We start from the raw sequence: 57,268 nt of genomic DNA on the forward strand, positions 1-57,268 counted from the left end.
TCACGGCGCCCGCCGAGATGCTTCCGCTGGATATGGTTGGGCCCGAGGATATCGACAAGATCCTTGGTTATGCGCGCTCCAACTTTGACTATGTGGTTGTGGATATGCCCACGACCGTGGTGGCCTGGACCGAAACCGTCCTGCATTCCGCGCAGGTCTACTTCACCCTGCTCGAACTCGACATGCGGTCGGCCCAGAATTGCCTGCGGTTCCTGCGTCTTCTCAAGGGCGAGGACATGCCGGTCGAGAAGCTGCGCTTTGGCATGAACCGGTCGCCAGGGTTTACCGATTTGCAGGGCAAGGCCCGCGTCAAGCGCATGGCCGAAAGCCTCGACATCGATATCGAAGTGCTGCTGCCCGATGGGCAAAAACAAGTGCTGCAAGCCAATGACCATGGACTGCCCCTGGCCATCAACGCCGCCAAGAATCCGTTGCGCAAGGAAATTTCCAAACTTGCGATCTCGCTCCACGAGCTTGTCTCGGCGGATGCGGTGGCAGCGGGCGGTCAGTGACGGACGCCTAGGGTGCGAGGCGACGGAGAAGGGGTCTGAAAGATGTTCTCACGTTATAAGAAACCGGGCGAGCCAGGGGCGAGACCGGCCAAGGCCGGTCCAGCTGAACCACAGCCCGTTGCCGAGTCCGCGCCGAAACCCTCGGCTGGGGCGACGCAACGCAAATCCATGGGCCCGCAAAAGCCCAAGGTCGCGGCCCAGGCCGTCCTGGGCGACAAGGAAAAGAAGCGCAAGGAACGGCTGTCCGAGATCAAGCTCGAACTGCACAAACAGCTGTTGGACAACCTGAACCTCGCCGCGCTGGAAACCGCGACCGAGCAGGAACTGCGCGCTGAAATTCAGGCCATCGCCGCCGAGAGCCTTGAGGAAATGTCGATCGTTCTGAACAAGGACGAACGCCAAACCATCCATCAAGAGCTGTATGACGAAGTCACGGGTCTTGGCCCTCTCGAGCTCCTGCTGAAGGACGACACGGTCAACGATATTCTGGTGAACGGGCCGCAACAGATCTTTGTGGAACGCGCCGGTAAGCGGACGCTCACGGATGTGACGTTCAAGGACGAACGCCACCTTCTGCGGATCATCGACAAAATCGTGTCGGCCGTGGGTCGCCGTGTCGATGAATCCAACCCCTATGTGGACACCCGCTTGGGCGATGGCTCGCGTTTCAACGCGATGGTCCCCCCGATCGCGGTGGATGGCAGCCTGGTCTCCATTCGTAAGTTCAAAAAGGACAAGCTCGCCATTGACGACTTGGTCAAGTTTGGCGCCTTCACCGAGGAAATGGCGGCCTATTTGCAGGCCGCCGTGGCCACACGCCTCAATGTGATCGTCTCAGGCGGTACCGGTTCAGGCAAGACAACAACGCTGAACGCGCTGTCTTCCTTCATCGACAACAACGAGCGTATCTTGACGATTGAGGATACGGCGGAACTTCAGCTGCAACAAACACATGTGGGCCGCATGGAAAGCCGCCCGCCCAATGTCGAAGGCAAGGGTGAAGTCTCGCCACGCGATTGTCTGAAAAACGCTCTGCGGATGCGCCCCGACCGTATCATCGTCGGCGAGACACGCGGCGAAGAGGTTATCGACATGTTGCAGGCCATGAACACGGGCCATGATGGGTCCATGACCACCATCCACGCCAACTCAGCCCGAGATGGCGTGTCGCGTCTTGAAAACATGATCGCCATGGCCGGCATTGAAATGCCTCTTAAAGCGGTCCGCAGCCAGATATCCAGCGCTGTCAATCTGATCGTGCAGGCGTCGCGTCTTCAGGACGGAACGCGCCGCATGACATCCATCACCGAAATTACCGGGATGGAAGGAGAGGTCATCTCCATGCAGGAGATCTTCCGCTATCAGCGCGTAGGCCTGACACCAGACAACAAGATCATCGGTCACTTTACAGCCACCGGCGTGCGTTCGTCTTTTGCCGAACGCTTCCGCATGTGGGGCTATGATTTGCCACCATCCATCTACGAGCCCATCGCGGCCGAATAAGGACCAGGACCATGAGTGCAGAACCAATTATTTACGGCTTGATCTTCATCGGCGTCTTGGTGCTGGTCGAAGGCCTGTATCTTGTCACTTTTGGCAAGTCCATCAGCCTCAACAGTCGCGTCAACCGCCGGTTGGAAATGCTCGACAAGGGCAATGGCCGCGAAGAGGTGCTGGAAAAACTGCGCAAGGAAATGCAGCAGCATATGAAGTCGCGGTCCATTCCGCTTTATTCGCTTCTGGCCGAAAAGGCGCAAAAAGCCGCGATTGCCTTCACACCGCGCCAGCTGGTCATGATTATGGCGCTGCTGGCTTGTATTGCCTTTTTGGGCCTGACTGTCGGGACAGAAACCGAAGTGGGCGTGCGTGCCTTGCTGTCTGTTGGCATTGGCGTGGGTGCTGTTTTCTTTTGGGTGTCCTCAAAGGCAAACAAGCGCATGTCCATGATCGAAGAGCAACTGCCCGACGCGGTTGAACTGATGGTCCGTTCGCTGCGCGTCGGGCATCCGTTTGCCTCTGCGGTGCAAATCGTCGCCAAGGAAGTCCAAGACCCGCTCGGCTCGGAATTCGGCATGATAGCGGATGAATCCGCATATGGTCGTGACATTGGCGACGCCCTCAAGGAAATGGCCGAACGCCTGGACATGCAGGATTTGCGGTTTCTGGCGGTGGCCGTGACCATTCAACAAACATCCGGTGGTAATCTGGCGGAAATCCTCGCCGGTCTGGCAAAGGTGATCCGCGCCAGGTTCCGTTTGTTCCGCCGCGTCAAAGCGATCACTGCCGAGGCCAAATGGTCCGGCAAGTTCCTGTCCGGCTTTCCCATTGTCGCATTGATTGTGATCAACATCGGGGATCCAAATTACTATGACGAAGTGCGTGACCACGCCATGTTCATTCCGGCCTGTTTCACCGTCGGAATTCTGCTCGCATTGAACCTGCTGGTCATGCGCATATTGACCGACATTAAGGTGTAAGGACCCCTGCCATGGAAATTCTGAATTCAACAAACACCTTGATTATCAATGCTCTGGGACCCTTGGGACCCATGATCCTCTTGGGTACGGTCGGTTTGATAATGGTGGCCGTGACCGCCATCATGATGTTGAATCAACCAGAAGACCCGATGGCGAAACTGAAACGATCCGTGCAATCGCCGACCTCCGGCAAGGAGCCGCAACAGCGTTTGCGGCAAGGCGAGCGCAATGAGCAACTGCAGAAATTTGCGAGCTTTCTGGAACCCAAAGACGTCGCCGAACTGAGCAAGAAACAACTGCAACTGCGGCAAGCGGGATACCAGAGCCAGGATGCGGTGCGCATGTTCCACTTTGCCCAGTTCACCCTTGGCATTCTGGGTATGATTGGCGCCTTTGTGTATCTGATCCTGTTGGACGGGGGTCAGGGTTTCAGCAGCAACAAGATGATGGTCTATTTCATTGTACCGTGCTTTTGCGGGTACTACTTGCCAACCTATTGGATCACCCGGCGTATTGAAGAGCGCAAAGAGCAAATCACACAAGGTTTTCCAGACAGCCTCGACATGATGTTGGTCTGTGTCGAAGCGGGTCAGTCATTGGATCAGAGCATCGTTCGGGTGGCGCGCGAACTGCACGCCTCCTACCCGGCACTGGCGCAGGAGTTCGACATCGTCGCTTACGAAATGAAAGCAGGCAAAGACAAGGTCACTGTTCTGAAAGATATGGGTGAACGCTGTGGCGTCCAGGACGTGTCCTCTTTTGTAACCGTGCTGATTCAATCCGCGACATTCGGGACATCCATTGCAGATGCGTTGCGGGTTTATGCTGGCGAAATGCGAGATAAACGCGTCATGCGTGCGGAAGAGGCTGCAAACAAGTTGCCAACCAAGATGACGCTTGCAACAATGATGCTTACCGTTCCGCCGCTTTTGATCATCCTGATCGGGCCGTCGGCGCACGGTATCACGCAATTGGGAAACATGGGCGGGCCCTGATGGCAAAAGGAGTGTGGCGGGTAACAGAACCTGCTGCTGTACTGGCAATATGTTTTGGAATTGCCGCCTGCGCGCCGGGCGGCTTTTCCCGTTCTGATGACGCTGCCCTACCCGAAGGCCAACTTGATGCGCCTGGCGTGGACCTTTCAGGCGAAGCGGTGGACGGTGTTGCAGTGGGTCACCGGCTCATTGCAGCAGGCGAATACGAACTGGCAATCAAAGCTTTCAATCGTGCGGCATTGGACCGTGGCAAACTCGACGCCGAAATCCTGTCGGGTTTGGGGAGCGCCAACCTGGGATTAGGGCGTTTGGGTCAGGCCGAAGTTCTGCTAAGGCGGGCGACCGATACGGAAGACGCGCAACCTGAGGACTGGAATAACCTTGGGGTTGTATTGATGGAAGCTGGTAAAACCATAGAGGCAGAGCAGATATTCCGCCGTGCCTTTGCACTCGACAATGGCGAAAGTGTCGCAATCCGGGATAACTTGCGCTTAGCACTCGCAAAATCTGAGAATTCTGCTACGAATAGCTTCGAAACTGACACTTATAAGTTGGTTCGGCGTGGCGACAGTGACTTTCTAATACGTCAAACGCCATAAATGAGGTAAGAGCAGTAAAAGGACGCACAAATGCGCCATCCTATTCTTTTGTCCGCTTGTCTGGCGGGTGCAATCCTGGTCTCAGGTTGCGCCGAAAAAGACGATGAAACCGTGGAACGTGCCTTTCAAGACGTCAATGTCGTCGATGAATCCAATCTCAGCGATGTGATGCTGACGGTCGCTGACCCCAATGAGGCCGTCAATTACTTCAGCCGCACCGTCAAGGAACAGCCCGAGCGCATCGACCTTCAAAGGGGCTTGGCCTATTCTCTGGTGCGCGCAAAACGCTTCTCGGAAGCCGCCCCCGCGTGGGAAAAGGTGACCCAGATGGAGGGCGCAACGGCTGAAGACAGTGTCGCCCTTGCAGACTCTCTTATTCGGACCGGCAATTGGAAAAAGGCGGAAAAAACGCTGGATGCGCTGCCCCCAACCCATGAGACCTTTAACCGGTACCGCCTGGAAGCCATGCTGGCAGACAGCAATGAAGAGTGGACCAAGTCGGACAGCTTTTACGAGATCGCAACGGGCTTGACGACGAAACCCGCCGGTGTTTTGAACAACTGGGGCTATTCCAAATTGTCGCGTGGTGACTACGCCGAAGCCGAACGTCTTTTTGGCGAAGCCATCCGCCAGGACCCATCGCTGTTCACCGCGAAAAACAATCTGGTTTTGGCCCGTGGTGCGCAACGCGACTATTCACTTCCGGTCATTCCGATGGACCAATCCGAACGGGCACAGCTCTTGCACACCATGGCTCTGACCGCTGTCAAACAAGGCGATGTGACCACTGGTAAAGATCTGTTGCGCGAAGCCATCGAGACGCATCCCCAGCACTTTGACGCCGCTGTCCGCGCTCTGGATGCGCTCGAAACCAAGACCTAAGGCGCGCGTATCGTGGCGATCACAGCTTATTCTGCATGGTGGTTTCTGCCTTTTGTGCTGCCGCTTTGCGTCTATGTGGCGTACACGGATCTGTCGCGCATGAAGATCACCAACAAGGCGGTGCTGGCGCTCGCGGGCGTTTTTGTGGTGCTGGGCCCGATCGCCTTGCCGAGCTTTGATCTCTATCTTTGGCGTCTGGCGCAACTGGCGATCATGCTGGTTTTCGGGATTGTCTTGAACGCCATCGGTACCATGGGCGCAGGCGACGCAAAATTCATTGCGGCATCGGCACCCTACGTCGCGCTCGGCGATCTGAGGTTGGTCATTGCCTTGCTGGCAGCTTCCTTACTGGCCGCCTTTGTAACTCACAGGCTGGCGCGCCATACACCTTTACGCAAACTGGCACCAAACTGGGAAAGCTGGGATCAGGGCAAAAAATTTCCCATGGGGCTTGCTCTGGGTATTACCCTCGGTTTCTATCTGCTTCTCGGCGCGCTCAACGGAATGTAATTTACTCAATTTTCACCCCACAACGGTATTTTTCCGGGATGCTGCGTAGCAGTGAACGTTTTCACCCGGGGGGTGTCAGATGAACATGCAAACCGCCAACGTCATGGCACCGCCGCCGCCACGTACTCTCGCGGAGATGCGGCTGTCGACCGTAATGATGCGCGATATCGTCCTCAAAACGATGTTTCGTAAAAACGTCGACATGGTCAGCGAACTGAGCGCAGCCGTTTGCTTGCCAATCCCGGTGACGCAAGAACTGGTCGACATGGCCCGTGATCAGCGGTTGTTAGAAGCAACAGGCACTCTCAACGCCAACAATGGCAATGAGATGGGCTACCAGCTCACCGAACAAGGTAAGGCGCGCGCACTCGACGCCCTTGCACAATCCGAATATTTCGGCGCCATGCCGGTGCCGCTTGATGTCTATACAGAGCAGGTGAAACGCCAGTCTGTGCGCAATATGCAGATCACCCGCGCGCAACTTACTTGCGCCATGGGCCATCTGGTTCTGCCGGACATGCTGCTGGATCAACTCGGGCCTGCCGTCTCCGCTGGCCGTTCGATCCTCATGTATGGCCCGCCAGGCAATGGTAAATCGTCGATTTCAAACGGGATCAGGGACGCTTTGGGTGACAACGTTTACGTGCCGCGCGCAATCGAATACGCGGGTCAGGTCATAACCGTTTACGATCCGATCGTGCACGCCGCTGTCCCTATTGAAGAAGACGACCCCAACTCACTACGCCGCTCCACCAAATTTGACATGCGCTACGTGAAATGCGAACGGCCCACAGTGATCACCGGGGGCGAATTGTCTCTCAGTATGCTCGATCTGGTGTACAATCCGACGGCGCGCACATATCAAGCGCCGCTGCAGCTGAAATCCACCGGTGGCATTTTTATTGTGGATGACCTTGGTCGTCAGGCTGAACCACCTCAATCCCTTGTCAATCGGTGGATTGTCCCCTTGGAAGAGAGCAAAGACATTCTGGCGCTGCAATCGGGTGAGAAATTCGAAGTGCCGTTTGACACGCTGGTGATTTTCTCGACCAATTTCCACCCCAACGAAATCTTCGACCAAGCCGCTTTGCGTCGCATCTTTTTCAAGATCAAAATTGACGGTCCCAACCAGGAAAATTTCCTCAAAATTTTCGCTATGGTCGCCAAGAAGCGCCAAATGCCCTTGGACGAAGCATCGTTGGTGCACTTGCTGAAGGTAAAGTACCCGGAGATAGACAACGTCTATGCGAACTACCAACCCATCTTCTTGATTGATCAGATGATATCCATTTGTGATTTCGAAGGAATTGCCTACCAGATGTCACCTGAGCTGATCGATAGAGCCTGGGCAAATATGTTTGTCAAAGACGAACATATTGTGAAGTAATAGTCTCGAACCAGAGCTTGAAAATGTATCGAAGTGGTACTTATCGGCGATCCTTTGTTGGTCGCGGAGGAGGATCGATCTGCGCCATCCGGCGCACCTGAAGACTATAATTTTCGCGCTTGATTACGTGTGCGGGTCGCTGATGATGCCCTTCCCCTCTGAAAACTTGCTTGTTCTGATGTGTGGGTTGCGCGACCTCTTGAAGGCGCCATCCAATGCGACAGAGCCGTTTCACCGACAGGCAAATCATCGGGATGATTTTAGAGCAGGTAACCGGGACGGAAGTGTCCCACATAGTCAGATTGAAACCGCTGGAAAATGAGAATGCCAAGCTCAGGCATTTGCTGGATTACACTTTGCTGGACAATTGCGTGTTGAAAGATATGCCGGGACAGCACCCACGACCAAAAACATGCAATCCGGCCCCCGGTCGGGCACTATCGGTGAGGGCGGGCAAGTTACCAGCTTCTTTAACGTGACGACTGAAAGTCTCGCCGCTCTTTTTGAGTTAGGTCCAGTATTATTGCTTGTTATCGCTCGGCTCGGCTAGCCAGTTCAGGATTTTCGCCCTATCCAGTTTCCGTCAAGCGCATCCGATTTCTTCGATAACCGATCAATACTCTGCATTACTTGCGCAATGCCCGCAAACCAACTGGGCACGAAACACAAAATTTTGCTTATGCGCGGCCTGTTTTTTGCAGCGGTTTAACAAGAGTTCCAAGGAATTCACCAAGTTGCTATTTATAATGTTATGATATTACATATTCTCAATGCGATTCTGCAAGAAACTCACTTGCGACAACCAAAAGCGCGTTGCCAGTAATAAACCGACCTGGTTTTCACGAGTGTTTGTTGGACTGCATAGGAAACGATCAATTGAACGACGGGGGGCCTTGCTCAAAAAATCGCCGATACCGGAACTTTACCCGCCAAGCACTTGGGATTTGTCATGGAACCAGACAACAATTTGGGTCCGTCAAACAAGATCGTCGCACCGGCGTGTTGCGGCTTTGGCCGCAAATGAAGCGCAAAGGTACGTAACCCGTTACGCCGTACCTTTAGAACTGTCGGGTTTTCCACAGGCGAAGTAACTCTAGGTTAACCAAATATCAGAAAGGATTCTCGTTATGAAAACTCTGCCACTTCTCGCCCTTTCAACAATTATCGCAGGGCCATTGTTGGCCGAAACGACCCGCCAACTGGATGCACATGAACATGGTGTAAGCCAGTTGGATATCGCTTTTGATGGCCAAAAGATCGCCATGGAATTACATGCCCCTGGCGCGGACATCGTGGGTTTTGAATATGCGGCCGAAAGCGCCACAGATCGCGCAGCGGTCGATGAAGCAGTTGCCAAATTGGCACGTCCCCTTGATCTTTTTGAGCTGCCGGAAGCGGCAGGATGCAGCGTCGTGCAAGCCAGTGCCTCACTTGAGAGTGAAGAAGAGCATGATGACCACGACGCGCATGCCGAACACCATGATCATGAGGACGAAAAGCATGAGGAGCACGCTGAACACGCGGAGTATGAAGAACATGAAGACCGCGCCGAGCATGAGGAGGACTCGGGTCACACTGAATTCCATGCCGAATACCTCCTGACTTGCGCAGACACCGCTGCCGCAACTGAGATCACCTTCGCGTTTTTTGACAGTTTCCCGAATGCGCAGGAGGTTGAGGTGCAAGTTCTGACCGAAACCGGCGCGACGGCGTTTGATGTAGAGCGCGACGCGCCATCACTGAATATACGCGGTATGTTTTAATTGACCCAAGATTTGGCTGCTGCCACCCCGATCCTGCATTTACAAGATGTGCGCTACCGTTGGCCGGGACGGGCCAGCTTTGGGTTGTCAGTGCCAAATTTCGTTTTGAAAACCGGGGAGAAGCTTCTGCTGCTCGGGAAAAGCGGCTCGGGAAAGTCAACGCTATTGTCTTTGATCTGCGGGACAATTTCGGTTCAATCAGGCATGATTTCAGTCGCGGGAACGGATATTTCGGGATTGTCTGAAGGTGAGCGGGACAGGTTTCGCGCTGACCAGATCGGATTGATTTTCCAGCAGTTCAACCTGCTTCCATACGCAAGCGTAGGGGATAATATCCTTTTGCCTTTGCGGTTTGCACCTGAAAGACGGCTGCGCGTTGAAGCGCCATACGCGGAAGCGACGCAGTTGTGCAAGCAACTGGAATTGCCCAAGAATGTCATGTCAGCCCGCGCAGGAACGTTGAGCGTAGGCCAACAACAAAGAGTGGCCGCCGCGCGCGCCTTGATCGGATCTCCGCCTCTGATCATGGCGGATGAACCCACATCTGCTCTCGACGCAGACACGCAAGCGTCATTCGTTGAACTTCTGTTTGAACTGTCCCGCAGCGCGGGTTCATCGGTCTTGATGGTCAGCCATGATGCCCGTTTGGCAAACCAATTTGACCGTGTTGTTAACTTGTCCGACATAGCAGTGACTGAAGCCGAAGCGGCATGATTTTGCGCCTTGCCTTTGGCTCGCTTAGAGCCCGCGTTTTGACCGTCGCCATGACCGTCCTGGCCATTGCTCTCTCGGTCACCTTGTTTCTGGGCGTGGAAAAGGTACGCACCGGGGCCAAGGCCAGCTTTGCCGATACGATTTCCGGCACCGATTTGATCGTCGGCGCGCGTTCGGGGTCCGTGCAACTCTTGCTCTACTCTGTGTTTCGGATCGGCAATGCCACCAATAACATGACCTGGGAAAGCTACCAAGACATCGCCGCACGCCCCGAAATAGACTGGATCGTTCCCATTTCGCTGGGCGACAGTCATCGCCAGTTTCGCGTGATGGGCACCACCTCGGCGTTTTTTGAGCGCTACAAGTACCGGTCCGGCCAGTCACTCGCCACGCGCGATGGCGAGATCATGTCTGATCTCTTTGACGCGGTCATCGGCGCGGATGTCGCGACAACGCTTGGCTATGAAGTCGGCGATCCGATTGTTGTCGCCCATGGGCTCGCATCCTTCTCCAACCATGATGATCAGCCCTTCCGCGTTTCGGGCATTCTGGAAAAAACCGGGACACCGGTGGATCGCACCGTCATCGTCAGCCTCGAAGCCATAGAAGCGATCCACGTAGATTGGAAAAGCGGTGCGAGGATTCCGGGCCAATCAACGCCCACCGAGGTCATCCGGCAGATGGATTTGGAGCCAAACGCCATCACCGCAGCGCTGGTTGGGACAAAAAGTCGCCTTCAGGTCTTTGGCCTGCAACGCGCCATCAACAGCTATCCGCAAGAGCCGCTCCTCGCAATTTTACCCGGTGTCGCGTTGCAAGAGCTCTGGCAAATTGTCGGCATCGCCGAAACGGCCCTGGTTGCAGTATCTGGCATGGTCGTTGTCACAGCACTCATTGGTATGATGGCAACGATCTTTTCCAGCCTCAACGAGCGCCGTCGCGAAATGGCAATCTTTCGTGCCATGGGCGCGCGACCGCGGGTCATTCTGGGCATGCTGGTGCTGGAGGCCTCAGTGATGGCCGCAATCGGGGCCGCTCTGGGTCTGGCGCTCCTCTATATCAGCCTTTTTGTTGCGCAGCCCTGGGTAGACCGGGCGTTTGGCCTGTGGCTGCCGATCAATGCGCCATCGATGCGCGAATTGCTCGTTCTGGTCGGCGTTGTTCTCGCTGGCGCAATTGTGAGCCTCATCCCAGCACTAAGAGCCTACCGAATGTCGCTGGCGGATGGTATGATGGTCAAAATCTAACGAAAGGCCTTCCGGCATGAATTGGTCTCGCCGCTCTGTCATATGTGCAGCAACAGCAAGCGCCGCCTTGCCACGCACGGCCTTTGCCGCAAACCCACGCGAGATCACCTGGGACGATCTGATCCCGTCCGGCGTGCCCTATTCCCAGATCATCGGCGAAGGGGTGGTCGACGAAGCAAATGACACATGGCGTCCCCAGTTCGACGAGCATGCCACGAAAATGAACGAGGCCCTCAACGGTGCCTACATCAAGATGCCAGGGTATATCATACCCTGGGATGTCACCTCTGCCGGGGTTACAAGCTTCATTCTGGTGCCCTATGTGGGCGCCTGCATCCACGTGCCACCACCGCCGCCCAACCAACTGGTTTTTGTGACAACGGAGAACCCTTGGCCCAATGACATGCTTTGGGAGCCTGTCTGGGTCATCGGTCATATGAAAAGCGAATTTCAAACGACAGAGATCGCAGAAATCGGCTATAGCTTGACCGCGGATAAGATGGAGGTTTTCGAATGGGAGGAAAACGGCTGATACGCAGAGACGCAATTTTGGGCCTCAGCGCTTTGGCATTGGTGCCAAGGCCGGCTTTCTCCATAGATTACATCGATTTGGAGTGGTCGGATCTTGTTCCGGAAGGGGAATCGTTCATTCCCCCGATGCTGCAAGGCATAATCGATCATGACGGGTCTTCGCTTATCAGCGAGCAACCGGAATCAGGTGGTCTGCGTACGGATTGGAACGGCAAAACCGTCAGGTTGCCGGGGTACATTGTACCGATCGACTATTCCGGTACCGGCGTGACAGCATTTATTCTGGTGCCGTTTGTGGGCGCTTGCGTGCATGTGCCACCGCCGCCAGCCAATCAACTGGTTTTCGTGACGACCCAAGAACCATATGAAAACTCAGGTTTGTTCGAGGCGGTCAATGTCGTGGGCATGTTCGGGACCGCTTCGATGACAACCCAATTGGCCGAGATCGGATATGCTTTGTCTGCAGATCTGATTGAACCATTTTGAGATCAAAATCGATGTCGCGGCATGGTGATCAAGACTATCTGCTGCGACACCCTGAACGCTGATCTCTTTGCGGACATTCAACGTCGCTTTCACCCTGCCAGGGTCCGCTTGCAACAGCTCGGCCCGCAATTTCGGTGATGCGATCATTGTCAAACATCCCAAACAAGCTGAATTTTGGTTGCCCGTATCGCGTTAAGCCCTATCCTTGATTTGGAAAAACAAATTTCTTTTTGGGGGGAGACCATTATGAACCAGATTTTGTTGAGCTTGACGGCAGGGTTGTTGTTGGCCGGAGCAGCATTCGCCGATGGGCATCGCACTCCAGCACCAGATGACGCGCGGGCATACATCATATCACCTGATGACGGCGCGACAGTTTCAAACCCGGTTACAATCGTGTTTGGCTTGGAGGGTATGGGTGTTGCACCAGCTGGTACCGAAGCGGAAAACACCGGTCACCATCACTTGTTGATCAACACGGAGTCTGGCACGCTGGACCTCGACTCAGGGTTGCCAGCAACGGACCAGATTGTGCACTTTGGCGGTGGACAGACCCAAGTGACAAAAGAACTGCCGACAGGTACGCACACACTGCAATTGCTTCTTGGTGATTGGAGCCACGTTCCGCACGATCCTCCTGTGCTGAGCGATGTCATTACCATTACAGTAAACTAACACCTCTCGATCCACCAGGCGATTAGCCGGATAGGTCGCTCAATCAGAAGCGGCTGAGATCGAGATTGCGTTGATGTGAGCGAAGAGCGTCTTGGCCCTCTTCCGGCGTTTCATTGGGACGTCGGATTGCAGGGTCCTGGCGATAGAACGCGCGATCTGGCAGGCGTCTTCAAATTCATCAGGTGTGATCTTTCCGGCGCGGGCGTCGGGACCGCGCTTGGCCTTTGATCGACACGCCTTCATGAGTGTCGTCAAGGCGCGTCGCGATCCTGGTCTCGCGCGTTCGACCAATAGAGCATCCCCACGGCCAAGAAACAGGCGACGATGCCATGTTGCGCCTCTGCTGACAGATACGCCAGTGCAAAACCTGTAACCAATGGACCAAGGGCTGCGCCCAAATCCCGCCAAGCCTGCATACGGGCAAGTGGGCCGATCGCATCCTGTTGCACGTCCAGATCGGCCGCGATAACCGCAGGTCCCAGTGAGGCCAAAGCGCCTCGGAAGGGCAGCATTACCAGCGCATCAATCACCGTGATCCCCGACGCAACAAAGATGAATCCTATCATCGTCAGAACCGCAGCGATGACGAAAACCCTCTGAGCGCCGAATTTGTCCGCAATTGCGTCAAACAGCGGTGCCGCGATGGCCTCGCCAAAATGACGCATAGCAAGGAGTACGCTTCCGCCAATTACTGCAGTCAAAAGATCGGTGTTCCTTGCAAAAATCAGGGTAATGGTGATCGCGACGACACCGTCCACGCCATAACCCTGCAAAATGAAAAGCACATCAACCGGTTTCGGGCGCACCAATGCGGGAGATCAGCTGCGGCTTTTGGCAGGCGAAACAGCGCGCGGCAATCGCAACGCGATGAGGATGCCAAACGCCGATGGCATGGCCAGAACGGCAAAGGCCATCTGTGGTCCGGCTTGTCCCACCAGCCATGCCCCGCCGAACAGTGCAAGAATGGGTCCGGCCCTTTGAATGGCCTGCCCGACACCGACGCGTGTCCTGACCTTGTCGCGAAACGCCACCGCTTAGGACCAGGTTGCCAGCACCAGACTGGCGTAGGTGAGCCCCCACAATATCCGCGCGCCAAGCATGAGCGCAGGTCCTTCTGCAAAACTGTAGGCTGCGGTTGACACGGTGGCCGTGACAGCCGCCCAAATGCACAGTTTCCGCAATCCCAATCCGGCAGCAAGGCGCGCAATTGCACCGTAGGCAAAGACGCGGACAAACCTGTTTGCAGACAACATGACGCCGACCAAGGGTAAGGTCAGTCCGAAATCCGAGGCATAGGCGGGCAGAACAGCATAGAGTAATGCATCCCCCAGCAGCGCCAGGGACATAATCGACGAAGACCCGACGATGGCCCGCCAGCCGCGATCTTCATCCTTCTTCAAAACCCGTTCCCTTCCAGAACAGTTTCGTCTGGTCCCATGAGACGGGCAAATCCTGATCCCAGTTCTGCGGTCAAGGCCCGATAGGTGCTGCTCGGATGGTTTTGGGTGCAATGTCGCAGGCAAATCATTGGCCTTTTGCACCTGCACCGCATGAAAAACCGCAAAGGAAACCTGTACCCGTCAAAGCCAGGCCAGTTCTTGGTCCAGAAATCTGCTACTCGCCCAATTCGGCGCAGCATCACCGAAATTTGGGCATATGATCGCAAAGCGCCCAGGGAGGGCAACAAATGGAAGCATCCGTTTCTGCCACCGTGACGAACGGCAGACCCCGCCTCCCACTCGCCGAAATTTGCTTGCGCCTTCGCGGATAACCTAGGGCAACAAAGCCGCCGCTCCCGCGTCAGTTCGCGGGTGAATACCAGATGGGTGAGCCCCAGGCGCGTTCCTGAATGGTTGCGGCTACATCCTCAAGCAAAGGCAACCCGTTGCGCACCGCGTCATAAGTTGACCACCTTGGCGTGGGGATTTCGATCGCACGTGCATAGTAATACGCGCCCTCTTGCGGGTTGAAATCATCGTCTTGCCAGCTTCCGATCAGAGACGCCGCTCCGATGTCATTGGTGTAGAGTGCCGTGGTCACATCGACGGTATTCCCGACGGATGCGAGTTTCCCGGTCGCAGCATCCACAACGCGATCATCGGACCAAACGACATCAATGATCTTCTCGTTTGTATCGCCGTATTCATCGACCCAACCCTTGATGATCTGAATGCGATCCAGGTTCGCTCCGAGCGGGTCTTTCTCGGCGTAGACTGTAAACACAGGGGCTGTCACGATGGGCGGAAGCATGCCTCCCATGTGCGTGCCCATCAAATACCCTTCTTGGGCCATGGCCAGCGGGTCACTGGCTGGGCTCAGATCGACACCACCGAACATGCGGACTTTTATCCGCGGGCCCGATGTTGCAAAGGTCTCACGCCGTTTCATCGCATCAAATATCGCAGCACGCGTGTTCTCTATGGCCCACACGCCGGCAAGCGATCCAATAGAGAGATCCTTGCCATCGATCCAACCCAGAACATCACCGGTACGACGACGCTCAACCGACCCATCCTCCGGTCCGTGCGCGCCGATAAATGCGTCTTCGGCAACCGCAGACATCAAGCCGTTGTGATTGTCCGTGCCCCCGATAAACCCGTACCGAAACGGATTGACGCCAAGGTCCATCTCATAGGCGATGCCCCGCGTCAGCCCACCGCGCACGAAATCGCGCTGACTGAAGACACGCCCTGAGTTTTTCTGGATCGAGTCGGCGTTCTCAAATGCCGCAAATTCGTCCGCGGCCCAAAACTTTCGGTGCACCTCGGAATTGCCCTTGACCTGCATCATTTCGATCAAGGGCTCAAAATGCTGCCGCAAACGGGCATACTCCACATCCAACGGGTCGCCAAAACTGTCAATATCGGGAAACATGCGCCCCTTGGATGCGTTCGAATTATGCGGAATGGCCAACAAGTGGCGACCTTCAATCTCTTGCTCGCGCATCCACTCCCAGAGTTTTTCTTCCTGGTTGATATCAATGTAGCTGGGCACGCTGTCGGGCACGTTGTCATCGCGGAAAAGCACGTTGCGATGCAAGTTGGCGCCATTCGGCGCAGCAGACCATTCAAACCCGATAATGGCGCTAAACTCACCCGGTTCATTTGCGTCTTCGGCCGCCTCGATGATAAGCTGCCAGGCGCTTTTGGCGGTTTGTGGCCCGGCATAAAACGGCGGGTGCTGCGGTGTTGCCGAACGATTTGACGAGATCACATACTTGAAAAACCATTGCTGCCGGTCATCGATGTCGGTCATGGTCCGCAGCTCTTCCAGATCCGGATTGTCATGACCCGGCGCGTCGTCGAACATCGTCGAGTACATCTCGCCGATGTATTCCGCATGGTCAGACATGGCCGCAAAATCCAGCGGGCGCTTGTGCTGCATCACGGTGCCATCCGGCAAGGTCACCGCATTCCCTTTTGCAAAACCATAGGCGTCCGCTGGCATAAGACGCGCGCCGCCGATGTAGGCATCCAGAGAGAACGCGGTATGCATATGCGTCTCACCAAAATAGGCGTTGCGCAGGGGATTGGGCTCTGCCCATGCGCCAGTGGCCAGAAGAGTGCTCAGCAAGAAGGCGAGTTGGGGTTTGCGCATGGCTTTACTCCTCTGGGGTGTACCAAATTGGGGATGTGTAAGCTCTTTCCTGAGTGATCATCTTCACGTCGCTGTCCATCTCGATGTCAAAGCGCACGGCATCATAGGCCGTCCAGCGCGGTGTCGGGATTTCGAGGACACGCGCATAATAGAACGCATGCTGATCGGGATCGAAATCAGGATCGGTCCATACGGTGCCAAGCTCGGCGCGACCAATATCATTGGTCCAGCTCGGAATGCTCAAATCAACCGTGTTGCCAACCGGTGGTAACTTGCCATCCGCGCCGGGTTCCCGGTCTCCTGCCCACACAACATCAAACACCTTTTCCTGCGTCGCGCCGTTTGCGTCGACCCAACCTTTGATGATCTGAATACGGTCGAGGTTTGCGCCAATGGGATCACGCAGCGCATAGACAAGGAAACTTGGCGCTGCGCCATCCTCCGGTGCGATCAGATCGCCGCCCATTGGAATGCCTTGGGAATATCCGATACGCGCCAGGTCGCGGTGTTTGATGTCGTCATCGGCAAAAGTGCCGCCGAAAAACCGAACAGTGATACGCGGGCCTGTGGTCGAATACACTTCCCGTCGTTCCATGGCATCGAAGATACCTGCGCGGGTATTTTCCGTGGCCCAAACGGCCGTTGGACCCGGTGTCGCGTACTGCCAGCCTTTGTAGGAAATGCCCAGGTCGGTGTTGCCTTTGGCGACGGAGAGCGCACGAGTTTCAGAAGGCTCCATCCAAGTGAAAGCGCCAAAGAAGTTATTGTCATCCTGTGTGGTCAGCCCGGTATGGATGTCGGATCCGCCGACAAAGCCCAGTTTGAAGGGGTTGATGCCTTGTTCTGCTTGGAACCGGATGCCTTCTTTCAAAATGCCCCGCGCATATTCATAGGGGATCATGTCAGGTGTTTTGGCAGCGGACACATCCAGATTGGCCCAGTCCCATGTCTCGTAGTCGGCGAATTCATCTGTCGGCGAGATCAGCGGATGTGTTTCGCTGTCCCCTTTCGTTTGCTGAATTTCCAAGAGCTTTTCCCAATGGGCGCGCGCGCGCAGATATTCGGAATCAAATGCGGCCCCATCTCTGAACGTGTCATTGGGTGCGAACATACGGCCATTGGAAAGGTTGGGGTTGTGCGGAATCGCCAGCACGTCGCCACCCGTCGTATCTTCGTAATTCTGCATCCACTTCCACAATTCGCGCGGATCCGTACTTCCTGCAGGCGGCGACGTGAGGAAAGGCACGACCTGCAGCGCGCGCTCAGGACCATCGCGGAAAAGGACGTTGCGGTGCAGGTTGTCGCCGACCTCCAGAGACGTCCATTCATAGGCAATAATCGCGGTAAAGACGTGAGGTTCGTTGTATTCCTCCGCCGCCTGCACCAGATCGCGCCACGTGTTGTCATATCCGGGGCTGCCCGGCTGGTACAAAAGTGCCTGGCTCAATGTGCCCTGACTGAATTTGGCAATCAGCTCGATCGAGGCTTGTTTTGCGGCGTCACCACCCTGCGCAAAAGCTTCATGAAAACGCTTTCCATCGGCATCCGCCATGATGTTGGGCGCCCCACGTTTGATATCCGTGATAACGCCCATGCCGTCGGTATGCTCGGTCAACATGTAAAAATCGAAAGGGCGCGGCAGTTTGACCGGCTGGCCGGTATTGGAAACCACCTGTTCGCCTCGGGCAAAGCGATACATATCCCGTGGCATCAAGGTTGTACCGCCGCCACCGGCATCTGCGGATAACGCGGAGTGCACATGGGTGTCGCCGAAATAGACCATTTCCGGATAACCTCGATCCGCGTTGGGCGAATAGGGTCGGCCTTTCAACACATCGGCAGCTGCATCCGGCGGAAGATCCTGGCCAGACGCTTGCGACGCCAAAACGATCATTGCAGCAAAACACAATAGTCTCATTTTCTGATACCCTTCTGAAAATCCGATTTACTGTTCAAACCCGGCCTCCTCTGACCGCAAAGTTCTGGTCTTCTCGTTCTCGACACACTCAAAACGACACCCCCACAGTCAACCAGAATTTATCACTTTCGAACCGGCGCTTGGCCTCAAATTCCGTGACATATTTCGCTTTGATGGAAAGAGGCACGTGGTTGAGCTTGGTGCTCCATGACACGATCGGACCAATGCCAAAAACACGCGCGCGCAAACTGTTGGCACCGAGCAGAGCTTTTGACGCGTCCGCCCCCGAGCCACTGTCGTCATCAAGTTGCTGATACCAATAGCCTGTCAGGCCTGCGGCGAATTTCGAAGGGAAATGGCGCATGACTGTCCCTTCGAAATGTGCTTCGGGGGCTGTCTGATAATCTGTGGTGTCGTTTTTCTCGCTGAGAGTTACGCCCACAGCACCGGTAAATTCCCACCCATTCGAGGGATCAAACCATGTCATGGCAAGGGTCGGATCAAAGGCAAATCTGTTTTTCCCTGCGTTCAGGACGTCGACAGAGCGGCCAGGAACGTCAATTCTGGCGGACGAATAGTCGCCCGTAGGCAGAAAAAACTGCAAGGCAAGAGAGGTGTGCAGTTTGTCCTGCGACCAGTTGAAAATGGGCGTCAGGGTGATGTCTCCAAATGCTGTTTCGCTGTCCGAAAGGCTGCCTGACAAACCCGACGTCAGTTCAGCGTCAAAATCCATGTCAGCCGAGACATACGGGATATTGATGTTTAGACCGAACCTTGCCGACCCAAGTTTCGCGTCAAAAACATGTGTGAAATTGAATTTATAGGTGAAAACGTCGATTTCCGGATTTACAACGGCTGCGCCACCAGCAGAAATTCCCGGTGCGGACCCACTGAAGAATACGAAATCGTTGTTCCAGTAGGAGCCGGCCGGCGGGAGAATTCCTGCGAAACTGTCCCGGCTGCCCAGCAGGTAGGTTTCAATGCCGCCCTCAACGGCTTCCGCAGTCTCTGTCATTGCCAAAGAGAGAGACGCACAGAGCGCAAAACCCAATGTATTCTTCATAGTTCTGGCCCGTCCGGATGATCAAACACCTCCAACTATAGACATTCGTTAACGGGCCATTGTAATTTTCTGAACAATTGAGGAAAAAATTATGGCGATTGATATCTCGGCTTTTGGAACGCCACCAAATTGGATCCACAGTTTGCCTGCCGATTTGTCGACAAACTTGCTCAAGCGGGCCAGGCTTCACAGTTACTTGCAAAACGACTTGATCTACGACTTGGGTGACGCTCCGGGAGGCATATACGGCATAGTGTCAGGCGTCGTGGGCATCGGAACCGACGACAACGAGAGTTCCATGATCTACGGCCACCTGCTGGGTCGGGGCGCATGGATCGGTGAAAACGCTGTATTGACGGGATCAAACCGGCAAGTCGCAGCAGTCGTCCTTTCATCGCAGGCCGACATCGCCTCTGTATCATTCCCTGTTCTGAACGAATTTGCGGAAGTTGAACCAAGACTTTGGAAAGCCCTGGCCGCCTTATCAGCGCAGAACGCCCAGATTGCCATTCAGACGGCACGGGATCTGATGATACGGGATGCTGACGGCAGATGTCTGGCGGTTCTCAGACGCATCGCAAATTCGATTGGCGCCAATCAATCCATTCCCATATCTCAGGAAGAATTGGCGGAAATGTGTGGTGTTTCGCGCGGGGCTCTTTCCAAATCGCTTGGAAAACTGGAAGGCCGGGACCTGCTGAAACGCGGGTATCGTTCAATCGAACTGGCAGCGCAGTTTTCCTCAAGATCAGAACGTCTTACCCTGGCCGATCGTACCGCGCGGTAAGCCTGTTCCCGACCAGTATCTGCTTTGAGGTAAATCGCGCGGCGCTAAACAGCACCCTTCATCATGGTTTCGTCCCGCGCGAAGGCTTCCCAGGGGCGAAAAACCTGAATGTTGTTGAACACAACATCGATGTCCCAGTCGTAATTTACGGGTTCAAGACCGATCAATAGAACTTTCTTAAAAGCGACCAGACAATGCTTGTCGAAGAAAGGTGGGTGTAAACGCGCGCCGGACTACAAGCGCCGGGCCAGCCCGACAGAACTCGGTTGGCCGTTGCGACCTGTCCCATCGCGGCGGAGTTCAACTTGTCAAGGAATTGACCTCTATGCACTTCACCCTGCCCTCAAGTCCAAACCTCATGCGTCACGTACCGATCGACCTGATCCCGGGCGACACCTCAGATGCCGAACCGCTATCGCCGCTCAAGGCTGCGAGAACGATCCTGGATTTAGTGACTGATATCAAAGGCGCAATTGTGAGTTCCCAAGAAGAGAACGCTGATCGCGAGTTGCTTCAGGAACAAATCGCGACACAGACCGCCTCCATAATCGAATTGGCGTTGATTGCCGGATATTATATCCCGCCCGATCTCTTGCTCCTGGACGTGCAAACGCAGGGCAGCGCAAACAGTGCGCTTGAAGACATCGAAGATGTCATCCAAACGGCAATTGAACTGGTCCACAGCCTCGGCGGCTTCGAACAGCCCGAACCGATGCCTGCCCCGACGCCCCTCGAAGCGGCGCAAGCCATCCTGCCAAGGCTGCTCGACATCGAGGAACAAATGGTCTTTTCCCTTTCGGGATATGTTGATCTTGAAAAGATACACGCCAACATCGAGGCTGCGGTGCACCATATCTCCAAACTGGCCCCCTTTGCAGAATATGACGGTGTCGGGTTTCTGTCGTCGATGAACGTTCGGGATGCGGTCGGCACTGAGGCGGGTCTGGAGCAACTCGATACCGAAGTGATTTCGCTGCTCGGCCTCATAGACGATCTCAACCAGGTCGATGAAGACCAGACTGTCCGCGGCACAAAAGCAGATGACTTGATCACCACAGGTGACGGCGACGATATTGTTACAGCAGGCCGAGGGGACGATCTTGTCGATGCCGGGAATGGCGAAAACGTCCTATTCGGCGGCTGGGGTGAGGATCGGTTGCGGGGCGGCACCGGAAGTGACGCTATGGAAGGGGGTTATGGCAATGACGTGTTGCGTGGGAATGGCGGCCATGACCAGATCTTCGGCGGGGAAGGGCATGATCGGTTGAGAGGCGATGCGGGAGGTGATGTTCTCCATGGCGGGAACGGCGACGATTTTCTCACCGGGGGTGGCGGAAATGATACGTTGATCGGTGGGGGTGGCGCGGATGCGCTTTTGGGCGGCGCAGGTGCGGACGTTTTCGTATTCGAAGAAAATTCTGGCCATGACACTGTCCGGGATTTCAACGCCGATGCGGGTGATCATTTGGCGTTCATCCTCAACGGTGATTCCTTTGACGATTGGACCGCTCAGACTGTCCTTGACGCATCCAGTCAGAGTGGGCGCGATGTCGTCATTCGTATTCAGGGAAACGACAACATGGTGACACTTGTCGATACCGATCTGGCAGCGCTTACCATCAGCGACATCGACGTGTTTTCCTACACCTGAATACTATCAGACCGGTTTGGAGGTATTGTCGCGCGCCGTGCTACGATTTTCGTCGGTGCGGTGCGTGGCATCAACACCCTTCCAAATCGACATTCGTTCACTGCAGCGCTTGCAATTTCATTCTCTTGACTACTTGAAGATTAACTGATGCGCATGTTTCATTGCCGGTGGGTCGTTTCGCCCGCGAAGCCGACTTGGGACCCCCAGATCTAGAAGCCCGTTTGCCACGCACCTCAGCTCTTAACCCCACGTTTACAAACCCCGGCGACCGCCCTGTTAATCCGGCGCGCATCGTACAAGCGGTGCACGGGCTGTGCACGCAGGGTGCATCGCGTTTTGCCATATTTTACCGGCTTTAACCCCCGATTCGCCCCGCTGCCGGGACTCACCCCACCGTGCGTTGCGCAGCGCGTGGTCAGAATGTCACCTTGCGTGGGATGCGGCCTGCGCGATAACATCCGATAATCCGACCTCAGAACCTGAACGCCAATGCCGTACCAATGGACATCCGCCCCCGGGGAGATCCCTCAGACCCTCAAGCTTTGGCCGCATAACTCGCTGCCCGCCCGTGGCATGGCGGCATTCGTGCTGACGACTTTTACGCTGATTTGCATCCCGACCTTGCCGCTGCTCGGCTCGCCTATCCTGTGGGGCCTGCTCCCTTTCCTTCTGGCGGCGGTTTGGGGCATTTATTTCGCGCTGCAACGCAACCACCGCGCCCGCCAGATTACGGAGGTGCTGACGCTTGACGCCGACGACGCCCGCCTGACACGCGAAGAGCCCTCGGGACGGGTTCAGGAATGGGACTGCAACCGCTATTGGACCACAATCACCAAATATGAAACGGATGGCCCCATCCCGCATTACATCACCCTGAAGGGCAAGGGACGGGAGGTCGAAATTGGCGCATTTCTGAGCGAGGACGAGCGGGTATCCCTCTATGACGAGTTGCAAATCGCCTGGCGCAGATAGCGCGCAGATAGCAGCGAAACCCCTTGAGCCACATACGGCCGCCACAGGATTTTACCGTGGCAGACCAAGGAATTGCTCTGGATTTTGACCGCCAGGAATGCGCCGCTTCAATGGATCTGTCAAAGCGCCACGTTTACCCCAGGCGCGCTTTGACCTTGGGGCCAACGGAGCCAAAATCCATCTGTCCGGTGTATTTGGACTTCAGGATGGCCATGACCTTTCCCATGTCGCGAATGCTCTGCGCGCCAACTTCGCTCACAGCCTCCGCAACCGCTTTTTCCGCTTCTTCTTCAGAGAGTTGGCGCGGTAAAAATTCTTCGATGACTTCAATCTCGGCCTTCTCGCGCTCGGCCAGATCGAGACGCCCGCCCTCTTCATAAGCACGCGCGCTCTCAAGCCGTTGCTTGGACATCTTCCCCAAAATAGCCAGCACTTCCGAATTGGCCACGCCCTCATCATTGCCTTCCGCACGTGCGGCGATATCCTTGTCCTTGATCGCAGCATTGATCAAACGAAGGGTGGAAAGACGGTCAGCGGCTTTGTCTCTCATCGCCTGCTTTAGTGAAGCGGCAACTGTCTCGCGCAGTTCCATCGCAATGCATCCTTCAACTATTGGCCGCCATTGATCTTGGACACGGCGTCATGGGCTCAAGCCTTGGACCTTATCCAAAGCATGGCGAAGCCGCAATACAATCCGCAACGTCACGCTCTAACGCATATCCGTTGACGGGCCGCGATAGGTCTTGACCCGACACTGTGGCCCGTCTACTTACGGCCAGATTTCACTGTCGCCTGACCGCCTGAAAGGATCGCCCATGCAGCCCTCTGCGTCCGACCGCCCAACCGCTTGTCTGGCGCTTGCCGACGGAACATTGTTCTACGGCACAGGGTTCGGCGCCACTGGCCAGACGGTTGCGGAGTTGTGCTTCAACACGGCGATGACCGGCTACCAGGAAATCATGACAGACCCTTCCTATGCAGGGCAGATCGTGACTTTCACCTTCCCGCATATTGGCAATGTTGGCGTCAATCCTGAAGACGATGAAACCGGCGATCCTGTTGCCGAAGGCATGGTTGTCAAATGGATGCCCACCGATCCCTCGAACTGGCGCGCGGTTCAGGACCTGGACGTCTGGCTTTCGTCACGCAACCGCATTGCGCTGGGGGGCGTCGATACGCGCCGCCTGACCCGCGCCATACGCAAGTCCGGCGCACCGCATGTGGCTCTGGCCCATAACCCTGAAGGGGTTTTCGATGTCGCAGCCCTTGTCGCCGCGGCCCGCGCCTTCAGCGGCCTCGAAGGCCTTGATCTGGCACGGAAAGTCACCTGCGCACAATCCTATCGTTGGAACGAAATGCGGTGGGCCTGGCCCGAGGGATATGCACCTCAGACGGACCCAATATACAAAGTTGTGGCGGTAGACTACGGTGCCAAACGCAACATTCTACGTTGCTTGGCCAGCGCGGGCTGCGATGTGACCGTCCTGCCCGCAACCGCAGGTTTTGATGAAGTGATGGCACATCAGCCGGACGGCGTGTTTCTGTCCAATGGTCCGGGAGATCCGGCGGCCACGGGTGAATATGCCGTCCCGATGATCCAACAGGTTCTGTCGGACACGCAACTCCCGGTGTTCGGCATTTGCCTGGGCCACCAGATGCTGGCGCTGGCGCTTGGTGCCCAAACCATCAAGATGAACCACGGCCATCACGGCGCCAATCACCCAGTCAAGGACCACGATACCGGTAAGGTGGAAATCACCTCGATGAACCATGGTTTTGCTGTCGATGCCCAAACCCTTCCCACGGGCGTGCTGGAAACGCACACGTCGCTCTTTGACGGATCAAATTGCGGCATACGCTTGGACGGACGACCGGTATGGTCGGTGCAGCATCACCCGGAAGCCAGTCCGGGACCACAGGACAGCTACTATTTGTTTGAGCGATTTGCCCAGGCCATGGCCGACCGCGCGGCCTAGACCGGGTTGCCCGCTAGGGTTGTAAAGCGTTAATTTAACAGAACATTAACCGTGTTCTGACAGTTTGCCTCGGGTTGCATTCAAGCAAGGCATTCTATGGTGAACACCCTGCGGCTGGTTGTGTCCGACCCGGTACCAGAACCGGATTTGGCAGCACCCGCGATCAAGTATGAACCGATTGGGCATATGCTGGTGGAGCGGGGCAAAATCGCGTCCACTGATCTCGATCACGCGCTGAAAATCCAAGGGCATGTTGATGCGCCCTTGGGTGAAATCATGGTGTCCGAAGGTCTGCTCAGCAAGCGGGATGTGCTGGCCGCACTGGCTGAGCAGTGTCGGGCACAGGGTGCCGATCTCGACCTGGAACCACCCTCGCCCAAAATGGCCTCTATCTTGCCCGCCGAAGTCTGCCTGCGCCATGGTGTTGTGCCTTGGAAGCGGGACGACCTGAGGATTCTTGTCGCCACCAGCAGTCCTGCAGATTTCGCGGCTCTCTGCCAAACCATGAGACGGCGCGGGCTGTCGCTTTTCCCGGTGATCGTGGATGAGCTACAGATTCAGTCGCACATCAACCGGCTTTATGGGGCAGAACTTGCCCAAAAAGCTGAAGTCCGAGTGCCCGAGGTTGAAAGCTGCCGCAGCTGGGGAGTTCAAGGAAAAAACAGGCTTTTCTGGGCATCAGCCCTGTGCCTGACCATTTTAGCAGCGCTGATTTGGGCGCCGTTATGGACCTTCACTGTCGCTGTTCTTTGGGCGGTTCTCACCCTCGTGATGACAACAAGCATGAAAGCAGCCGCCTTTGCTGCGCAACTCCGTCACAAGAAACCAACTAGAACAGCGAATTTCGACCTGCAATCCGCTAAATTCCGCATGCCGCGCGTCTCTGTTTTGGTACCCCTGCTCAAAGAAAAGGAAATCGCCGGACAACTGATCAAGCGGCTCAGCAAACTGACCTACCCTAAATCACTTTTGAACATCGTCCTTGTGCTCGAAGAGGGCGATGATTTGACGCGCCAGACCATCGCGCAGACAGAATTGCCTGAATGGATGAGCGTGATCGAAGTCCCCGGCGCAGGGGATCTGACAACAAAGCCGCGCGCGCTGAACTACGCACTCGACTTTTGCCGAGGCAGCATCATCGGTGTCTGGGACGCCGAGGACTGGCCGGAAGCAGATCAAATTGAGCAGGTTGTGAACAGGTTCAATCAGGCGCCTAAAAATGTTGTTTGTTTGCAAGGTGTTTTGGACTACTACAATTCCCGCACAAACTGGCTGTCACGCTGCTTTACCATAGAATATGCGACCTGGTGGCGGGTGATCCTGCCGGGCATTGCAAAGCTGGGCCTCGTCATACCACTGGGTGGCACGACGCTGTTTTTCCGCCGAAGTGCACTGGAAGAACTGGGAGGGTGGGACGCACATAATGTGACAGAAGACGCCGATCTGGGTGTCAGGTTGGCGCGCCATGGCTTTGTCACAGAGTTGCTGCCGACCGTGACCCATGAAGAAGCCACAAGTCGGGCTTGGCCGTGGGTTCGACAGCGTTCGCGCTGGCTCAAAGGCTTCATGATCACGTATTTCGTGCACATGCGACATCCTATGCAATTGAAGCGTGATCTCGGATGGAAAAGGTTCCTGGGGTTGCAAACCATTTTTCTGGCTACGTTTTCGCAGTTTGCGGCAGCACCCCTCTTATGGTCTTTCTGGTTAACCTTTACAGGTGCGACTCACCCTGTCGAAATCACACTGGGAAGCCATGCCATCTGGATCTTGATAGGCCTCTTTTTATTTTCCGAACTGCTCAGCCTTGCTATGGGTATCTTTGCCGTTTCAGGTCGGTCCCATCGACACCTGATTCCTTTTGTCCCGACCATGATGCTGTATTTTACCTTGGGTACGGCAGCGAGCTACAAGGCTCTTTGGGAAATGGTGCGCGCTCCTTTTTTCTGGGACAAAACACAACATGGCGTGTCCTGTCAGACCGATGTCAGACCAAGCCGACCAAAATGCACATTGGCACAAAAATGACTGCTAACAGTTCACCATAAACTGATGCAGGTCTCGCCTTTGTTTTGGATGTCACGCGACAAAAAAAAGCGGCAACAGACCAGCTAATATTAAAAGAAAATCAGATGCCTGCACTTGTGGAAGCATATCGCAAGCGATTTTGTCCGCAATCCTAGCAGATCACCTTGGCATGCATCCTCGTGTTAATATGGAGTGAGCCGCTTCCGCCAGTCTAAGCCTCTTCTTCACGGCGGGCGGCATCCTGTTTGAGGCGCGTCATGAAGGCGACCGAAATATGTTCGCGCAGCGCTTCACCCGCGCCTTCGACATCCTTTTGTTCAATCGTACGCACAATCGCGTCATGTTCTGCCTGTGCAATCTCTCCACGTCCCTGTGCCGCCAGAGACGTGGTCGCCATTAACGCCATTGTGCGATGCACCAGATCGAGTTGCTGCACCAGGTAGCGATTGTGTGACGCCAGATGGATTTGTTTGTGAAACCGACGATTAGCCCGCGCCAGTGCCGCGGGGTTGTCTGTCAATGCATTGTCGGCTTCGACCATTTCTCGCAGGATGCGTACTTCCTCATCGGTTGCATGCTGTGCCGCGAGACTCGCCGCCAACCCTTCAAGCTCACGTCGCACGACATAAAGCTCTGCCATCTGGTTGTGATCCAACGAAGCAACAATCAAACTCCGCCCATCTCGCGCGAGCAGAGATTGCGTTTCCAGCCTCTGCAACGCCTCGCGGATCGGTGTCCGAGAGACCCCAAAACGTTCAGCCAACTCGATCTCGACCAGCCGATCACCCGGACGGTAAACGCCCAGATCAATTGCCTCGAGAATCATTGAATAAGCATCTGTTTGCTGCGGTTTTTGAAACCCCATGGCGTTTGCCTTTTCCTAAAGTCGGTTTAATACCTTAACGAGGCCGAGTGCCATCATGCAACCCTGGGATCTAGGTCCTTTGCAACCAAGGATTTAAATCGATCATATGCCAAAGGACGCGTTCTCTCATGTCAGCACCTGGGTTTTTGACCTTGACCACACGCTGTACCCACCATCTGCGCGACTTTTCGATTTGATCGAGGTCCGCATGACAGCCTATGTCATGGACGCTTTGAGCGTGGATCACACCGAAGCCGACCGTTTGCGCAAACATTACTGGGCAACACATGGCACGACTCTTGCCGGTCTCATGCGCGAACATGACGTTGATCCCGGCCCGTACCTGACTGATGTGCATGATATTCCAATGGACCGCCTTGAACCAGATCCGGTCTTGGCAGATCAGATCGCGCAGCTGCCCGGCAGACGCATCGTTTACACAAATGGGTGCGCGCCTTATGCGGAACGCGTACTCAAGGCACGCGGATTGGACGGAGCTTTTGATGCAATTTACGGTGTGGAACATGCAGATTTTCTGCCCAAGCCCGACCACGCCGCTTTTGATAAGGTGTTTCGAAAAGACGGCCTGAAACCTGAATCTGCCGCCATGTTTGAAGACGATGCACGAAATCTTAAGGTGCCGCATGACATGGGTATGCGCACAGTCCATGTGGCTGAGTCACGTGGGACGGGCAGGCATATACATTTTCATACGGACGATTTGAGCGGGTTTTTGAAAGGCTTGTCTTGATCTACCTGCGACATCAGGTCTCTGTGAAGCAGAACGCGCCCGCCTATCTCACAAATAGTATTGGAGATAGGAGAAGTCTCATGGCGCTTGACGTAAACCCACCTGCACTGCCGCTTTGGCAGCGATTGTTTTTTAGAATCCCCGTATTGGGTTGGGTCGCGCGAGACCTGTTGTTTGGCGACAAGAACAATGTGTGGTTTGCGCTGATCGGCTTTGTCAGCCTTTGGATGAGCGCGGCTTTGACATTTGGTTTGCCCGGATTGTATTTGCCCGCATTGGCATTGGTCCCGGTGATATTCGTCGTTTTGCTTTTGATCACCTGGGGATAGCCGCCGTCTGGCCATCTGCCCGATGAGGACCTAATCTCCAATTCAGAATGCGGGGGCAAATGTCTGATAAATCTTGTGATGTTCTGGTCTCCGGTGGCGGTATTGCCGGGCTGACAGCAGCCGCTGCCCTTGGAACGGCGGGCTTCGATGTGCTCTGCGTAGATCCTGCTCCCCCGGTGATCGATCCAAATGCGAAGGGTGCTGACATGCGTTCGACCGCCATGTTGCAGCCTGCAAAAGGTGTCTTGCAAAGTGCGGGCCTTTGGGATCGGCTGGCACCGCATGCCGCACCTTTGCAGGTTATGCGAATTATTGATGCAGGCGGTGACGTTGCAGAACCACGCCTGACCAGGGATTTCAACGCTTCCGAAGTGTCCGATCTGCCATTTGGGTGGAATTTTCCGAATTGGCTGCTGCGGCGGGAAACCGTAGCCCGGCTGGACGAATTGCCCAACGTCACATTGCTGACCGATACCGGCACAAAAACGCTCTTCACCCGAGAGAACGAAGCGCGCGTGGGCTTAAGCGACGGGACAAGGGTCCGCTGCCGATTGGTCGTCGCAGCTGATGGTCGCCACTCGCAGATGCGCCAAGCCGCTGGCATACAAACGCGTACGACACGCTACGGGCAAAAGGCGCTAGCGTTTGCCGTTACGCATTCAATCCCACACGAAAACGTGTCCACCGAAATTCACCGAACTGGCGGACCCTTCACACTGGTACCATTGCCGGACCGAAGCGGAATCCCTTCTTCGGCGATTGTCTGGATGGATGAGGGATCCTTGTCGCAGTCACGAATGACCATGGATGTGTCGGCGTTTGAGGAAGAAATATCCGCGCGCAGTTGCCACATTTTTGGCCCTTTGAAGCTTTCATCACCTAGGACAATCTGGCCCAACAACAGCCAAAAAGCGGCGCGCCTCTGTTCTGAGAGGTTAGCGCTTATCGCAGAGGCTGCGCATGTTGTCCCGCCAATCGGCGCGCAGGGCTTGAACATGAGCTTGACTGATACCGCTACGCTTCTATCACTGGCCTTGGAACGCCCGAACGGACTGGGTGATCGACAGATGTTGGATGCCTACCACACCGCACGCTACAAGGATATTTCTTTGCGGGTTCAAGGGATTGATATCTTGAACCGCGCCAGCCAGGTCAGCGCTCCATTGCTACGAGATGCACGCGCCGCCGGACTAAGCGCGCTCTATGCTATGGGCCCGGTGCGAAAAACCTTGATGCAAATGGGCTTGGGCGTCAAATAGCCAGAGCCTTACAAAACCTGATCGATTACCCGCTGTAAACGACCCACTGTGGCGTCAACATCATAGAGTTTATCCAACCCAAAAAGCCCCAACCGGAAGGTCCTGAAATCTGCCGGCTCGTCGCATTGTAGCGGAACGCCGGCGGCAATCTGCATACCTTCCGCCGCAAACTTTTTGCCGCTCTGCACGTCTGGATCATCTGTATAGCTGACGACAACCCCCGGCGCACCGTACCCTTCTGCGGCAACAGAAACGATCCCCTTTGCGGCCAGCATTGCACGAACGGCATCGCCCAACTTCCACTGAGCTTCCTTCAATCGTTGAAAACCATAGTCTTTGGTTTCAACCATTGTATCGCGGAATGCGCGCAATGCGTCTGTAGGCATGGTTGCGTGATACGCATGGCCGCCATTTTCATAGGCCTTCATAATGCTGTGCCATTTGCCCAGATCAATGGCGAAACTATCCGACTGCGTTTGAGCTAAGCGCACCTCAGCCCACTCCGACATCATCACCAAACCGGCGCATGGTGAGGCCGACCAGCCTTTTTGTGGCGCCGAAATCAACACATCTACGCCAAGGGCGCGCATGTCCACCCAGACGCAACCAGAGGCAATACAGTCCAGAACCATCAATGCACCGACATCATGGGCTGCCTTGGCCATTGCGGCAATGTAGGCATCTGGCAGAATTACCCCGGCGCTGGTTTCGACATGCGGCGCGAAAACTACATCTGGTTTCTGCTCGATTATCGCGGCGACAACTTCGTCGATGGGCGCAGGTGTAAATGGTGAAATAATTGCATTTGCGATTTGACGGGCTTTCAAAACCGTTGTGTTTGATGTCAGCCCGCCCGTTTCGAAAATCTGGCTCCAGCGATAGGAAAACCAACCGTTGCGCACAACCAAAACCTCTGCCCCTAGCGCGAATTGGCGCGCGACGGCTTCCATACCAAATGTGCCACCGCCAGGAATGATCGCAACAGCATCCGCCGCGTAGACTTCTTTCAGCATGGACGACAGGTCATTCATCACCTGCTGAAAGGCCGAACTCATGGAGTTCAATGAACGATCCGTGAAAACAACCGAGAATTCTTCCAATCCTGTTGGATCAACTGTGTCGAGCAGAGCTGGCATGATTGTATCTCCCTAATACTTGCCCACAGTTAGCGGGCGACCTGCGCCTTGGCAAAGTCTACTTATGTATACAAGCGACCAAACACCTTATCGTTTCATGCCTATCGGAAACAAACGACCCCTACCTTAGCCGATGGGCCCGGGACACCGCTCTTCGCTCAACAAGACATTAGCTTCCACTTCGCCCACGCCCGGCAAGGTCATGATGCGGCGGCGTAAAACGCGTTCGAAATCCGGCAAATCCCGCGCGACCACACGCAAGCGATAGTCATATAGTCCCAACACATGCTCGACACGCTGCACTTCAGGAATTGCGCCAACCGCGCGTTCGAAATCCTCGAGGCTTACACGCCCTTTTGTCGCCAGTTTGACGCCCAGGAAAACGGTTACACCAAAACCAAGGGCCTCCGCGTTCAAACGTAGGTGGCGCCCCTTGAGTATGCCAGCGCTTTCGAGCTTGCGCATGCGTCGCCAGGTGGCAGGTTGCGACAACCCGAGCTTCTGACCCAAAGCGCGGGCACTTTGAGTGGCGTCTCTGGCCAAGGCGCGCACCAGCGCGCGATCCAGGCGGTCCATTTCTATCATATCGGCAAAGCCACTTCTGCCTTGATTTGCGCAATTTGCATCAGGGCCTCAATATCCGAGATATGGGGCAACGTCAGAACCCGCTTGCGATAAATGTCCTGATAGTGCGCCATGTCCCGCGCGATGATATTCAGCCGCACATCGACACGGCCCAAGAAGGTTTGGATCTCAGTTACTTCGGGAACGGCGCGAGCGGCGGCGATGAAATCATCAAACGCCCGCGGTTGCGTTTTGTCCAAGGTCACTCTTAGGGAGACTTCGACCGAGTAGCCAAGGGCTGTCCAATCGATCACGGCACCGATCCCCTCAATCACCCCAGTTTCCTGCATACGCGCAATGCGTCTGGCGACTTTTCCCGACGAGGTAGCACAGCGTTCTGCAAGTTCTGCCGGGTTCAGACTTGGCTCAGCCTGCCAGTGCCTCAAGATACGTCGATCAAGATCGTCGAGCATTAATTTTTTACTTTTCCAGGTTAGGCGAATAATAAATTCACTTAGATGATCATAGATGTCGAATTCTGTAATGGCAATTAGCGCTTTTAGTCGTAGTTTGGCGGCAGTTTCAATTTCTCAAAGGACTGCCAACATGCGTGTATATTATGATCGCGATTGCGATGTGAACCTGATCAAAGACATGAAAGTCGCCATCCTCGGCTATGGCAGCCAGGGCCACGCCCATGCGCTGAATCTGCGCGACAGCGGTGCCAAAAACCTTGTCGTTGCCCTGCGCGAAGGCTCTCCCTCAACAGCAAAAGCTGAGGGTGAAGGTCTCACTGTCATGGGTATTGCGGAAGCCGCAGCCTGGGCCGATCTGATCATGTTCACGATGCCCGATGAGCTTCAGGCGGAGACATACAAGAAGTACGTCCATGACAACATCCGTGAGGGAGCAGCCATCGCATTTGCGCATGGTTTGAACGTTCACTTTGGCCTTATTGAGCCCAAGTCAGGCATTGACGTCGTGATGATGGCGCCAAAAGGTCCGGGTCACACAGTCCGCGGCGAATACACCAAAGGCGGTGGGGTTCCCTGCCTTGTTGCGGTGGACAAAGACAGCTCCGGCAAAGCGCTCGAAATCGGCCTGAGCTATTGTTCTGCCATCGGTGGTGGTCGTTCAGGCATCATCGAAACCAATTTCCGTGAAGAATGCGAAACCGACCTCTTCGGTGAACAGGCCGTGCTTTGCGGTGGATTGGTCGAACTCATTCGCATGGGCTTCGAAACGTTGGTCGAAGCAGGGTACGCGCCCGAAATGGCCTATTTCGAATGCCTGCACGAAGTGAAGTTAATCGTGGACCTGATCTACGAAGGTGGTATCGCCAACATGAACTATTCGATCTCCAATACGGCAGAGTACGGAGAGTATGTATCCGGTCCACGGGTTCTACCCTATGATGAGACCAAGGCGCGTATGAAGGCCATCCTCACAGACATCCAAACCGGAAAATTCGTTCGCGATTTCATGCAGGAAAATGCTGTTGGCCAGCCGTTCTTCAAAGGCACCCGACGCATCAATGATGAACACCAGATCGAAGCAACCGGCGAAACCTTGCGCGGTATGATGCCATGGATTTCAGCAGGAAAAATGGTCGACAAAGCCAAGAACTGATCCTTCGAGGTAATTCGAAGCATTTTTCGATCACTTCGGTTTCCAACATACGGGGCGGACAAAATCCGCCCCGTTTCCTTTGGAAAGTCCAAATGCACTCTGTAACCCTGATGATACATTGAAATTCTAGCACACGGTCCCCATTCTGGACCTCATTTCGGCTGGTACACATTAAGTTTCGCAAGTTGCATTGAATGGTCCGCCGCCTTGGCCCGATAACAAACTGCGTTAGGTCGTTGCAGTTTTAAGCTCAATTCCGAAAACAGCAGCAATCCTATTGCGGGTCCAGGTCGCGCGTACGGGTTAGCCAGTTTTTATGCCATAGACCAACTATCGGGTATCATTGTGGTGTGTGACCCTAGGCGTGGATTTGCTGCGGAAACCCTGCTCGTGCCCTTGATGTAGGCAACGAACTCTATTCTGCCGGGCCATAGCCTAAACCAATACGGCGCTTTGCGGCACCTGTTTCGATTGCGCTAAGTGCTGACGGATTCTGCAACGGCTTCAACGACGCTGTCGACGGCCCGTTCCATCAAAGCAGCGTCTTCGTGCTCGGCCATTACGCGAACTAAAGGTTCTGTCCCCGATTTTCGAATAAGCAAACGACCCGCCCCGGCGAGATCTGCTTCGGCCTGCGCAATCGCCTGTTTCACGATTTTTGAGTCCAAAGGCGTTTGACCTGTCGCAAAACGCACATTTTTAAGAAGTTGCGGTACTGGATCGAAATTGTTCAAGAGAGCGCTGGCCGGTTTCCCCGACCGCACCATTTCCGCAAGAAACTGAAGCCCTGCCATTAAACCATCTCCGGTCGTCGCGTAATCCGACATGACGATATGCCCGGATTGTTCTCCACCCAGATTGAAGCCGCCCGCGCGCATCCGTTCCACCACATAGCGATCTCCCACGGAAGTGCGTTCCAGGCGAAGGTTTTTTGCAGCCAGAAAGTGTTCCAGACCCAAGTTTGACATAACCGTGGCCACCAAAGCGTTGTTTGCAAGCTTACCTTCCGACGCCCATCGCACCGCCATCAAAGCCATGAATTGATCGCCATCTCCCACCTTGCCGTTTTCATCCAACAGGATGACACGGTCCGCATCACCATCGAGACAAATAGCGAGATCCGCTCCATGGGCGGCAACAGTTTCGGCGGCCAGTTGCGGATGGGTCGAGCCGCAACCTTTGTTGATGTTGTTTCCGTTTGGATCAACGCCAATCGGTATCACCGTCGCGCCCAGTTCCCAAAGGGCCTCTGGCGCCACTTTGTAGGCCGCCCCATTGGCGCAATCCACGACAACTTTCAGACCATCCAGACGCATCTGGCGCGGAAAAGAAGATTTGACCCTCTCAATGTAGCGGAAACGCCCATCATCGATGCGTTTTGCACGCCCGATATTTTCTGCTTCGATTGGTGCCACACCTTGCGTTATCAGCTCCTCAATGTCCGCTTCCATTTGATCCGACAGCTTGTAGCCGTCTGGCCCAAAAAATTTAATGCCATTGTCTGCCGCCGGGTTGTGGCTGGCTGAGATCATAACCCCGAGGTCCGCACGCATCGAACGTGTCAGCAAACCGACCGCAGGTGTTGGCACCGGCCCGAGCAGCAAAACATTCATGCCTGTAGATGTAAGCCCGGCAGTGAGCGCATTTTCGAACATGTAGCCGGAAAGACGAGTGTCTTTTCCGATAACGACACGATGTACGCTTGACCTGTCGCGGCTAAAGTATCGTCCCACCGCAGCACCGATACGCAGCGCCATATCCGCGGTCATCGGATGGGTATTCGCGGTGCCTCGCACGCCATCTGTACCAAAGAGTTTATCCATGCGCGCAACCTGCCATGGCAGCCCGCCAAAGCGCAATAGCCTGAGCTGTTTCCGGGACGTCATGCACGCGCACGATTTGTGTCCCATGTTTCAGTGCGGCGAGGGCTACAGCCAGCGACCCTGGCATCCGATCATGCGCAGCATTGGTCTTGGAAATTGTCCCAATGAACTTTTTGCGCGACGCGCCCAAAAGAAGAGGAACACCCAAACCGTGAAACAGGGACAACCGGGATAGCAGACGCAGGTTATGTTCCAAGGTTTTTCCGAATCCAATGCCCGGGTCTGCCAAAATCCGTTCTTTTGGAATGCCTTTGGCGATCAGCATATCGATTTGATGCTTCAGAAAGTCGAACACATCAAGCAAGACGTCATCGTAGCGCGGGTCCTGTTGCATCGTGGCGGGATCCCCTTGCGCATGCATCACGCAAACAGGAGCAGAACGGTCCGCACAAAGCAGTGCCAAAGCTGGATCAAAGGTGAAGCCCGACACGTCATTGACCAGATTTGCGCCTGCATCCAGAGCGCAAGCTGCAACAGCGGCTTTGCGGGTATCGATTGAGATCGGTGTTGTGATGCCCGCCGTACGAAGCGCTTTGATCACGGGCACGGTACGGGCAATCTCTTCGTCCTCGGATACAAAAGATGCACCTGGACGCGTCGATTCGCCCCCGACGTCCAGAATATCGGCGTCCTTCATGTTCAAAGAGCCGGCGACAGCTGCCTCAATCGAACTATGTTTACCTCCATCCGAGAAACTGTCAGGCGTGACATTGATAATCCCCATGACGCGCGGGCGATCCATTGAAATGCCAGCGATGGGCACGCGCGGCTCCATCAAGGGACGTAGGTGTACCGAGTCGACGTCTGCGGCAGCCATAATCCTCGGTGGCTGGCTACGCGATAGAACTTCGACTTCTGTGAACCAGCCCCATGCGCCGACAAGCCGATGCGCATTTTCCGGACGCGCAGCATCAACCTGAGCAATTGGACGATAGTAATCGGTCATCAATCAGAACTTTTGATCCCGAACAGACACAGCGCGCAAAGGCACGGATGCAGTCAACGGCAAATCGGCCCCAATGACCAACATCTCACTTGCCTCGAAGGTATTTGCAAACCACGCCGCCAAAGCGACAGCGTCATGTGGTTGTGCAGAGGGACCATCCACGGCATCCAGAACAATCTTGGAGGGCGCCCAAACGCAGGTTTGTCCATTCTTCATGGCCCAGTCGAGTTCGGTGCGTGTGTTTACGACAACGCAACGGTCATCTTTGGATGCAAGGACCCAGGCGTTCTGCTCGATGGCGAGCAAATCAATCCGGCGCTGCGCCATCTTGTGGCGAGTTTGGGGCGCTGCGGTTTCTGACGCCCCAACACAAAATATCAGAGGTTTTCCGGTCGCCTCCAACTGGTCGATCCATCCTTTGAGATACGGCGACGCTATGGCGTCGTTGCCAAGGTAAACCAACTCCGGCTGTGGCGGCGATTCTTCTTCCGGCCGGACAGGCGCCAATTGCCCCTGTGACCTGACGATCTCGACGCCGAGAGCGCCTGGGCCTCTGTCCAGCTTTTCGATCCTCACAAACGCGCGGCGTGCTTGCGGTTCCAGCAAAATCCGTTCCGCGACGCGTTCCGCCAGAGTTTCCAATAGGTTGAGACGCTCATCCGAGAGCTCAAACGCAATGGCTTCCGTGACTTTGTCGTAGCTAAGTATACGGTCTACGTCATCATCAATCGGCCCTGTCAAGGGCTGCACTTCGACCACCACGTTGAAACAGATGCGCTGGGTCACCCCACGCTCTGCTTGGAACGCACCTATTTCGATTTTTACGATATGATCGCGCAGGGATATTCTGTCGAGCGGATCCGTTCCCGCTGTGGCTTCCGAACGCTCGCTAGGATGAGCAAAGGCAAGTCTGATTTCGGAAGTCATGGACCGGGCTCTCTGTCAATTTCGCGTCTACACCCAGTGTGACGCCATGGGCCCATTAACAACCTTCTACGCGGCGCGCCAAGGTCTGAAAACGTCAGTTGCTCGCAGTTTGCCACGTATGCCGGTAAAAAATGTGCACGCCAATGGCCGCCGTCTTGGTGTAAACCTTGCTCCAGTTTGGGTTTACCGCAGTCGTATGATAGTGTGTCGCACCTTCTGTGAGGGGCGGTGCGACGCCATCAAGGGCTGCGCGCGCGACCTTCGAAACGCGCTCGAAAGCTCGTTTTTCCGCGATGATCTCTTTGTGCCCATCGCACATGTAGGTGAACTGGCATTGAAATTTTTTGCCGGTGCCCTGGTTTATCACACCACAGGCCGAAGCCGGAAATCGTGCCGATTCAACACGGTTCAAAATAACTTCAGCAACAGCAAACTGACCTTTAACTGTTTCGCCCCGCGCTTCGAAATAAAGCGCTTCAGCCAAACACCGCAACTCATCCCCACCCTGCGGCATTGGCAGCCGGTCAATCCATGATTTCGAAAACTCCAGATCGTTGTACATCTGAGTATCGAGAACGTCGTCTTTTGTGCTGGCTTTCTTAACCGACTCCAATTCCTGCTCGACGCTATTTTGTTGTTCCACGCCTTGACGCGCGAGGCTGGGATCAGCCACAAAAAAGCCCAAGAACAGGCCAAAGGTTAGCGACAAAATCGCTTTGCAGACAATTCGCAAGACCATTTCCCCCAGGTCAAAAATCAGAATTTCTCTACCGATTAAAATCGTTGACGTAAAGTTTACGACCAACAAGTCGGTTAACGTCGGCAAGCAACCGCTCAACACGTCATCCGAGTAGACACAACATTTAGTGATCAATTGGTCCGGCTGCTACTGTATGTTGCCGCCGATCGCAAGTTGTGCGGCAGCCAATCGTGCGACTGGCACCCGGAAGGGTGAACAGGAAACATAATCAAACCCTGCATCCCGACAGAATGAAATTGATTCGGGGTTACCGCCATGTTCCCCACAGATCGAAAGCGTAACATTGGGTTGCGCCGATCGCCCTCTTTCTGCCCCAATTTTTAACAGCTCTCCAACCCCTTCAGTGTCGAGCACGTGAAAAGGATCCTCTGGGAAAACACCCTGTTGCACGTAGTCCGACATGAAGCGACCGGCGTCGTCTCGGGACAGTCCATATGTCATTTGCGTCAGGTCGTTTGTACCAAAGCTCAAAAAGGCACAGTGCGGGGCGATTTCGGCAGCTCTAAGAGCAGCTCGAGGTGTTTCAACCATAACGCCCAGCCGGTATGCAAAATCCCGATCCCATTCGTTGCGTACCGCTGCTGCAACCGCGTCGATAGAGGTTTTGACCAATTCAACCTCGCGCCGTGCGGACACCAATGGGATCATGATTTCAGGTTCAACGGGTGTTCCCGCATCACTGGCATCAATGCTCGCCTCAAAAATCGCGCGCGCCTGCATTTCGTAGATCTCGGGCACCGTTACGCCTAGACGTACACCCCGCAAACCCAGCATCGGGTTATACTCAGACATGGCGTCGATCCGTCGTGTCACATTCGACAGCGGCAAATCTAACGCCTCAGCCAGTTCGCGCTGCCCTGCCCGATCGGTTGGCAAAAACTCATGCAAGGGCGGATCAAACAAACGGATGCATACAGGTTGGCCTTTCATGATACGGAAAAGCTGTGTGAAATCGGCGCGCTGCATCGGCAACAACCGCTCAAGGACTGCACGACGATCCTGTGATGTTTCCGCGAAGATCATTTCGCGCATTACTGTTAAACGTCCGGCTTCAAAAAACATGTGCTCCGTGCGACACAGCCCTATGCCCTGAGCGTTGAAATTGCGCGCTGTTTGCGCATCAGCGGGCGTATCGGCATTGGCGCGTATGCCAATGTCACAAAACTCCGTCGACCAATCCATCAGCTTCTGGAAACCTTCATCTAACGCGGCTTCGCGCATTTTCGTGGCACCGGCCAAAACCTCGCCACTGGTCCCATCCACGGTCACCACATCGCCTGCGCTAAAAACCCGGCCATCTTGGGTGACCAACTGCTTCTTACTGCTGATGAACCGCATATTGGACGCACCCACGACGCAGGGCAAACCGATCCCGCGCCCAATCACCGCTGCGTGGCTTGTTATACCGCCACGTTCTGTCAAAACAGCATGCGCGGCGTGCATCCCACGAATGTCTTCGGGCGAGGTTTCCCTACGCACAAGGATACATGGATCACCTCGCGCAGCACTTGCCTGAGCCTCCGCCGCCGTAAAGACGATTTGCCCAGTGGCAGCGCCCGGGCTCGCGGCAATGCCATGGCCAATTACATCTCTTTCGGCATCCGGGCTGATCTGACGATGGAGTAACTCCGACAACGTGCGGGGTGGCACGCGCATCAGAGCTTCCGCACGTGGGATGATCTTATCATCGGCAAGCTGCACTGCGATCTGCACTGTCGCCTGGCTCGACCTTGCCACACGCACGCCGTCAAGGATGTAGAGCGCGCCGTTTTCGATAGCAAATTCTACCTGCATTTCTTCCCGCAGTTTTGACCGCATCAAACCTGCGTGGGTTTTCAGTGCGTTAAACGCTTCCGGTGCCAGTTCTTCCAAAGAAGGGCCACGCGGGTCACGACCCAAGTAGAGCGCTGCGGCATCACCTTCGAGCGCATCTCGTCCCTGGCTTTGGCTCAAATAGCGACCAGTGATCTGCGGCAGCCCCGTATCGCTATCGACCAATTGCAAAACACCCGAACCACTTTCACCCTGACCGAGCCCAAGCGCCATTTCCTGAACAACCAATCCCAATCCTGCGTCAGCGGGCGCGCCCTTGGCTTGGCGTAGCAGACGCGCGGATGTCCCGTCCCATGCGCGCGCCATTGACTTCAAAACAGCTGCGAGTTGATCGGATGGGTTCGCTGGAAAGGGCTCTTCCAATTCGGATTCGTAAGCCCGTAACGCCTCGCTCAGGCCTTCTGCCCCTTCGCCCTTTACGTTTTCAAATACATCTGGGTCCAGCCGAGCGACATCAACCGCATAGGATTGAACAAAACGGGTGTATATCGCCCGCGCCGCCGTTTCACCCAAACGTTCATTCAGCGCCTCGCAGCGCTGCGTGTTCATTCCGATGTTCAATACAGCACCCGGTCCGCCCCAGTCGGGATCTTCCGAAGAGGGGCGAACGCAGAGCAATACCCCTTCCGGGAACTGTGAGACAATCGCCGCGATATCGGGCAATTCGCCTTTTGCAATGCGCTTTACTGCGTCAAATGACAGCGCGACTGTTCGGGGGACAGGCAACTCTAGGCGCACAAGCCTTTGCAGACACTTGGCGCGGCCTCCATGGGTTTCGGCAGCAATTGGCGCCTGCGCCGTGACGAGAGTGGTATTTGGATTATTCTGCACTGCAGCACCTAAATTGTATCGCTGCAGCATAAGCTGTAAACTTGGGCTGACAAGTCTTTAGAAGGACGCGAAGATCAGTTGCGTATTAGCCTTCGATCAGGGTCAAATCCGCAACTGATGCGCATAGTTTTGTAATCTGGCTCAAAAGATTTAAGCGATTACGTCGGACGGTTCCGTTGTCTGAATTGACCTGCACAGAGTTAAAAAACGCATCTAAAGGAGCGCGCAAATCTGCCATGGCAGACATTGCGACGGCAAAATCATGCACTTCCATCGCCGGTTTGATCTTGGCTTCTGCGGCCTCGAGCGCAGCGAAAACGGCGCGTTCTTCATCGGTCTCGGCGAATTTCGGATCTGCGCCGTAAGAGTATTCAACCCCATCCGCCGCTTCGGCCTGGGTCAGAATGTTATTGGCGCGTTTGAAGGCTTGCAGAAGGTTTTCGCCATCATCCGTGGCCAAGACTTCGGACAGCGCACGCGCGCGCTTGACCAGCAGCGCGAGATCGTCGTTGCCAGGCATTGCAATGCAGGCGTCGATGATGTCATGGCGGATGCCCTGATCGCGCAGGTAAACCTTGAGGCGGTCGTGGAGGAAGTCGAGTGTCGCTCGCGCCACAAACCAAGCGGAGTCGTTGTCATGTGACATTTTCCGAGCAAAGGCCAAGGCTGACGACGCATCAGGAGCAGGTTGCCTGCGTGCAGCCGGAGTGGCCACGTCTAACCAGGACATTGACAAGCCCCCTTCGAGCACGATCCGAATGACACCCAAAGCTGCCCGGCGCAGCGCAAAGGGGTCCTTGCTTCCGGTAGGCTTCTCATCAATCGCCCAGAACCCAGTCAACTTGTCGATTTTCTCCGCCAGTGCAACAGCCACCGAAACGGGAGCAGTTGGCACATCATCAGAGGGACCAAGCGGCGCGTAGTGTTCCTGTGCGGCGGCTGCAATCGCATCCGAGTGACCGGCAGCCTTGATGTAGTAGCGCCCCATGAGGCCTTGAAGTTCGGGGAATTCATAAACCATTTCCGAACTGAGATCGGCCTTGGCCAGACGTGCGGCCTCTTCGGCTTCATCCGGATCAGCACCAACAAGAGGTGCCAACTCGCGCGCCAACTTCGCCATGCGGTTGATCAGTTCCGCCTGCGTGCCCAGCTTGTTGTGAAAGGTTACGTTCTCAAGCGCTGTCAACCAGACGCCCATATCACTTTGCGCAACGCGCAGGTCGTTGTCCCAGAAGAATTTTGCATCGGCCAACCGGGCCGATAGGACTTTTTCGTTACCCGCCAGTATGGTCACCCCGTTGTCGGCGGTTTCTGTATTGGCGACGGTCACAAAGCGCTCAATCCGTTTGGTTTTTGGATTTCGCACGGAAAAGAACTTCTGATGTTCTTTCATAGAGGTTTGCAGAACTTCCGGTGGCAGACCAAGGAAGTCTTCGCCAACATTGCCCATCAAAACCACCGGCCACTCAACGAGCCCCGCAACCTCCATAAGCAGGGCTGAATCCTCGACAACCTCCATTCCGTTGGCAAAGGCCATATTGGTCGCATCATGCCAGATGGCATCCGCCCGCTCTGTCGGATCAAGCACCACATAGGCCCGTTTGAGCTTGGCGGCGTAATCCTCAAAAGAGGACACTGTAAAACGATCCGGTGCAAGAAAGCGATGGCCGGCGGTCGTGTCGCCGGACTTTATGCCATCGATATCAAGCGGCACTACCTCCGCACCGGCTTCATCATTCAGAATGCAGAGAATGGAATGCAAAGGCCGCACCCAGCGCAAAGAACCCGCGCCCCACCTCATGGACTTAGGCCACGGGAAGTTTCGAACCGTGGCTTCCAGAACCTCGGCAACGATATCTGCGGCAGGCCGACCCGGTTTTTCAATCTTGGCAAAGAGCACCGCACCCTTGGGGGTTGTGCGTTCTTCCAACTGATCGCGAGAAAGGGCCGCCCCGCGCAAGAAACCTTCAATGGCTTTTTCCGGCGCGTCCGCGCGCGGGCCTTTGCGCTCTTCAACTGTATTGGGGCTGGCATCTAGCACGCCTTCAACCGTCAAGGTCAGACGGCGCGGGGTGGAGAATTGTGCGGCTGACGCATAGGTCAGACCAGCCTCGACCATGCCTTTTGTAATCCGGGTTTTCAGATCTTCCGCGGCGCGGCGCTGCATGCGCGCGGGAATTTCTTCTGAGAAGAGCTCAATCAGGAGATCAGGCATCAGTTTTCATCCCGTCTGGGGCACTCTTCGCCCACTATGGTTCCGTCATAGGCTTTTTCGCCGCAATCGTTGAGTTCATGCCATATGTAACCACGGCCATCCTCAGTGATCGCCACGATACGGTCGACACCGAATTCAACATTTTTCTGACCCAAGAAGGAAAGAGCGCGCCCGCTGGCCATGTCATCGGCAATCGCAGCGGCATCGAAACAGTCGAACCAACCCGGCGCATTACGCGGTGTGGCTTGCTCCAAAGTGACATAGGTTTCGGTCAACATGGCCAGACTGGATGAGGTTTCAAAGCACGCACGGAAGCGAATGGGGGAACTGTCGGCATCAATCGCCTGAATTCGCTCCGCCAAAATTGTTTCAGGCTGATTTGATGTCAGCGAGACGAGCTGCACTTCAGGCAGTTCTGATGTCGCCTCCTGATAAAATCCGTAAACCTGCAGGTAGTAAAGCGCAACGCCCGCAACCAAAGCCGAGATCATGATGACACTTCCAACGATTTTTCCGTTCATATGGGTGTCTCTGGCGTCCAGCCGCCTGCACGGGTCTGTACAAAGGCATCAGCGCAGTTTTTTGCCAAGGCCCTCACCCGCCCGATGTAGGCCTGACGTTCGGTTACGGAGATGACCCCGCGCGCATCCAACAGGTTAAAGATATGGCTGGCTTTGATGCATTGATCATAGGCCGGGTGCGCCATCACAATGCGTTTGCCGGTTTTTTTGTCGTCATAGGGAAGGTCAAGAATGTCGCGGCAGTGTTTTTCAGCTTCATCAAAATGACGCAGCAAAACATCGGTGTCTGCGGTATCAAAGTTCCACCGTGCGTATTCTTCTTCTGTCTGTTTGAAGACATCGCCGTAGGTGAGTGCGATGGGCGTTTGCGGATCATTGAAAGGCATATCCATGACGTGATCGACACCCAGGATGTACATCGCCAACCGTTCGAGACCATAGGTGAGCTCACCAGAAACAGGGTGGCAATCATGGCCGCCTACTTGCTGAAAATAGGTGAATTGGCTGACTTCCATACCATCACACCAAACTTCCCACCCCAAACCCCAGGCTCCTAAGGTTGGGCTTTCCCAGTCATCTTCGACAAATCTTATGTCGTGCAAGCCCATATCGACGCCAATCGCTCGGAGCGAGCCCAGGTAGAGCTCTTGGAGATCAGGTGGGCTGGGTTTGATCAGGACTTGAAACTGGTAATAATGCTGCAACCGATTTGGGTTCTCGCCATATCGCCCGTCCGTAGGACGCCGCGACGGCTGAACATAGGCGGCTGCCCAGGGTTGCGTGCCCAAGGACCTCAGAGTGGTTGCAGGATGAAAGGTCCCGGCGCCCACTTCCATGTCATAAGGTTGCAACAATGCGCATCCTTTGCCGGCCCAATAGGTTTGTAGCCTCAGAATAATCTCCTGAAACGATTTCGGGGTTTGCGATGTTTCCGACATTGGGCCGCCTCAGCTGCTCATTCGCGCCTTTCCTACGTGTGTGTGCTGGAAGCGTCAATTGCACAGAACCGGATAAATCCTACCAATCCCATATGGTAATGGCTAGTTTTTCCTGATTAATTAGGCTGGCTATTTTTTTGCAAAGGCAAAGGTATCGATGACTCGGTTATTTGTGGTTTTTGTTGCGGTTTTGCTGGTCGCGACTCAAGTGGTTCGGGCGCAGTCCCAAGACCCGGTCGTATGGGTGCAAATCGAAGCCCAGCCAAATCCTCAAGACGGCTTGCAGCGCGCGCAGGTCTATGCCCGCGCGTTGGACGACGTGAACGGGTTTGCCTTGGGCAATGGATGGTATGGTATTGTCCTTGGTCCCTACACTGCGGCCGATGCCGAGCAAGTTCTACAAGTCTACAGAAACGACGGCCTGATCCCGCGCGACAGCTATATTGTTTCCAGCGCGTCACTGGCACAACAGTTCTTTCCGGCAGAAACAAATCTGTTCCAGCAGCCCAGAGCGCAGGAAGCGGCTCTCGCACCGCCCGAACAAAACGCCGAAGTGGTGCCAGAAATACCCGACAGCGAAAGTCCAGGCCTGACCATTCAAGGTTTGATACAACAGCCCCAGTCACCCTCTGTGCTAGCTGATGAAACCCCGAGCCAAGCCCGTCAAAGCGAACGCAACCTGACACGCGAAGAACGCCTTAAGATCCAGACCGCACTGCAATGGGCCGGGTTTTACAATTCAGCGATTGATGGTTCTTTTGGCCGCGGAACGCGTAATTCGATGACCAACTGGCAGCTTTCCAGAGGGTTCGAGCCAACCGGCATTCTGACAACTGCGCAACGTGCAGCACTCATTCAAGATTATGACGCGGTTCTACAAGGCTTGGGGTTGCGGCCCGTTGCAGACACTCAAACTGGCATCGAGATCATGCTGCCAACCAAAAAGCTCGCACTTGAGCGGTATGAGGCCCCTTTTGCGCAGTTCAGCGCCACCGATGGCACTCAGGCAGGCGTTTTGCTGATCAGCCAGCCGGGCGATGTAAATACTTTGAGCAGCCTTTACAACGTTATGCAAACGCTGGAAGTCGTCCCTCTGGACGGGCCGCGCAGTTTGCAAAGGACAAGTTTCAGCCTGACCGGTCGCAACGCGCAGATCGTCAGCGACACACGTGTGAGCTTGGAGAATAATCAAATCAAAGGTTTCACGCTGATCTGGCCAACAGGCGATGAACCACGCCGACAACGCCTGCTGGATGAAATGCAGGCCAGTTTCACCCGGTTGCCCGGTGTGCTAAACCCCGAAGTCGGTGCCGACGCGCAGCAGCGCGTCGATCTGCTCGCCGGTTTGCAGGTACGTCAACCAAGCATTTCGCGCTCTGGCTTTTTTGTGGATGGCAATGGATCTGTTGTTACGACGGCCGAAGCCGTTAAAAGCTGCGGACGTATCACACTGGACGAAGAAACCGATGCAAACATAGCTTTCGTCGATGGAGATCTTGGCGTTGCTTTTCTGACACCCACGACTGACCTGGTGCCAGCGCAAATCGCACGGTTCAGTGCTTTGGCACCACGTCTGCAATCCGAAGTCGCAGTCTCGGGTTATTCCTACGAAGGAATTCTGGAGGCTCCATCGATGACGTTTGGTACATTGGCCGATCTGCGCGGCCTGAGCGGCGAACAGGACCTCAGCCGACTGGCGTTGAACAGTCTGCCCGGTGATGCCGGTGGCCCTGTTTTTGATGACAGTGGCAATGTCTTGGGCATGCTATTGCCAAAGAACAGTGGGACCCGCCAATTGCCAAAAGAAGTGAGCTTCGCCCTGACAGGTTCGGCCATTGCCAAGGCGATGGAAAGCGTCAGCCTGATCCCGGGTAGCGGCGGCAGCACCGAAAAGCTGGCCCCCGAGGATATTACCCAACGCGCTCTGGCTATGACAGTATTGGTCAGTTGCTGGGACTGAACGCGCGATTAGCTAGCGATGAAATCAACGCGATGTAAGCGGTTGTTTAGAAGCAACCTGTTATTCAATCGCACATGACCTTTGAAGCCATTGTAGAAAACCCATAGGCGCAGTCCTGTAATTTGACGGGGCTCCGCTACTGAGCCGTGATCGTCGGTGTAACGTAAATCAGCGTTGGGCCCTCCGAAACGAAAGCTCTTTTGACAACCTCTTGCAACTTTTCAAGCGTATTTGGCGCTTCGGCTTTGGCGCCAAATGCCTCTGCCAGTTTGCAGAAATCCGGGTTGCGGGCGATGACTGCATTTGGAGCGATCTGCGAGCGGATCATGCTGTCTTCGATTTCCTTCAGCTTGCCGTTGTCCCACAAGATAATGGGCAGGCTCAAACCCAACTCCACCGCAACGCCGAGCTCCTGCATCGTATAGTGAAAAGCATAGTCGCCGATTATTGCCATCGTCGGCAGACCGCGCCGGGCAACGGCGCCACCGATCGCAGCCGGCGTCGCATACCCCAGGGTGCCGAATCCGCAAGGATGATGCCAATGACCGGGACGATCCATGTCCCAGACAACCTTGGCCATATAGGCAATTTGCGTCATGTCGGAATAGATCATCGTTTCAGCAGGAACAGCCGCGCGCAGCGCAGCGCAGACCAAGCCGATGCCTGGGTAAATAGCATCCATTTCCGCTAGGCCGCGGGCTCGGGCTTCGGCCACCTCCTGCTCGGTCCAATCAGTCGCCGTCTGATGTCCCTTGAGCGTTTGGTTTACAGCCGCGAACCAAGCCGACGCATCTGCGAGATGCGTAGTGTCACCAGCAGCAGCACGGCTCAAGACCGCCGGATCAAGGTTGACATGAATCGCTGGTGCCTGATGTCCTAGAACTTCACGATAGTGGTCCACTTCCGCCAGATCGGTCCCGACGCAGACTACAAGATCTGCCTTTTTCAGCTCATCAACAGATGAGGTAACACTGAGCATCGCACCGTAACACAGCGGATCGTCCAGATCGGCAATACCACTTCCTGCAAATGTGACGTAGGAAGCGGCCCCAAGTGAGGCAAGCAAAGCACGGGCTTCGGAGGCGGCCTCTGCGGCGCCACCTCCCAGAATGAAAAGTGGACGTTTTGAATGGGTCAGCTTTTCTGCCGCGATGATCACGTCTTCGGGTAGCACCCCTATCCGCTTCAGGTGGTTTATCGCCTTTGGTGCAGCTTCCGTCTTTGCTTCCAATACTGCGATGGGAACCTGGATGTGCTTTGGCAGCGGGCTTTTGGTTTGAAATTCGGCAAAGGCGCGATTGATCAGCCCATACGCAGCCGCCGCTGATTTCGCCTCAAATGACCAGTCGCAAACCGTTTCTGCGGCAGCGCGCTGGTCTTTCATCTGATGAAGTTGTCCTTTTTTTGCGGCCGTTTCATCAAGGCAGGATGATATCACCAGCAATGGTACGGAATCCGAATACGCTTGCCCCATCGGCGTCATGATATTGCACAGGCCCGGCCCTGTGATGACATAAGCCACACCGGGATTGCCCGTAGCCCGCGCATAGCCATCTGCCATGAAACCTGCGCCCTGTTCATGGCGCGCCAATACATGGGTGATTCCCGCCTCTTCTATTCCGCGATACAACTCTTGGTTATGTACGCCAGGAATACCAAAAATGACGTCGACACCCCGTTCCTTCAGCATATGGGATATCTGAGTGCCCAGCGGTTTTTGCATGTTAGTTTCTCCAGAATTGCACCGTCAGGATGGCGTAGACCGCCAAAAGCTCCAGTCGTCCAAGCAGCATACCCGCCGTCAGCAACCACTTTGCCGTATCATTCAGACCAGAAAAATTGCCCGCGGGCCCGATTTCCGGCCCTAGCCCGGGACCAACATTTGAAAGCGCCGTTGCTGCGCCGGAAAGCGACGTGATAAAATCCAATCCGGTCAAGCTCAGCGCCACGGCCAAAAGGCCAAGGGTGACGATGAAAAACATGAAGAATGAGATCACAGAGCTCAGGACATCTTCGCTGACGGGGCGTTTGTCGTAACGCACCACAAAAACGCCATTGGGGGATCTGATCCGGCGCAATTGCATTTTGATCGACGCGAACAGCAGTTGATACCGGAAAATCTTGATCGAGCAGGTGGTAGATCCGGCACAGCCGCCAATCAATCCCATGAAAAAGAACATTGCGATCAGCAAGGGGCCCCATTGCATATAATCGGCTGAAGCATAACCAGTGCCGGTCATGATCGAGGTGACATTAAAAAGAGCGGAGCGCGCGGATGCCCCCCACTCAAGCGGAAAAAGCTGAATCAATGCAACGGACACCGCCGTGACAATGACTGTTAGCGTGATGACAAAAGTCCTCACCTGACTGTCTTGCCAAAGTGGCGTGTACTGCCCGTTCAAAAGCTGAACGTAGCGCACGAATGGCAAGGCCGAGAGCACCATAAAAAGCGTTGCGGCAACTTCAATATTGCCTTTGTAGACGCCAAAGGAGTCGTCGTAGTTCGCAAAACCGCCCGTCGAAATAGTAGTGAGGGCATGCACCGTAGCGTCAAACGCATTCATACCAAGCGCCAGGTAGCTCAGGGCGCACACCATTGTCAAACCGAGGTAAATACTCGAGATTTGGCTGGCTATCTGTCCGGCACGGGGCAAGATCTTGCCCATGGTGTCGAAACCTTCGGATCGGAAGATCTGCATGCCTCCGACCCGCAATTCCGGCAGGAACACCATTGCGACAACGATGATCCCGATACCGCCCAACCACTGAAGAATGCCCCGCCACAACAGAAGGCCTTTTGGCAAATCTTGCAAGCCGGCGAACACGGTTGATCCGGTGGTCGTAAGCCCGGACATGGCCTCGAAGAATGCGTCAACGAATCGCGCATCCGTATCGCCCAAAACGAAGGGCAAGGCGCCAAATAGCGGCAACGCGACCCAAACCCCCGTGGTCAACAAGAAGGTTTGCTGAATCGTCAGGCCTTCCTTGACGCCGTTGGCGCATGCCAGCGCAATCAGGCCGCCAGACAGGATCGTGATCAAAGCCGACTGGATGAAGACCGGCCAGTGATCTCGCCCCTCGGCAATGTCCACCAGCATCGGCAGGAACATCGCCACCCCGAGCACGGCCACAAGCAGTCCGATCACATATCCAACAGGGCGTAGGTCCAACATGGACGCAGGGTTGGCTGTGCGCCGCGCCACTGTCAAGCGCATGCCGCGCCCGGTTGTCGTCAGGCGTAGTATAGATCCTGGAAAACGTGGTGAACGATGTCCTCGCGCTTAATGCCAAGCGCTTTGAGTTCCGCGTCAGATTTCGCATGAAGCGCCTGAAAATTCTGCACCCGCACGGTATACGCACTGGACGTTGCCAAGGCACGTCCCAGCGAAACAAAAAATCCGGAAATTGCACCGAAGGCCGCAGATAGGAAGCCGGCCTTTTCGCTTTCGAAATGAGTAGGTTGATAAGCCATTGGAGATCCTAACTAATTGTTGGTCTCCTCCCTGACCACAACATAGTCGCAATCAAGGAATTTTAGAATTGCAACTTTTGCATAGCCGCTAACCAGGTATTTGCAAAAAGATCATGTGTCGCGAAGCGTCAGCCCGTCGAATAGCGCGCCTGTTGCAGCCTAGCCAACGTGGAAAAGCGTGTTGAACATCTTTGGGTCTATGCTTTCTGACGCGAAAGTATCACCCTCAAAAAGCACGCTGACCGCATCATGGCTGTGCAGGCTCTCCTGATGACTTGCGATTACCCGAAAGTCACCGACACGCACATCTGATTGCATTTGCTCGCAAAAGAGGCGGGCAGCGTCCTCGACGAAAATCGGGTTTGCAGCATTGAGTTCCGCAAAGGCTTGTTCATCCTCGCGTTTGACCATCACTTGCGTTTCGGTTGGCACAGCGCGGCGGCAGGCCTCAATCAGATCCTCAAACCACAAGCAACCGGCGTCCGTATCAACCTCGACTGAGACGCGCGCGACTGAGCGTTGAGAGTGGGGTGTAGCCAACTGCCCACGTGTCGCGCGTGCATGCTCGGACAGCTCTAACGAACAAGGGCACGTTGAAGAGTATACATAGTCGAGATGCATAATCTTTTTTCGCACACCGCTTGTTTCCACCAATTCCAAAGCAATGTCGTAATATTGATACCCGGACAGCCCAGACCGTAAGCTGTCTACTTTCATTGGAAAACTAAACCGCATCTGGATCCGCGCGTCAAAACTCTCCAGATCATCAATGTAATCGTCTAGCGCCGCTTCAATCACCTCGAAGCTGAATGTTTCTTCGGCATGCTTGTAAAATGATCGCATGATGCGCGACATGTTGATGCCTTTTTTGTCGGCCTCAAGACTAACCGTCCCGGTAATGGAGGATTCGAGAGTCAAATCGCCGTTGTCGCGGGTCTGGAACCGGATCGGCAGGCGAAAGTTCGAAATTCCAACATGCTGGATCTGTTGCTTGGCCCCTTTGATCAGGCTGGAGGGTCCGTTTTGCAGGTCCGGCAGAGTTTCTTTGTACTCTTGGTTGCTTACAAAGCCTTCGGGGTATTCCCGCGAGAAGGCCGGATAGGTGTCGATATCGCTGCCGGGCATCAAGCTCACCACCGAGGGATCGAGTTCCAGAATTTCTGCGGTCGACGCACCTTTGGCCCAATCGCGGAGTACAGACAGCGCTGCGGCTGCCTCGTCCCGATCTGGAGTGGCATCAAATATGGGTGTGTGGATGTTCATCGCTATGTCCCTCATGACGACTGCTTAATTGAAGATAGGGCTTGTCCCTGCTTTGACCAACCTCTCTCACAGATACGTCAAGTTACTGCAACAGGATCATTAATTGCTAAATCGCTGCAACAGCAAAAAACCGAGGCACACCGGGCCAACCCCGTCAGGCAGTGTCCAGCGCGTTTGAAATATCGGCGATGAGATCCGATGTATCCTCAATCCCGACGCTAATTCTGACCAGCCCGTCGCTGATGCCCAGAGCATCTTTCTGATCCTGCGGCAACCTTTGGTGCGTTGTCGTCGCCGGGTGGGTCATAATGGTCTTTGCGTCACCAAGATTGTTTGAGATCACACCGATCTTCAAGGCGTTGAGAAACCGGAATGCAGCCGGTTTTTCGCCCGCCAGATCAATGGATAATACCGTGCCGCCCTGCGCCATTTGGCGCTGAACCAGCCCATGCTGGGGATGATCCTTAAGACCTGGATAAATGACCCGCGACAGCTTCGCGTGACCCTTTAAGGCATCCGCGATCGCCGTCGCATTCGCCGTCTGTGCGCGCACGCGCAAGTCCAGCGTTTCCAGCCCTTTGAGCATAACCCAGGCGGTGAACGGGCTCATCGAACCACCGGTGTGCTTCATATAGGGCTCAACCGTTTTGCGAATGAATTCCCGGCTGCCCAGGATCACCCCGCCCAACGCACGGCCCTGCCCGTCGATGTGTTTGGTCGCCGAATAAATGACGACATCAGCACCCTGTTCAAACGCCTTGGACCAAACTGGCGTCGCAAACACGTTATCGACCACAACCTGAGCACCTTTTGCGTGGGCAAGTGCCGAAACCCCGGCAATGTCGACCACCTGCAACGTAGGATTAGAAATAGATTCGAAAAAGACGGCCACTGTGTCCTCTCGAATAGCCGCCTCCCATGCAGCCAGATCCGTGCCATCGACAAAGGTGACCTCGACCCCAAAACCCGTCAGCACTTCTTCGAGCACGTAAAGGCAGGATCCAAACAACGCGCGGGCTGACACCACGTGGTCTCCTGCCTTGAGCAAGGACATCAACGCCCCCGAAACCGCTGCCATGCCCGAAGCGGTGGCAAAGGTATCCTCCGCTCCCTCCAGCGCCGCAATCCGATCCTCGAACATGGCCACAGTGGGATTGCCATATCGCGCGTAAATGAATTCATCCGGCCCTGCTTCCACGAACCGCGCTTCTGCGTCCTCGGCAGTCTCGTAGACAAAGCCCTGCGTAAGAAAAATTGCTTCAGAAACTTCGCCGTATTGGCTGCGGCGGGTACCGCTGTGAATGGCTTTGGTACGTGGTTTCAGGTCGCGTGTCATATTCTTAATCTCCAGCCCAATCGGGCACAAAAAAACCCCAGACGCGGTCAACGCGACGGGGTTTCCTCATCGGTGACCTTTTAGCGGAATGTTTAACGTGGCCCGCAATCCGGTAACAAATCTCCACAGGCGAACGGTTAAGACAAAGGGTGTTGCGCGTCAACACCGTCACGGTGCTGTAACAATTATTTCATGCCCCCGTCGTATGCCTTTGAGACAGACCAGCTACCACATCTTGTAGAAAGGGCGGCACATGCCAGTGCTTAGGATCAATGCAAGCGACAAAGATTTGCAGGTTCACAGCAGCGCGACGCCAATCCATCGCGCTCTGGCGGTTCAATCACCAGATCATGGCCCGGTTGTCATCATGGTTCATGGCTACAAATACGCGCCAAACGATCCAAACCATTGCCCACATAAAAAGATTTTCAACGACAGTGATGCCGGCTGGCCCAAACAGCTTGGTTTCGCCAAAGGCCAACAGAACGAAGGGCTATGCATCGCATTTGGTTGGTATGCCCGTGGACCCTTGTGGCAAGCGCACCGGCGTGCTGTTCGGTTAGGTGAAAAGCTGGCAACATTGGTGACGCTGGTGCGGGACGCAGAACCGCGCCGCCCGGTACATGTGATCGCGCATTCATTGGGATCGGAAATCGCGCTGTCGGCCTTGGCTCATCTGAAGGCAAACAGCATTGATCGCATGGTGCTGTTGACCGGCGCAAGCTTCGCCAGCAAAGCCCGCTCCATGTTGTCAACGCCCGCCGGACTGACGACGGAATTGTTCAATGTTACGAGTCGCGAAAACGATCTCTTTGATCTTGCATTTGAGCATTTGGTTGCCGCGCCAAAATTGAACGACCGCGCGATCGGACAAGGAATCGACACACCCAATACGCTCAACCTGCAACTGGATTGCCCGACCACCCTGAAAACCTTTGCTGACTTAGGGTTGACCATCGCTCAACCGCAAAGACGCATCTGCCACTGGTCTGGTTACACGCGCCCCGGCGTGATGGCGCTCTATGCGCATATTCTGCGAAGCGCGAATACGTTTTCGCAAACCAATCTTGCACAGATACTTCCTACCAGACCCGCGCCGCGATGGTCCCGTTTCCTCGCGCCGCATCCCAAATCCACTCGGCCCATCACCTTCCCCGGTCTGCCCCTTGCCTTGAAGTTGAAAAACCGCATCATGGCGGCAACATCTTTGCAAGGAAAAGACAATGAGCCCGCCTATTGATCTGTATTTCTGGCCGACACCCAACGGTTGGAAAGTCTCCATTGCGCTTGAAGAGATGGGTCTGCCTTACAACACGCACCTCATCAACATAGGTGCTGGCGATCAATTCGCGCCTGCTTTTCTTGAGATTGCGCCCAACAATCGTATGCCCGCAATTGTCGACCATGCCGGTCCGGACGGCGCACCGATATCTATCTTCGAATCCGGAGCGATTTTGCAGTACCTTGCGCGCAAAACTAGTAGTTATGGCGGCACGACCGAGCGCGAAAAAATCGCTGTTTCAGAATGGTTGATGTGGCAAATGGGCGGTCTTGGTCCAATGGCAGGACAGGCGCATCATTTTCTGAAATACGCCCCTTTTATGGAGCCCCCCAACGACATACCCTACGCCAAGGACCGCTACCGCGCTGAAACAGCGCGACTTTATGGGGTCCTGGACCGACGATTGGCGGAGAACGAATACGTTGCAGGGAACTTCTATTCGATTGCCGATATGGCAATCTGGGGTTGGGCCTCTCTATGGGAGGGTCAACAACAGACCCTCGAAGACAAGCCGCATATGGAACGCTGGCTGAACTTAGTTTCGGAGCGGCCAGGTGTTCAAGCGGGTCGTGCGCTCTATGCAGAAAAACGCGCCGACTTTCGAAAAGACAAAGACGCGCAGGATCAGCTCTTCAAAAAAGCATGAAATGCGCAAGTAAGATGAAGGGTTTGCAATACATTCTGTCTCGATTTTCTTTGCATATGAATCAATAAATCGTCACAACTCTGCCAGTGATTTTAAAAGGTATTCCGCCGGCATGCTCGAAGACGTTCTAAGCGCAGAGAACCTCGTCTATCTCGCGGGCGCTTTTTATATTGCGGGCTTGGCCATCACAAATCAGATCATTTTGCGTCTTCTGCTTCTGGCAGGCACCGGTATCTATCTGATTTATTACTCAACGATCGCCGATAACCCGCTTTGGGAGGCCATCTACGTCAGCCTGCTGATCGGGCTGGCCAATCTAGGCGGGCTGACAAGTTTGATCGCACGCAACTCGCAATGGGCCATTCCGGCCGCGCATGCAGATATCTACTTTGATTTCCCAAGTCTGCCGCCCGGCGACTTTCGCGCACTGATGAAATTGGCAAAACGTTATACTGTTGATGAAGACAGACAAGTCACTGTCGAGGGCGAAGCGGGCAACAAGCTCTATTATGTACTCGACGGCTCGACGCTCGTGCGCAAAGGAGATCAGGCCTTTGTTCTGGCGCCAAAACTGTTTCTGGGTGAAATCGCCTTTCTGATTGGCGCACCAAGTTCCGCCTCAACCTGGCTGGAAGAAGGCGCAGAGGTTCTGGAGTGGCGTTTCGAGGATTTACGCCGCAAGTGCGCGCGAAACACCCGTTTCAAACTTGCGCTCGAAGCGGCTATCTCCACCGATCTGGCCAGTAAAGTCGCGCATTCAATGGGTAAGGACGCCGTGCGTGTCGATATCATTCCGAAACAGATGATCGAAGCACTTGGAACCGTCCGCAAAGGTTAAGCGTCGCCTTCGCTATCATCCGAGATCATATGATGTTGCAAACTCGTGAATTGCCACATCAAAAATGCCATCAACGCCACCGGAAACCCGAAGGTTTCGATCTTGACCCACGCATCGGTCGACATCGTACGCCACACGATCTCGTTCGCCAGCGCCAGCAGCGCAAATACAGCACAAAGGCGGCGTGTCAGGATCATCCAGCCTTCTTCGCGCATCGGCATCATCTCGTTCATGACATAAGCCAGATAGGATTGACCGCGCAGCAGCCCTATCCCGAGCAGAACGGCAAAGAGCCCATATACAATGCTGGTTTTCATCTTAAAAAACCGCTCATCATTGAACCAGGCCGTCAGGCCGCCAAAGAAAATGACCATAAATGCCGTAAATACCTGCATCCGGCTGAGTTGACCGGTCAAGCGCCACAGGATCGCCATAGCCGCCAGCAAGATCGGAACAAATATCAGCGCCGAGACAATGAAGCCTGAATACTCCGTACCGCTAATGACAAAAACGTCTTCCTTGATCCGCAAGTAGATCAGGAAAAACAGAACGGTTGGACCCAGCTCCAGGATTTGTTTGACAATCGGGTTGACCGGTTTTGCGTCTGACATGTTTCTTTCCTATCCGCCCATTTCAACTATCACAGCACCCAGCGCAATCAATGCCATCAATGCAATTCTGCGCGGTCCGACGGTTTCTTTCAGAAACAACCACCCGATGATGGCGGCAAAAACGGTTGAGGTTTCTCGTAAAACGGCGGCCTCACCGACCTTGTCAAGGCGCGTGGCCATCATAATCGCTCCAAAGCTGAGCGGCGCAACGAGCCCACCAACCAATCCGCGCACCATCAAAGGCCCAAGCGTCGGCCGATCCGCCATGCGCCACCAACGCGCGCTTGCGATTATTGGCATCACAAAGCCATCAATCATGAAAAACCACGCCAAAAAAGTGAAAGGGTTGGCTGTGGCGCGAATGCCGTAGGCGTCATAGGTCGTGTAAAGCGCCACGAAGAGGCCCGTCAGAACGGCCAGACCCAGCGCGGCGTGGAGCGTATCGCGTTCCGAGATCAAAAAAATCATATTGTAAACCGCAAGCCCGAAAATGCCCGCCAGTAGCACGACGATGCCCACCCACTGAGTGGCTGAAAAAGTCTCGCCAAAGAGAAGATAGGCCCCGAACACTGTAAACAGCGGCCCTGTCCCCCGAACGACCGGGTACACCACGGTGTAGGCCCCTTTTGTATAGGTCCAGGCCTGAAGCAATTTGTAGATAACGTGGATCAGCCAGACGGCAGCAAAGATCGGCCACATGTGGGCTTCGGGCCAAGGCACGACAAAAAACACAAAAGGGATTGCCATGATCAGGTAACAGAAATCAATCGCGCCGCGTGCAAGCCAGGGATCGTGACGGCCCTTTTGTAATGCTCCGAACACAGCGTGCAAAAGTGCGGCCATCAAGGCCAAGACGAGCGCTGCCTGATGACCCGTTTCTGTTCCCTCGATGGAGATCAACCATTCGGTCACCGAAGTGTCCAAGCCATATCGCCGTCCAGCCGGGTGGGGGCAAAAGTCATTTTCCCTCTAATCCCATCAGCGCGTCCGCAAAGTCCTGCGGGTCAAAGGCGTCGAGGTCGTCGATTTGTTCGCCCACTCCAATTGCGTGGATCGGCAGTCCGAATTTATCCGCCAGAGCGACAAGCACACCGCCTTTTGCCGTGCCATCGAGCTTGGTCATGACCAGTCCGGACACGTCCGAGATTTCCCGAAAGACTTTGACTTGATTGAGCGCGTTCTGACCGGTTGTGGCATCCAAAACCAGCAACGTATTGTGCGGCGCAGTTTCGTCCTTCTTGCGGATCACGCGCACGATCTTGGCAAGTTCTTCCATCAGATCCGTCCGATTCTGTAAGCGTCCAGCGGTATCGATCAGCAGCAGTTCAGCCCCGTCGGCCTGCGCCTGTCCCATGGCGTCAAACGCAAGGCTGGCCGGGTCCGAGCCTTCGGGCGCGGTCAGGACCGGCACACCAGCCCGGTCACCCCAAACCTGCAATTGCTCTACCGCGGCCGCGCGAAACGTATCGCCTGCAGCAATGACCACTTTTTTACCCGCCGCGCGAAACTGACTGGCGAGTTTGCCAATGGTGGTAGTTTTTCCAGAGCCATTGACCCCCACCACCAGAACCACCTGCGGCGTGCGCGGATAAAGCGGTAGCGGTTTGGCCACTGGATCCATAATGCGTGCAATCTCGGTTGACATCAGCGTCTTGATTTCCTGAACGGATAGCTTTCGCCCAACCCTGCCTTCGGCCATATTC

The 57,268-nt window shown here is 55.0% G+C and carries 56 protein-coding genes, 1 pseudogene and 1 riboswitch (1 of these 58 cut by a window edge); of the genes and pseudogenes, 28 read left to right on the forward strand and 29 right to left on the reverse strand.

Going from position 1 to position 57,268, the window contains the following annotated elements:
- The 15 genes and pseudogenes from AB8B75_RS17055 to AB8B75_RS17125 all read left to right on the forward strand — a co-directional run.
- Positions 1–512: CpaE family protein (locus AB8B75_RS17055; protein WP_405364013.1), on the forward strand; the 512-nt coding region annotated here is incomplete at its 5' end.
- Between the two features lie 42 nt (positions 513–554).
- Positions 555–2,015: a CpaF family protein gene (locus AB8B75_RS17060; RefSeq protein WP_405364014.1), complete on the forward strand. Its 1,461-nt coding sequence runs from the start codon at positions 555–557 to the stop codon at positions 2,013–2,015.
- Between the two features lie 11 nt (positions 2,016–2,026).
- Complete coding sequence (locus AB8B75_RS17065; RefSeq protein ID WP_405364015.1) at positions 2,027–2,989, forward strand: type II secretion system F family protein; 963 nt, start codon at positions 2,027–2,029, stop codon at positions 2,987–2,989.
- Positions 2,990–3,000: 11 nt separating this feature from the next.
- Complete coding sequence (locus AB8B75_RS17070; protein WP_405364016.1) at positions 3,001–3,984, forward strand: type II secretion system F family protein; 984 nt, start codon at positions 3,001–3,003, stop codon at positions 3,982–3,984.
- Positions 3,984–4,583, forward strand: coding sequence for a tetratricopeptide repeat protein (locus AB8B75_RS17075; RefSeq protein ID WP_405364017.1), 600 nt, complete (start codon positions 3,984–3,986; stop codon positions 4,581–4,583). The genes AB8B75_RS17070 and AB8B75_RS17075 overlap by 1 nt, the downstream gene beginning before the upstream one ends.
- 30 nt (positions 4,584–4,613) lie before the next feature.
- Positions 4,614–5,465 carry a tetratricopeptide repeat protein gene (locus AB8B75_RS17080; protein WP_405364018.1) on the forward strand — a complete coding sequence of 284 codons (852 nt, stop codon included), beginning with the start codon at positions 4,614–4,616 and terminating at the stop codon, positions 5,463–5,465.
- A 12-nt stretch (positions 5,466–5,477) separates the two neighbouring features.
- The gene (locus AB8B75_RS17085) at positions 5,478–5,975 is read left to right on the forward strand and encodes a prepilin peptidase (protein ID WP_405364019.1); all 498 of its coding nucleotides are present in this window, start codon (positions 5,478–5,480) and stop codon (positions 5,973–5,975) included.
- Between the two features lie 79 nt (positions 5,976–6,054).
- Complete coding sequence (locus tag AB8B75_RS17090) at positions 6,055–7,362, forward strand: ATPase (protein ID WP_405364020.1); 1,308 nt, start codon at positions 6,055–6,057, stop codon at positions 7,360–7,362.
- Positions 7,363–7,637: 275 nt separating this feature from the next.
- Positions 7,638–7,757, forward strand: a pseudogene (locus AB8B75_RS17095) (IS3 family transposase); the annotation flags it as partial.
- 732 nt (positions 7,758–8,489) lie between these two features.
- Positions 8,490–9,125 carry a DUF2796 domain-containing protein gene (locus tag AB8B75_RS17100; protein WP_405364021.1) on the forward strand — a complete coding sequence of 212 codons (636 nt, stop codon included), beginning with the start codon at positions 8,490–8,492 and terminating at the stop codon, positions 9,123–9,125.
- Positions 9,126–9,839, forward strand: coding sequence for an ABC transporter ATP-binding protein (locus tag AB8B75_RS17105; protein WP_405364022.1), 714 nt, complete (start codon positions 9,126–9,128; stop codon positions 9,837–9,839).
- Positions 9,836–11,086: an ABC transporter permease gene (locus AB8B75_RS17110; RefSeq protein ID WP_405364023.1), complete on the forward strand. Its 1,251-nt coding sequence runs from the start codon at positions 9,836–9,838 to the stop codon at positions 11,084–11,086. The genes AB8B75_RS17105 and AB8B75_RS17110 overlap by 4 nt, the downstream gene beginning before the upstream one ends.
- A 16-nt stretch (positions 11,087–11,102) precedes the next feature.
- Complete coding sequence (locus AB8B75_RS17115; protein ID WP_405364024.1) at positions 11,103–11,618, forward strand: DUF3299 domain-containing protein; 516 nt, start codon at positions 11,103–11,105, stop codon at positions 11,616–11,618.
- On the forward strand, positions 11,600–12,103 hold the full coding sequence (locus AB8B75_RS17120) for a DUF3299 domain-containing protein (RefSeq protein WP_405364025.1): 504 nt from the start codon (positions 11,600–11,602) through the stop codon (positions 12,101–12,103). Before AB8B75_RS17115 ends, AB8B75_RS17120 begins: the two co-directional genes overlap by 19 nt.
- A 246-nt stretch (positions 12,104–12,349) precedes the next feature.
- Positions 12,350–12,778, forward strand: a complete 429-nt coding sequence (locus AB8B75_RS17125; protein WP_405364026.1) for a DUF4399 domain-containing protein — start codon at positions 12,350–12,352, stop codon at positions 12,776–12,778.
- A 39-nt stretch (positions 12,779–12,817) separates the two neighbouring features.
- Here AB8B75_RS17125 and AB8B75_RS17130 read toward each other — a convergent pair whose 3' ends face one another.
- From AB8B75_RS17130 to AB8B75_RS17160, 7 genes are all read right to left on the reverse strand, one after another.
- Positions 12,818–13,033, reverse strand: a complete 216-nt coding sequence (locus tag AB8B75_RS17130; protein ID WP_405364027.1) for a hypothetical protein — start codon at positions 13,031–13,033, stop codon at positions 12,818–12,820.
- The gene (locus AB8B75_RS17135; protein WP_405364028.1) at positions 13,030–13,584 is read right to left on the reverse strand and encodes a hypothetical protein; all 555 of its coding nucleotides are present in this window, start codon (positions 13,582–13,584) and stop codon (positions 13,030–13,032) included. Before AB8B75_RS17135 ends, AB8B75_RS17130 begins: the two co-directional genes overlap by 4 nt.
- 12 nt (positions 13,585–13,596) lie before the next feature.
- A complete protein-coding gene (locus tag AB8B75_RS17140) occupies positions 13,597–13,809 on the reverse strand; it encodes a hypothetical protein (RefSeq protein WP_405364029.1) in 213 nt (70 codons plus the stop codon).
- A gap of 3 nt (positions 13,810–13,812) precedes the next feature.
- The gene (locus AB8B75_RS17145; RefSeq protein WP_405364030.1) at positions 13,813–14,178 is read right to left on the reverse strand and encodes a hypothetical protein; all 366 of its coding nucleotides are present in this window, start codon (positions 14,176–14,178) and stop codon (positions 13,813–13,815) included.
- Positions 14,179–14,578: 400 nt separating this feature from the next.
- Complete coding sequence (locus AB8B75_RS17150) at positions 14,579–16,375, reverse strand: DUF3604 domain-containing protein (protein WP_405364031.1); 1,797 nt, start codon at positions 16,373–16,375, stop codon at positions 14,579–14,581.
- Between the two features lie 4 nt (positions 16,376–16,379).
- On the reverse strand, positions 16,380–18,293 hold the full coding sequence (locus AB8B75_RS17155) for a DUF3604 domain-containing protein (RefSeq protein WP_405364032.1): 1,914 nt from the start codon (positions 18,291–18,293) through the stop codon (positions 16,380–16,382).
- Positions 18,294–18,381: 88 nt separating this feature from the next.
- Positions 18,382–19,356 (reverse strand): transporter, encoded by a 975-nt coding sequence (locus tag AB8B75_RS17160; protein WP_405364033.1) that lies wholly within the window; start codon positions 19,354–19,356, stop codon positions 18,382–18,384.
- Positions 19,357–19,447: 91 nt separating this feature from the next.
- Here AB8B75_RS17160 and AB8B75_RS17165 point away from each other — a divergent pair, with 91 nt between their 5' ends.
- Positions 19,448–20,143 carry a Crp/Fnr family transcriptional regulator gene (locus AB8B75_RS17165; RefSeq protein ID WP_405364034.1) on the forward strand — a complete coding sequence of 232 codons (696 nt, stop codon included), beginning with the start codon at positions 19,448–19,450 and terminating at the stop codon, positions 20,141–20,143.
- A gap of 44 nt (positions 20,144–20,187) precedes the next feature.
- Here the strand turns inward: AB8B75_RS17165 and AB8B75_RS17170 are convergent, their stop codons facing one another.
- The gene (locus tag AB8B75_RS17170; RefSeq protein WP_405364035.1) at positions 20,188–20,310 is read right to left on the reverse strand and encodes a hypothetical protein; all 123 of its coding nucleotides are present in this window, start codon (positions 20,308–20,310) and stop codon (positions 20,188–20,190) included.
- A 158-nt stretch (positions 20,311–20,468) separates the two neighbouring features.
- Between AB8B75_RS17170 and AB8B75_RS17175 the strand changes: the two genes are divergently transcribed.
- Together AB8B75_RS17175 and AB8B75_RS17180 are read left to right on the forward strand one after the other, a co-directional pair.
- Positions 20,469–21,794 (forward strand): calcium-binding protein, encoded by a 1,326-nt coding sequence (locus tag AB8B75_RS17175; protein WP_405364036.1) that lies wholly within the window; start codon positions 20,469–20,471, stop codon positions 21,792–21,794.
- Between the two features lie 489 nt (positions 21,795–22,283).
- Positions 22,284–22,766 (forward strand): DUF2244 domain-containing protein, encoded by a 483-nt coding sequence (locus AB8B75_RS17180; protein WP_405364037.1) that lies wholly within the window; start codon positions 22,284–22,286, stop codon positions 22,764–22,766.
- 133 nt (positions 22,767–22,899) lie between these two features.
- Here AB8B75_RS17180 and AB8B75_RS17185 read toward each other — a convergent pair whose 3' ends face one another.
- The gene (locus AB8B75_RS17185; RefSeq protein WP_405364038.1) at positions 22,900–23,358 is read right to left on the reverse strand and encodes a GatB/YqeY domain-containing protein; all 459 of its coding nucleotides are present in this window, start codon (positions 23,356–23,358) and stop codon (positions 22,900–22,902) included.
- A gap of 223 nt (positions 23,359–23,581) precedes the next feature.
- On the opposite strand from AB8B75_RS17185, the gene carA reads away from it, so the two are divergent.
- Both carA and AB8B75_RS17195 read left to right on the forward strand, forming a co-directional pair.
- A complete protein-coding gene (carA, locus tag AB8B75_RS17190) occupies positions 23,582–24,742 on the forward strand; it encodes a glutamine-hydrolyzing carbamoyl-phosphate synthase small subunit (protein WP_405364039.1) in 1,161 nt (386 codons plus the stop codon).
- Between the two features lie 96 nt (positions 24,743–24,838).
- Positions 24,839–26,770, forward strand: a complete 1,932-nt coding sequence (locus tag AB8B75_RS17195) for a glycosyltransferase (RefSeq protein WP_405364040.1) — start codon at positions 24,839–24,841, stop codon at positions 26,768–26,770.
- Between the two features lie 211 nt (positions 26,771–26,981).
- On the opposite strand, the gene AB8B75_RS17200 is transcribed toward AB8B75_RS17195, so the two are convergent.
- A complete protein-coding gene (locus AB8B75_RS17200; protein ID WP_405364041.1) occupies positions 26,982–27,635 on the reverse strand; it encodes a GntR family transcriptional regulator in 654 nt (217 codons plus the stop codon).
- A gap of 106 nt (positions 27,636–27,741) precedes the next feature.
- Between AB8B75_RS17200 and AB8B75_RS17205 the strand changes: the two genes are divergently transcribed.
- From AB8B75_RS17205 to AB8B75_RS17215, 3 genes are all read left to right on the forward strand, one after another.
- Entirely contained in the window at positions 27,742–28,386 is a 645-nt protein-coding gene (locus tag AB8B75_RS17205) for a pyrimidine 5'-nucleotidase (RefSeq protein ID WP_405364042.1), read from the forward strand.
- An 80-nt stretch (positions 28,387–28,466) separates the two neighbouring features.
- Positions 28,467–28,715 carry a hypothetical protein gene (locus AB8B75_RS17210; protein ID WP_405364043.1) on the forward strand — a complete coding sequence of 83 codons (249 nt, stop codon included), beginning with the start codon at positions 28,467–28,469 and terminating at the stop codon, positions 28,713–28,715.
- A gap of 59 nt (positions 28,716–28,774) precedes the next feature.
- Positions 28,775–29,974, forward strand: a complete 1,200-nt coding sequence (locus AB8B75_RS17215) for a UbiH/UbiF family hydroxylase (RefSeq protein ID WP_405364044.1) — start codon at positions 28,775–28,777, stop codon at positions 29,972–29,974.
- 8 nt (positions 29,975–29,982) lie between these two features.
- Here the strand turns inward: AB8B75_RS17215 and AB8B75_RS17220 are convergent, their stop codons facing one another.
- The 3 genes from AB8B75_RS17220 to AB8B75_RS17230 all read right to left on the reverse strand — a co-directional run bounded on the left by AB8B75_RS17220 (position 29,983) and on the right by AB8B75_RS17230 (position 32,147).
- Positions 29,983–31,110 carry an aminotransferase class V-fold PLP-dependent enzyme gene (locus tag AB8B75_RS17220; protein ID WP_405364045.1) on the reverse strand — a complete coding sequence of 376 codons (1,128 nt, stop codon included), beginning with the start codon at positions 31,108–31,110 and terminating at the stop codon, positions 29,983–29,985.
- A gap of 126 nt (positions 31,111–31,236) precedes the next feature.
- Positions 31,237–31,695, reverse strand: coding sequence for an Lrp/AsnC family transcriptional regulator (locus AB8B75_RS17225; protein ID WP_405364046.1), 459 nt, complete (start codon positions 31,693–31,695; stop codon positions 31,237–31,239).
- Positions 31,692–32,147, reverse strand: a complete 456-nt coding sequence (locus AB8B75_RS17230) for an Lrp/AsnC family transcriptional regulator (RefSeq protein WP_405364047.1) — start codon at positions 32,145–32,147, stop codon at positions 31,692–31,694. Before AB8B75_RS17230 ends, AB8B75_RS17225 begins: the two co-directional genes overlap by 4 nt.
- A gap of 70 nt (positions 32,148–32,217) precedes the next feature.
- Between AB8B75_RS17230 and ilvC the strand changes: the two genes are divergently transcribed.
- Positions 32,218–33,303 (forward strand): ketol-acid reductoisomerase, encoded by a 1,086-nt coding sequence (gene ilvC / locus AB8B75_RS17235; protein WP_405364066.1) that lies wholly within the window; start codon positions 32,218–32,220, stop codon positions 33,301–33,303.
- A gap of 476 nt (positions 33,304–33,779) precedes the next feature.
- Here the strand turns inward: ilvC and glmM are convergent, their stop codons facing one another.
- From glmM to AB8B75_RS17275, 8 genes are all read right to left on the reverse strand, one after another.
- Entirely contained in the window at positions 33,780–35,126 is a 1,347-nt protein-coding gene (gene glmM, locus AB8B75_RS17240; protein WP_405364048.1) for a phosphoglucosamine mutase, read from the reverse strand.
- Entirely contained in the window at positions 35,119–36,132 is a 1,014-nt protein-coding gene (gene folP, locus AB8B75_RS17245; RefSeq protein WP_405364049.1) for a dihydropteroate synthase, read from the reverse strand. Before folP ends, glmM begins: the two co-directional genes overlap by 8 nt.
- A gap of 3 nt (positions 36,133–36,135) precedes the next feature.
- A complete protein-coding gene (locus AB8B75_RS17250; protein WP_405364050.1) occupies positions 36,136–37,059 on the reverse strand; it encodes a dihydroneopterin aldolase in 924 nt (307 codons plus the stop codon).
- A 94-nt stretch (positions 37,060–37,153) separates the two neighbouring features.
- The gene (locus AB8B75_RS17255) at positions 37,154–37,672 is read right to left on the reverse strand and encodes a cell wall hydrolase (RefSeq protein ID WP_405364067.1); all 519 of its coding nucleotides are present in this window, start codon (positions 37,670–37,672) and stop codon (positions 37,154–37,156) included.
- 273 nt (positions 37,673–37,945) lie between these two features.
- Positions 37,946–40,513 (reverse strand): putative PEP-binding protein, encoded by a 2,568-nt coding sequence (locus AB8B75_RS17260; RefSeq protein WP_405364051.1) that lies wholly within the window; start codon positions 40,511–40,513, stop codon positions 37,946–37,948.
- 55 nt (positions 40,514–40,568) lie between these two features.
- Positions 40,569–42,698, reverse strand: a complete 2,130-nt coding sequence (gene glyS / locus AB8B75_RS17265; protein WP_405364052.1) for a glycine--tRNA ligase subunit beta — start codon at positions 42,696–42,698, stop codon at positions 40,569–40,571.
- Positions 42,698–43,219, reverse strand: coding sequence for a DUF6446 family protein (locus AB8B75_RS17270; protein WP_405364053.1), 522 nt, complete (start codon positions 43,217–43,219; stop codon positions 42,698–42,700). The genes glyS and AB8B75_RS17270 overlap by 1 nt, the downstream gene beginning before the upstream one ends.
- On the reverse strand, positions 43,216–44,157 hold the full coding sequence (locus AB8B75_RS17275) for a glycine--tRNA ligase subunit alpha (protein WP_405364054.1): 942 nt from the start codon (positions 44,155–44,157) through the stop codon (positions 43,216–43,218). The genes AB8B75_RS17270 and AB8B75_RS17275 overlap by 4 nt, the downstream gene beginning before the upstream one ends.
- 157 nt (positions 44,158–44,314) lie before the next feature.
- On the opposite strand from AB8B75_RS17275, the gene AB8B75_RS17280 reads away from it, so the two are divergent.
- A complete protein-coding gene (locus AB8B75_RS17280) occupies positions 44,315–46,117 on the forward strand; it encodes a trypsin-like peptidase domain-containing protein (protein ID WP_405364055.1) in 1,803 nt (600 codons plus the stop codon).
- Between the two features lie 136 nt (positions 46,118–46,253).
- On the opposite strand, the gene AB8B75_RS17285 is transcribed toward AB8B75_RS17280, so the two are convergent.
- From AB8B75_RS17285 to metZ, 5 genes are all read right to left on the reverse strand, one after another.
- Entirely contained in the window at positions 46,254–47,840 is a 1,587-nt protein-coding gene (locus tag AB8B75_RS17285) for a thiamine pyrophosphate-binding protein (protein WP_405364056.1), read from the reverse strand.
- Position 47,841: 1 nt separating this feature from the next.
- Positions 47,842–49,332, reverse strand: coding sequence for a TrkH family potassium uptake protein (locus AB8B75_RS17290; RefSeq protein ID WP_405364057.1), 1,491 nt, complete (start codon positions 49,330–49,332; stop codon positions 47,842–47,844).
- A 17-nt stretch (positions 49,333–49,349) separates the two neighbouring features.
- Entirely contained in the window at positions 49,350–49,589 is a 240-nt protein-coding gene (locus AB8B75_RS17295) for a hypothetical protein (RefSeq protein WP_405364058.1), read from the reverse strand.
- Between the two features lie 159 nt (positions 49,590–49,748).
- Positions 49,749–50,852 (reverse strand): GTP cyclohydrolase FolE2, encoded by a 1,104-nt coding sequence (gene folE2, locus AB8B75_RS17300; protein WP_405364068.1) that lies wholly within the window; start codon positions 50,850–50,852, stop codon positions 49,749–49,751.
- A 154-nt stretch (positions 50,853–51,006) separates the two neighbouring features.
- Positions 51,007–52,188 (reverse strand): O-succinylhomoserine sulfhydrylase, encoded by a 1,182-nt coding sequence (gene metZ, locus AB8B75_RS17305; RefSeq protein WP_405364059.1) that lies wholly within the window; start codon positions 52,186–52,188, stop codon positions 51,007–51,009.
- 60 nt (positions 52,189–52,248) lie between these two features.
- A riboswitch (SAM riboswitch) is annotated at positions 52,249–52,325 on the reverse strand.
- A gap of 116 nt (positions 52,326–52,441) precedes the next feature.
- Here metZ and AB8B75_RS17310 point away from each other — a divergent pair.
- The 3 genes from AB8B75_RS17310 to AB8B75_RS17320 all read left to right on the forward strand — a co-directional run bounded on the left by AB8B75_RS17310 (position 52,442) and on the right by AB8B75_RS17320 (position 54,954).
- Positions 52,442–53,428, forward strand: a complete 987-nt coding sequence (locus AB8B75_RS17310) for an alpha/beta hydrolase (RefSeq protein WP_405364060.1) — start codon at positions 52,442–52,444, stop codon at positions 53,426–53,428.
- On the forward strand, positions 53,412–54,116 hold the full coding sequence (locus tag AB8B75_RS17315) for a glutathione S-transferase N-terminal domain-containing protein (RefSeq protein ID WP_405364061.1): 705 nt from the start codon (positions 53,412–53,414) through the stop codon (positions 54,114–54,116). The genes AB8B75_RS17310 and AB8B75_RS17315 overlap by 17 nt, the downstream gene beginning before the upstream one ends.
- Before the next feature lie 112 nt (positions 54,117–54,228).
- A complete protein-coding gene (locus tag AB8B75_RS17320) occupies positions 54,229–54,954 on the forward strand; it encodes a cyclic nucleotide-binding domain-containing protein (RefSeq protein WP_405364062.1) in 726 nt (241 codons plus the stop codon).
- On the opposite strand, the gene AB8B75_RS17325 is transcribed toward AB8B75_RS17320, so the two are convergent.
- From AB8B75_RS17325 to ftsY, 3 genes are all read right to left on the reverse strand, one after another.
- Entirely contained in the window at positions 54,951–55,565 is a 615-nt protein-coding gene (locus AB8B75_RS17325; RefSeq protein WP_405364063.1) for an inner membrane-spanning protein YciB, read from the reverse strand. The two genes, AB8B75_RS17320 and AB8B75_RS17325, sit on opposite strands and share 4 nt — an antisense overlap.
- Before the next feature lie 9 nt (positions 55,566–55,574).
- Positions 55,575–56,477 (reverse strand): EamA family transporter, encoded by a 903-nt coding sequence (locus AB8B75_RS17330; RefSeq protein ID WP_405364064.1) that lies wholly within the window; start codon positions 56,475–56,477, stop codon positions 55,575–55,577.
- Between the two features lie 46 nt (positions 56,478–56,523).
- Positions 56,524–57,268: part of a signal recognition particle-docking protein FtsY coding region (ftsY, locus tag AB8B75_RS17335; protein WP_405364065.1), annotated on the reverse strand (this coding region is incomplete at its 5' end). Its footprint extends 376 nt past the window's final position; the window shows 745 of its 1,121 annotated nt.

The sequence above is a fragment of the Roseobacter sp. genome (assembly GCF_045106495.1).
GTDB lineage: Bacteria > Pseudomonadota > Alphaproteobacteria > Rhodobacterales > Rhodobacteraceae > Roseobacter.

What these genes read in the sequence shown, in the direction of transcription:
- AB8B75_RS17080 (WP_405364018.1), top strand. Translation starts at nt 4,614, where the DNA reads ATGCGCCATCCTATTCTTTTGTCCGCTTGTCTGGCGGGTGCAATCCTG.
- AB8B75_RS17090 (WP_405364020.1), top strand. Translation starts at nt 6,055, where the DNA reads ATGAACATGCAAACCGCCAACGTCATGGCACCGCCGCCGCCACGTACT.
- AB8B75_RS17260 (WP_405364051.1), bottom strand. Translation starts at nt 40,513, where the DNA reads ATGCTGCAGCGATACAATTTAGGTGCTGCAGTGCAGAATAATCCAAAT.
- AB8B75_RS17310 (WP_405364060.1), top strand. Translation starts at nt 52,442, where the DNA reads ATGCCAGTGCTTAGGATCAATGCAAGCGACAAAGATTTGCAGGTTCAC.
- AB8B75_RS17070 (WP_405364016.1), top strand. Translation starts at nt 3,001, where the DNA reads ATGGAAATTCTGAATTCAACAAACACCTTGATTATCAATGCTCTGGGA.
- AB8B75_RS17155 (WP_405364032.1), bottom strand. Translation starts at nt 18,293, where the DNA reads ATGAGACTATTGTGTTTTGCTGCAATGATCGTTTTGGCGTCGCAAGCG.
- AB8B75_RS17150 (WP_405364031.1), bottom strand. Translation starts at nt 16,375, where the DNA reads ATGCGCAAACCCCAACTCGCCTTCTTGCTGAGCACTCTTCTGGCCACT.
- AB8B75_RS17220 (WP_405364045.1), bottom strand. Translation starts at nt 31,110, where the DNA reads ATGCCAGCTCTGCTCGACACAGTTGATCCAACAGGATTGGAAGAATTC.
- AB8B75_RS17320 (WP_405364062.1), top strand. Translation starts at nt 54,229, where the DNA reads ATGCTCGAAGACGTTCTAAGCGCAGAGAACCTCGTCTATCTCGCGGGC.
- AB8B75_RS17160 (WP_405364033.1), bottom strand. Translation starts at nt 19,356, where the DNA reads ATGAAGAATACATTGGGTTTTGCGCTCTGTGCGTCTCTCTCTTTGGCA.
- AB8B75_RS17185 (WP_405364038.1), bottom strand. Translation starts at nt 23,358, where the DNA reads ATGGAACTGCGCGAGACAGTTGCCGCTTCACTAAAGCAGGCGATGAGA.
- AB8B75_RS17065 (WP_405364015.1), top strand. Translation starts at nt 2,027, where the DNA reads ATGAGTGCAGAACCAATTATTTACGGCTTGATCTTCATCGGCGTCTTG.
- AB8B75_RS17315 (WP_405364061.1), top strand. Translation starts at nt 53,412, where the DNA reads ATGAGCCCGCCTATTGATCTGTATTTCTGGCCGACACCCAACGGTTGG.
- AB8B75_RS17165 (WP_405364034.1), top strand. Translation starts at nt 19,448, where the DNA reads ATGGCGATTGATATCTCGGCTTTTGGAACGCCACCAAATTGGATCCAC.
- AB8B75_RS17180 (WP_405364037.1), top strand. Translation starts at nt 22,284, where the DNA reads ATGCCGTACCAATGGACATCCGCCCCCGGGGAGATCCCTCAGACCCTC.
- AB8B75_RS17060 (WP_405364014.1), top strand. Translation starts at nt 555, where the DNA reads ATGTTCTCACGTTATAAGAAACCGGGCGAGCCAGGGGCGAGACCGGCC.
- AB8B75_RS17295 (WP_405364058.1), bottom strand. Translation starts at nt 49,589, where the DNA reads ATGGCTTATCAACCTACTCATTTCGAAAGCGAAAAGGCCGGCTTCCTA.
- AB8B75_RS17100 (WP_405364021.1), top strand. Translation starts at nt 8,490, where the DNA reads ATGAAAACTCTGCCACTTCTCGCCCTTTCAACAATTATCGCAGGGCCA.
- AB8B75_RS17275 (WP_405364054.1), bottom strand. Translation starts at nt 44,157, where the DNA reads ATGTCGGAAACATCGCAAACCCCGAAATCGTTTCAGGAGATTATTCTG.
- AB8B75_RS17285 (WP_405364056.1), bottom strand. Translation starts at nt 47,840, where the DNA reads ATGCAAAAACCGCTGGGCACTCAGATATCCCATATGCTGAAGGAACGG.
- AB8B75_RS17125 (WP_405364026.1), top strand. Translation starts at nt 12,350, where the DNA reads ATGAACCAGATTTTGTTGAGCTTGACGGCAGGGTTGTTGTTGGCCGGA.
- folE2 (WP_405364068.1), bottom strand. Translation starts at nt 50,852, where the DNA reads ATGAACATCCACACACCCATATTTGATGCCACTCCAGATCGGGACGAG.
- AB8B75_RS17270 (WP_405364053.1), bottom strand. Translation starts at nt 43,219, where the DNA reads ATGAACGGAAAAATCGTTGGAAGTGTCATCATGATCTCGGCTTTGGTT.
- AB8B75_RS17250 (WP_405364050.1), bottom strand. Translation starts at nt 37,059, where the DNA reads ATGACTTCCGAAATCAGACTTGCCTTTGCTCATCCTAGCGAGCGTTCG.
- AB8B75_RS17110 (WP_405364023.1), top strand. Translation starts at nt 9,836, where the DNA reads ATGATTTTGCGCCTTGCCTTTGGCTCGCTTAGAGCCCGCGTTTTGACC.
- AB8B75_RS17195 (WP_405364040.1), top strand. Translation starts at nt 24,839, where the DNA reads ATGGTGAACACCCTGCGGCTGGTTGTGTCCGACCCGGTACCAGAACCG.
- metZ (WP_405364059.1), bottom strand. Translation starts at nt 52,188, where the DNA reads ATGACACGCGACCTGAAACCACGTACCAAAGCCATTCACAGCGGTACC.
- AB8B75_RS17115 (WP_405364024.1), top strand. Translation starts at nt 11,103, where the DNA reads ATGAATTGGTCTCGCCGCTCTGTCATATGTGCAGCAACAGCAAGCGCC.
- AB8B75_RS17290 (WP_405364057.1), bottom strand. Translation starts at nt 49,332, where the DNA reads ATGCGCTTGACAGTGGCGCGGCGCACAGCCAACCCTGCGTCCATGTTG.
- ilvC (WP_405364066.1), top strand. Translation starts at nt 32,218, where the DNA reads ATGGCAATTAGCGCTTTTAGTCGTAGTTTGGCGGCAGTTTCAATTTCT.
- AB8B75_RS17210 (WP_405364043.1), top strand. Translation starts at nt 28,467, where the DNA reads ATGGCGCTTGACGTAAACCCACCTGCACTGCCGCTTTGGCAGCGATTG.
- AB8B75_RS17280 (WP_405364055.1), top strand. Translation starts at nt 44,315, where the DNA reads ATGACTCGGTTATTTGTGGTTTTTGTTGCGGTTTTGCTGGTCGCGACT.
- glmM (WP_405364048.1), bottom strand. Translation starts at nt 35,126, where the DNA reads ATGGATAAACTCTTTGGTACAGATGGCGTGCGAGGCACCGCGAATACC.
- AB8B75_RS17325 (WP_405364063.1), bottom strand. Translation starts at nt 55,565, where the DNA reads ATGTCAGACGCAAAACCGGTCAACCCGATTGTCAAACAAATCCTGGAG.
- AB8B75_RS17225 (WP_405364046.1), bottom strand. Translation starts at nt 31,695, where the DNA reads ATGATAGAAATGGACCGCCTGGATCGCGCGCTGGTGCGCGCCTTGGCC.
- AB8B75_RS17205 (WP_405364042.1), top strand. Translation starts at nt 27,742, where the DNA reads ATGCCAAAGGACGCGTTCTCTCATGTCAGCACCTGGGTTTTTGACCTT.
- carA (WP_405364039.1), top strand. Translation starts at nt 23,582, where the DNA reads ATGCAGCCCTCTGCGTCCGACCGCCCAACCGCTTGTCTGGCGCTTGCC.
- glyS (WP_405364052.1), bottom strand. Translation starts at nt 42,698, where the DNA reads ATGCCTGATCTCCTGATTGAGCTCTTCTCAGAAGAAATTCCCGCGCGC.
- AB8B75_RS17075 (WP_405364017.1), top strand. Translation starts at nt 3,984, where the DNA reads ATGGCAAAAGGAGTGTGGCGGGTAACAGAACCTGCTGCTGTACTGGCA.
- AB8B75_RS17120 (WP_405364025.1), top strand. Translation starts at nt 11,600, where the DNA reads ATGGGAGGAAAACGGCTGATACGCAGAGACGCAATTTTGGGCCTCAGC.
- folP (WP_405364049.1), bottom strand. Translation starts at nt 36,132, where the DNA reads ATGACCGATTACTATCGTCCAATTGCTCAGGTTGATGCTGCGCGTCCG.
- AB8B75_RS17200 (WP_405364041.1), bottom strand. Translation starts at nt 27,635, where the DNA reads ATGGGGTTTCAAAAACCGCAGCAAACAGATGCTTATTCAATGATTCTC.
- AB8B75_RS17215 (WP_405364044.1), top strand. Translation starts at nt 28,775, where the DNA reads ATGTCTGATAAATCTTGTGATGTTCTGGTCTCCGGTGGCGGTATTGCC.
- AB8B75_RS17175 (WP_405364036.1), top strand. Translation starts at nt 20,469, where the DNA reads ATGCACTTCACCCTGCCCTCAAGTCCAAACCTCATGCGTCACGTACCG.
- AB8B75_RS17230 (WP_405364047.1), bottom strand. Translation starts at nt 32,147, where the DNA reads ATGCTCGACGATCTTGATCGACGTATCTTGAGGCACTGGCAGGCTGAG.